Annotated in this window: 57 protein-coding genes (2 of these 57 running past the window's edge); 16 read left to right on the forward strand and 41 right to left on the reverse strand. The window is 56.8% G+C overall.

From position 1 onward, the window contains the following. The 3 genes in view from pnuC to dnaB are tightly spaced (at most 22 nt apart) and all read right to left on the reverse strand, a layout consistent with a single transcriptional unit that may run on beyond the window. Positions 1-443, reverse strand: partial view of a nicotinamide riboside transporter PnuC gene (gene pnuC / locus AB8846_RS18015; protein WP_370733325.1) — the 5' portion only. Its footprint begins 115 nt before the window's first position; the window shows 443 of its 558 coding nt (coding positions 1-443); its start codon is at positions 441-443; its stop codon lies off the left edge, out of view. 22 nt (positions 444-465) lie between these two features. Further along, positions 466-1,545, reverse strand: coding sequence for an alanine racemase (gene alr / locus AB8846_RS18020; RefSeq protein WP_370733326.1), 1,080 nt, complete (start codon positions 1,543-1,545; stop codon positions 466-468). Between the two features lie 16 nt (positions 1,546-1,561). Then, positions 1,562-2,974, reverse strand: coding sequence for a replicative DNA helicase (gene dnaB, locus AB8846_RS18025; RefSeq protein ID WP_023310046.1), 1,413 nt, complete (start codon positions 2,972-2,974; stop codon positions 1,562-1,564). A 66-nt stretch (positions 2,975-3,040) separates the two neighbouring features. Here dnaB and AB8846_RS18030 point away from each other — a divergent pair, with 66 nt between their 5' ends. Continuing rightward, positions 3,041-4,024 carry a quinone oxidoreductase gene (locus AB8846_RS18030; RefSeq protein WP_311391366.1) on the forward strand — a complete coding sequence of 328 codons (984 nt, stop codon included), beginning with the start codon at positions 3,041-3,043 and terminating at the stop codon, positions 4,022-4,024. Between the two features lie 184 nt (positions 4,025-4,208). Here the strand turns inward: AB8846_RS18030 and pspG are convergent, their stop codons facing one another. Both pspG and dusA read right to left on the reverse strand, forming a co-directional pair. Continuing rightward, positions 4,209-4,451 carry an envelope stress response protein PspG gene (pspG, locus tag AB8846_RS18035; protein WP_370733350.1) on the reverse strand — a complete coding sequence of 81 codons (243 nt, stop codon included), beginning with the start codon at positions 4,449-4,451 and terminating at the stop codon, positions 4,209-4,211. Between the two features lie 136 nt (positions 4,452-4,587). After that, the gene (gene dusA, locus AB8846_RS18040; protein ID WP_370733327.1) at positions 4,588-5,583 is read right to left on the reverse strand and encodes a tRNA dihydrouridine(20/20a) synthase DusA; all 996 of its coding nucleotides are present in this window, start codon (positions 5,581-5,583) and stop codon (positions 4,588-4,590) included. Between the two features lie 147 nt (positions 5,584-5,730). Here dusA and AB8846_RS18045 point away from each other — a divergent pair, with 147 nt between their 5' ends. Together AB8846_RS18045 and AB8846_RS18050 are read left to right on the forward strand one after the other, a co-directional pair. Beyond that, on the forward strand, positions 5,731-5,994 hold the full coding sequence (locus AB8846_RS18045) for a type II toxin-antitoxin system HicA family toxin (RefSeq protein WP_072163882.1): 264 nt from the start codon (positions 5,731-5,733) through the stop codon (positions 5,992-5,994). Further along, a complete protein-coding gene (locus tag AB8846_RS18050; RefSeq protein WP_023334163.1) occupies positions 5,991-6,326 on the forward strand; it encodes a type II toxin-antitoxin system HicB family antitoxin in 336 nt (111 codons plus the stop codon). Before AB8846_RS18045 ends, AB8846_RS18050 begins: the two co-directional genes overlap by 4 nt. A gap of 34 nt (positions 6,327-6,360) precedes the next feature. Here AB8846_RS18050 and AB8846_RS18055 read toward each other — a convergent pair whose 3' ends face one another. Both AB8846_RS18055 and AB8846_RS18060 read right to left on the reverse strand, forming a co-directional pair. After that, the gene (locus AB8846_RS18055) at positions 6,361-7,608 is read right to left on the reverse strand and encodes a conjugal transfer protein TraF (RefSeq protein WP_063144992.1); all 1,248 of its coding nucleotides are present in this window, start codon (positions 7,606-7,608) and stop codon (positions 6,361-6,363) included. 172 nt (positions 7,609-7,780) lie between these two features. Next, a complete protein-coding gene (locus tag AB8846_RS18060) occupies positions 7,781-8,269 on the reverse strand; it encodes a cupin domain-containing protein (RefSeq protein ID WP_370733328.1) in 489 nt (162 codons plus the stop codon). A 115-nt stretch (positions 8,270-8,384) separates the two neighbouring features. On the opposite strand from AB8846_RS18060, the gene zur reads away from it, so the two are divergent. After that, positions 8,385-8,897, forward strand: coding sequence for a zinc uptake transcriptional repressor Zur (gene zur / locus AB8846_RS18065; RefSeq protein WP_025757832.1), 513 nt, complete (start codon positions 8,385-8,387; stop codon positions 8,895-8,897). Between the two features lie 47 nt (positions 8,898-8,944). On the opposite strand, the gene AB8846_RS18070 is transcribed toward zur, so the two are convergent. The 4 genes from AB8846_RS18070 to AB8846_RS18085 form a co-directional block, all read right to left on the reverse strand. Continuing rightward, a complete protein-coding gene (locus AB8846_RS18070) occupies positions 8,945-9,154 on the reverse strand; it encodes a CsbD family protein (RefSeq protein WP_024906712.1) in 210 nt (69 codons plus the stop codon). Between the two features lie 120 nt (positions 9,155-9,274). Next, entirely contained in the window at positions 9,275-10,612 is a 1,338-nt protein-coding gene (gene dinF, locus AB8846_RS18075) for an MATE family efflux transporter DinF (RefSeq protein WP_370733329.1), read from the reverse strand. Between the two features lie 63 nt (positions 10,613-10,675). Next, positions 10,676-11,284 (reverse strand): transcriptional repressor LexA, encoded by a 609-nt coding sequence (gene lexA, locus AB8846_RS18080; protein ID WP_024906710.1) that lies wholly within the window; start codon positions 11,282-11,284, stop codon positions 10,676-10,678. 108 nt (positions 11,285-11,392) lie between these two features. Further along, positions 11,393-11,761, reverse strand: a complete 369-nt coding sequence (locus AB8846_RS18085; protein WP_023334158.1) for a diacylglycerol kinase — start codon at positions 11,759-11,761, stop codon at positions 11,393-11,395. 154 nt (positions 11,762-11,915) lie between these two features. Here AB8846_RS18085 and plsB point away from each other — a divergent pair, with 154 nt between their 5' ends. Next, on the forward strand, positions 11,916-14,336 hold the full coding sequence (gene plsB / locus AB8846_RS18090) for a glycerol-3-phosphate 1-O-acyltransferase PlsB (RefSeq protein ID WP_370733330.1): 2,421 nt from the start codon (positions 11,916-11,918) through the stop codon (positions 14,334-14,336). A 118-nt stretch (positions 14,337-14,454) separates the two neighbouring features. Here plsB and gntU read toward each other — a convergent pair whose 3' ends face one another. The 5 genes from gntU to AB8846_RS18115 form a co-directional block, all read right to left on the reverse strand. Next, positions 14,455-15,795, reverse strand: coding sequence for a gluconate transporter (gene gntU / locus AB8846_RS18095; protein WP_010436459.1), 1,341 nt, complete (start codon positions 15,793-15,795; stop codon positions 14,455-14,457). Between the two features lie 3 nt (positions 15,796-15,798). After that, positions 15,799-16,326 (reverse strand): gluconokinase, encoded by a 528-nt coding sequence (gene gntK / locus AB8846_RS18100; RefSeq protein ID WP_008503362.1) that lies wholly within the window; start codon positions 16,324-16,326, stop codon positions 15,799-15,801. A gap of 126 nt (positions 16,327-16,452) precedes the next feature. After that, entirely contained in the window at positions 16,453-17,448 is a 996-nt protein-coding gene (gene gntR / locus AB8846_RS18105; RefSeq protein WP_021242747.1) for a gluconate operon transcriptional repressor GntR, read from the reverse strand. A gap of 91 nt (positions 17,449-17,539) precedes the next feature. Then, complete coding sequence (locus tag AB8846_RS18110) at positions 17,540-18,235, reverse strand: pirin family protein (RefSeq protein WP_000639796.1); 696 nt, start codon at positions 18,233-18,235, stop codon at positions 17,540-17,542. A 122-nt stretch (positions 18,236-18,357) separates the two neighbouring features. Then, complete coding sequence (locus AB8846_RS18115) at positions 18,358-19,395, reverse strand: oxidoreductase (protein WP_370733331.1); 1,038 nt, start codon at positions 19,393-19,395, stop codon at positions 18,358-18,360. A 256-nt stretch (positions 19,396-19,651) separates the two neighbouring features. On the opposite strand from AB8846_RS18115, the gene yhhY reads away from it, so the two are divergent. Beyond that, positions 19,652-20,140 carry an N-acetyltransferase gene (gene yhhY, locus AB8846_RS18120; RefSeq protein WP_063144997.1) on the forward strand — a complete coding sequence of 163 codons (489 nt, stop codon included), beginning with the start codon at positions 19,652-19,654 and terminating at the stop codon, positions 20,138-20,140. Positions 20,141-20,226: 86 nt separating this feature from the next. Here the strand turns inward: yhhY and ggt are convergent, their stop codons facing one another. Continuing rightward, positions 20,227-21,972, reverse strand: a complete 1,746-nt coding sequence (gene ggt, locus AB8846_RS18125) for a gamma-glutamyltransferase (protein ID WP_370733332.1) — start codon at positions 21,970-21,972, stop codon at positions 20,227-20,229. Positions 21,973-22,095: 123 nt separating this feature from the next. Here ggt and AB8846_RS18130 point away from each other — a divergent pair, with 123 nt between their 5' ends. Beyond that, positions 22,096-22,473 (forward strand): DUF2756 family protein, encoded by a 378-nt coding sequence (locus AB8846_RS18130; RefSeq protein ID WP_063145302.1) that lies wholly within the window; start codon positions 22,096-22,098, stop codon positions 22,471-22,473. Here the strand turns inward: AB8846_RS18130 and ugpQ are convergent. The 10 genes from ugpQ to livK form a co-directional block, all read right to left on the reverse strand. Then, complete coding sequence (ugpQ, locus tag AB8846_RS18135) at positions 22,457-23,203, reverse strand: glycerophosphodiester phosphodiesterase (RefSeq protein WP_063145303.1); 747 nt, start codon at positions 23,201-23,203, stop codon at positions 22,457-22,459. The genes AB8846_RS18130 and ugpQ overlap by 17 nt on opposite strands. Then, positions 23,200-24,270 (reverse strand): sn-glycerol-3-phosphate import ATP-binding protein UgpC, encoded by a 1,071-nt coding sequence (locus AB8846_RS18140; RefSeq protein ID WP_370733333.1) that lies wholly within the window; start codon positions 24,268-24,270, stop codon positions 23,200-23,202. The genes ugpQ and AB8846_RS18140 overlap by 4 nt, the downstream gene beginning before the upstream one ends. A 1-nt stretch (position 24,271) precedes the next feature. Then, positions 24,272-25,117 carry a sn-glycerol-3-phosphate ABC transporter permease UgpE gene (gene ugpE / locus AB8846_RS18145; RefSeq protein ID WP_028015153.1) on the reverse strand — a complete coding sequence of 282 codons (846 nt, stop codon included), beginning with the start codon at positions 25,115-25,117 and terminating at the stop codon, positions 24,272-24,274. Beyond that, complete coding sequence (gene ugpA / locus AB8846_RS18150; RefSeq protein ID WP_063145304.1) at positions 25,114-26,001, reverse strand: sn-glycerol-3-phosphate ABC transporter permease UgpA; 888 nt, start codon at positions 25,999-26,001, stop codon at positions 25,114-25,116. Before ugpA ends, ugpE begins: the two co-directional genes overlap by 4 nt. A 102-nt stretch (positions 26,002-26,103) precedes the next feature. Then, positions 26,104-27,420: a sn-glycerol-3-phosphate ABC transporter substrate-binding protein UgpB gene (gene ugpB / locus AB8846_RS18155; protein ID WP_370733334.1), complete on the reverse strand. Its 1,317-nt coding sequence runs from the start codon at positions 27,418-27,420 to the stop codon at positions 26,104-26,106. Between the two features lie 247 nt (positions 27,421-27,667). Then, positions 27,668-28,381, reverse strand: coding sequence for a high-affinity branched-chain amino acid ABC transporter ATP-binding protein LivF (gene livF / locus AB8846_RS18160; protein WP_370733335.1), 714 nt, complete (start codon positions 28,379-28,381; stop codon positions 27,668-27,670). 1 nt (position 28,382) lies between these two features. After that, on the reverse strand, positions 28,383-29,150 hold the full coding sequence (gene livG, locus AB8846_RS18165) for a high-affinity branched-chain amino acid ABC transporter ATP-binding protein LivG (protein ID WP_063145306.1): 768 nt from the start codon (positions 29,148-29,150) through the stop codon (positions 28,383-28,385). After that, positions 29,147-30,424: a branched chain amino acid ABC transporter permease LivM gene (gene livM / locus AB8846_RS18170; RefSeq protein WP_063145307.1), complete on the reverse strand. Its 1,278-nt coding sequence runs from the start codon at positions 30,422-30,424 to the stop codon at positions 29,147-29,149. The genes livG and livM overlap by 4 nt, the downstream gene beginning before the upstream one ends. Further along, the gene (gene livH / locus AB8846_RS18175) at positions 30,421-31,347 is read right to left on the reverse strand and encodes a high-affinity branched-chain amino acid ABC transporter permease LivH (protein WP_013099131.1); all 927 of its coding nucleotides are present in this window, start codon (positions 31,345-31,347) and stop codon (positions 30,421-30,423) included. Before livH ends, livM begins: the two co-directional genes overlap by 4 nt. Positions 31,348-31,393: 46 nt before the next feature. Beyond that, complete coding sequence (livK, locus tag AB8846_RS18180) at positions 31,394-32,503, reverse strand: high-affinity branched-chain amino acid ABC transporter substrate-binding protein LivK (protein WP_370733337.1); 1,110 nt, start codon at positions 32,501-32,503, stop codon at positions 31,394-31,396. A gap of 424 nt (positions 32,504-32,927) precedes the next feature. On the opposite strand from livK, the gene panM reads away from it, so the two are divergent. Beyond that, positions 32,928-33,317 (forward strand): aspartate 1-decarboxylase autocleavage activator PanM, encoded by a 390-nt coding sequence (gene panM, locus AB8846_RS18185; protein ID WP_047345615.1) that lies wholly within the window; start codon positions 32,928-32,930, stop codon positions 33,315-33,317. 116 nt (positions 33,318-33,433) lie between these two features. On the opposite strand, the gene livJ is transcribed toward panM, so the two are convergent. The 6 genes from livJ to ftsY all read right to left on the reverse strand — a co-directional run bounded on the left by livJ (position 33,434) and on the right by ftsY (position 40,419). After that, a complete protein-coding gene (gene livJ, locus AB8846_RS18190) occupies positions 33,434-34,534 on the reverse strand; it encodes a branched chain amino acid ABC transporter substrate-binding protein LivJ (protein ID WP_074147346.1) in 1,101 nt (366 codons plus the stop codon). A 197-nt stretch (positions 34,535-34,731) separates the two neighbouring features. Further along, positions 34,732-35,997: a 4-aminobutyrate--2-oxoglutarate transaminase gene (locus AB8846_RS18195; RefSeq protein ID WP_331413745.1), complete on the reverse strand. Its 1,266-nt coding sequence runs from the start codon at positions 35,995-35,997 to the stop codon at positions 34,732-34,734. 136 nt (positions 35,998-36,133) lie between these two features. After that, positions 36,134-36,991 (reverse strand): RNA polymerase sigma factor RpoH, encoded by an 858-nt coding sequence (gene rpoH / locus AB8846_RS18200; RefSeq protein WP_024906692.1) that lies wholly within the window; start codon positions 36,989-36,991, stop codon positions 36,134-36,136. Positions 36,992-37,242: 251 nt separating this feature from the next. After that, positions 37,243-38,298 (reverse strand): permease-like cell division protein FtsX, encoded by a 1,056-nt coding sequence (gene ftsX, locus AB8846_RS18205; protein ID WP_029741817.1) that lies wholly within the window; start codon positions 38,296-38,298, stop codon positions 37,243-37,245. Then, complete coding sequence (gene ftsE, locus AB8846_RS18210) at positions 38,285-38,956, reverse strand: cell division ATP-binding protein FtsE (RefSeq protein ID WP_023310016.1); 672 nt, start codon at positions 38,954-38,956, stop codon at positions 38,285-38,287. Before ftsE ends, ftsX begins: the two co-directional genes overlap by 14 nt. 2 nt (positions 38,957-38,958) lie before the next feature. Continuing rightward, complete coding sequence (gene ftsY / locus AB8846_RS18215) at positions 38,959-40,419, reverse strand: signal recognition particle-docking protein FtsY (protein ID WP_370733338.1); 1,461 nt, start codon at positions 40,417-40,419, stop codon at positions 38,959-38,961. 127 nt (positions 40,420-40,546) lie between these two features. Between ftsY and rsmD the strand changes: the two genes are divergently transcribed. Continuing rightward, positions 40,547-41,149: a 16S rRNA (guanine(966)-N(2))-methyltransferase gene (gene rsmD / locus AB8846_RS18220; RefSeq protein ID WP_063145311.1), complete on the forward strand. Its 603-nt coding sequence runs from the start codon at positions 40,547-40,549 to the stop codon at positions 41,147-41,149. Then, positions 41,133-41,414 (forward strand): DUF1145 family protein, encoded by a 282-nt coding sequence (locus AB8846_RS18225; protein ID WP_010436509.1) that lies wholly within the window; start codon positions 41,133-41,135, stop codon positions 41,412-41,414. Before rsmD ends, AB8846_RS18225 begins: the two co-directional genes overlap by 17 nt. An 82-nt stretch (positions 41,415-41,496) precedes the next feature. Here AB8846_RS18225 and AB8846_RS18230 read toward each other — a convergent pair whose 3' ends face one another. Next, positions 41,497-41,856, reverse strand: a complete 360-nt coding sequence (locus AB8846_RS18230; protein ID WP_131635182.1) for a DUF2500 domain-containing protein — start codon at positions 41,854-41,856, stop codon at positions 41,497-41,499. 129 nt (positions 41,857-41,985) lie between these two features. Between AB8846_RS18230 and AB8846_RS18235 the strand changes: the two genes are divergently transcribed. Then, positions 41,986-42,612 carry a lysoplasmalogenase gene (locus tag AB8846_RS18235; RefSeq protein ID WP_029741976.1) on the forward strand — a complete coding sequence of 209 codons (627 nt, stop codon included), beginning with the start codon at positions 41,986-41,988 and terminating at the stop codon, positions 42,610-42,612. Between the two features lie 76 nt (positions 42,613-42,688). Further along, positions 42,689-44,860 (forward strand): Zn(II)/Cd(II)/Pb(II) translocating P-type ATPase ZntA, encoded by a 2,172-nt coding sequence (gene zntA, locus AB8846_RS18240; protein WP_370733339.1) that lies wholly within the window; start codon positions 42,689-42,691, stop codon positions 44,858-44,860. A gap of 88 nt (positions 44,861-44,948) precedes the next feature. Here zntA and ubiA read toward each other — a convergent pair whose 3' ends face one another. From ubiA to malK, 5 genes are all read right to left on the reverse strand, one after another. Beyond that, positions 44,949-45,818 (reverse strand): 4-hydroxybenzoate octaprenyltransferase, encoded by an 870-nt coding sequence (ubiA, locus tag AB8846_RS18245; protein WP_063145314.1) that lies wholly within the window; start codon positions 45,816-45,818, stop codon positions 44,949-44,951. A 12-nt stretch (positions 45,819-45,830) separates the two neighbouring features. Beyond that, complete coding sequence (gene ubiC / locus AB8846_RS18250) at positions 45,831-46,328, reverse strand: chorismate lyase (protein ID WP_063145315.1); 498 nt, start codon at positions 46,326-46,328, stop codon at positions 45,831-45,833. A 180-nt stretch (positions 46,329-46,508) separates the two neighbouring features. Continuing rightward, positions 46,509-47,462 carry a maltose operon protein MalM gene (gene malM, locus AB8846_RS18255; RefSeq protein WP_331413750.1) on the reverse strand — a complete coding sequence of 318 codons (954 nt, stop codon included), beginning with the start codon at positions 47,460-47,462 and terminating at the stop codon, positions 46,509-46,511. Positions 47,463-47,575: 113 nt separating this feature from the next. After that, entirely contained in the window at positions 47,576-48,889 is a 1,314-nt protein-coding gene (locus AB8846_RS18260) for a maltoporin (RefSeq protein ID WP_331413752.1), read from the reverse strand. 71 nt (positions 48,890-48,960) lie between these two features. Then, on the reverse strand, positions 48,961-50,070 hold the full coding sequence (malK, locus tag AB8846_RS18265; RefSeq protein WP_059312961.1) for a maltose/maltodextrin ABC transporter ATP-binding protein MalK: 1,110 nt from the start codon (positions 50,068-50,070) through the stop codon (positions 48,961-48,963). A gap of 370 nt (positions 50,071-50,440) precedes the next feature. Here malK and malE point away from each other — a divergent pair, with 370 nt between their 5' ends. The 3 genes from malE to malG all read left to right on the forward strand — a co-directional run bounded on the left by malE (position 50,441) and on the right by malG (position 54,202). Next, entirely contained in the window at positions 50,441-51,631 is a 1,191-nt protein-coding gene (gene malE / locus AB8846_RS18270) for a maltose/maltodextrin ABC transporter substrate-binding protein MalE (protein ID WP_063145318.1), read from the forward strand. 121 nt (positions 51,632-51,752) lie between these two features. Next, positions 51,753-53,297: a maltose ABC transporter permease MalF gene (gene malF, locus AB8846_RS18275; protein ID WP_370733340.1), complete on the forward strand. Its 1,545-nt coding sequence runs from the start codon at positions 51,753-51,755 to the stop codon at positions 53,295-53,297. 14 nt (positions 53,298-53,311) lie between these two features. After that, a complete protein-coding gene (gene malG / locus AB8846_RS18280) occupies positions 53,312-54,202 on the forward strand; it encodes a maltose ABC transporter permease MalG (RefSeq protein WP_063145320.1) in 891 nt (296 codons plus the stop codon). A 97-nt stretch (positions 54,203-54,299) separates the two neighbouring features. On the opposite strand, the gene psiE is transcribed toward malG, so the two are convergent. Then, complete coding sequence (gene psiE / locus AB8846_RS18285) at positions 54,300-54,710, reverse strand: phosphate-starvation-inducible protein PsiE (protein ID WP_000202963.1); 411 nt, start codon at positions 54,708-54,710, stop codon at positions 54,300-54,302. 96 nt (positions 54,711-54,806) lie between these two features. Here psiE and AB8846_RS18290 point away from each other — a divergent pair, with 96 nt between their 5' ends. After that, on the forward strand, positions 54,807-55,259 hold the full coding sequence (locus tag AB8846_RS18290; protein ID WP_063145321.1) for an acyltransferase: 453 nt from the start codon (positions 54,807-54,809) through the stop codon (positions 55,257-55,259). Between the two features lie 78 nt (positions 55,260-55,337). Here AB8846_RS18290 and AB8846_RS18295 read toward each other — a convergent pair whose 3' ends face one another. Next, positions 55,338-56,079, reverse strand: the end of a protein-coding gene (locus tag AB8846_RS18295) for a YjbH domain-containing protein (protein ID WP_370733341.1). It continues 1,355 nt past the right edge of the window; 742 of the gene's 2,097 nt are visible here — the last part of the coding sequence; the start codon falls outside the window, past its right edge; the stop codon is at positions 55,338-55,340.

Below are 56,079 nucleotides of genomic sequence, written 5' to 3' on the forward strand. Positions count from 1 at the left end.
GCCAGCGTGTTAACGGCGATCCAGACGTACCAGTTTTCCAGACGTCGCCCCATCAACATAAACTGAGCAAGAACGCTGAATGTCAAAATGATGGAGTCCAGCCAGGGAGCCCAGGCATTGGTGTAGAGATGCAATATCAGTCCGTACACCGCCGCCACGCTCATGGCACAGGCCAGGAGAATAAAAAAATGCCCCGGTCTGGTACGCCGAACGGGCAATACGTCCCCGCTATTGCCTTTAAGCCAGTGCAGCCAACCGGTTATGCTCGTGAAAATGAAGAAGAATTGAAGCGTAACGTCAGCGTAAAGCTGCACTGAATAAAAGACCCATGCGTAAAGCCCGCAGCCTATGATGCCAATCCACCACGTATGGATGTTGTTTCTGGCGGCCAGCCAGACGGAGAGCGCATAGGCAAGACAAGCAGCGATTTCTGAAGGGGACATTATCCTTCCCTGGAATGAAATGTTAGTCGATGTATTTCATCGCTACCCTTGACGTCAGGCGCGTGATAAGTTCGTAAGCACTCACTTTCGTGATTTCAGCAATGCGCTCAACGGGCAGCCCCTCACCCCACATCACCACATCATCGCCTGGCTTATCCTGGGCTTCAGGCCCCAGATCAACGCAAATCATGTCCATCGCCACGCGGCCAACAACCTTCACCTCGCGACCGTTGACCAGAACCGGCGTACCCGACGGTGCGGCGCGCGGATATCCGTCACCATAGCCCATCGCCACCACGCCAAGACGGGTATCACGCTCGCTGGTCCATGTGCCGCCGTAGCCCACCGGCTCACCCGCTTTATGGTCACGTACGGCAATCAGGTTAGAGACCAGCGACATGACCGGCTGGAAGCCAAAGTCCGGCCCCCAGGGTTTGTTCTCCAGCGGCGACACGCCGTAGAGAATGATGCCAGGACGCGCCCAGTCGAAATGCGACTGCGGCCACAGCAGAATACCGCCGGATGCCGCAATCGAGCGCATCCCCGGCTTGCCTTCGCAGAAGGTATTAAAGATATCCAGCTGCCGGTCGGTCGCACCGCACTCGGGCTCATCGGCACGGGCGAAGTGGCTAACAATATTCACCGGCTGGCGCACGTTTTTACACCGGCATAAACGCTGATAAAACGCTTCCGCGCTCTCCGGACGCACGCCCAGACGGTGCATGCCCGTATCGAGCTTCATCCATACGGTCACCGGCTCGCTCAGCTCGGCGGTTTCAAGTGCGGCGAGCTGTTCTTCGTTGTGTACCGCCGTATGCAGATGCTGGTCAGCGATGGTCGGCAGATCGCTGGCTTCGAAAAAGCCTTCGAGGAGCAGAATGGGTTGAGTAATGCCGCCCGCGCGCAGGCGGAGGGCTTCTTCAAGACGGGCGACGCCAAAAGCGTCGGCATCGGGGAGCGTTCGCGCGGTCTCCAGAAGACCGTGTCCGTAAGCGTTCGCTTTCACGACTGCAACGAGCTTGCTGGCAGGCGCCAGTTCACGCAGACGTTGCAGGTTGTGTCGCAGAGCGCGGCGGTTAATAACAACAGTTGCCGCTTGCATTTGAATTCCTTAGAAATTACTCATCATCATATTGAGGACCGGCATAGTTGTCGAAACGCGACCACTGTCCGTTAAAGGTCAGACGCACCGTCCCGATCGGGCCGTTACGTTGTTTACCAATAATAATTTCGGCGATCCCTTTCAGGTCGCTGTTCTCGTGATAAACCTCATCACGGTAGATAAACATGATTAAGTCGGCATCCTGCTCGATGGAGCCGGATTCACGCAGGTCGGAGTTGACCGGACGCTTGTCGGCACGTTGTTCCAGGGAGCGGTTCAGCTGCGACAGCGCCACCACCGGCACATGCAGCTCTTTGGCTAACGCCTTGAGCGAGCGGGAAATCTCTGCAATTTCCAGCGTACGGTTGTCGGAGAGCGACGGGACGCGCATCAGCTGAAGGTAGTCGATCATGATAAGACCGATGCCGCCGTGTTCACGGGCGATACGGCGCGCGCGGGAACGGACCTCCGTCGGCGTCAGGCCGGAGGAGTCATCAATATAGATGTTACGTTTTTCCAGCAGAATGCCCATGGTGCCGGAGATGCGCGCCCAGTCTTCATCATCGAGCTGGCCGGTACGAATGCGGGTCTGATCCACACGCGACAGCGACGCCAGAGAACGCATCATAATCTGCTCGGAGGGCATCTCAAGACTGAAGATCAGCACCGGCTTATCCTGCAACATCGCCGCGTTTTCGACGAGGTTCATCGCAAATGTGGTTTTACCCATCGACGGACGCGCGGCGACGATGATCAAATCCGACGGCTGCAGGCCGGCGGTTTTCTTGTTCAAATCGTCATAGCCGGTGTTCACGCCGGTGACGCCATCGTGCGGCTGCTGGAACAACTGTTCGATACGGGCAACGGTGGCGTCGAGAACATCGGCGATGTTTTTTGGGCCTTCGTCTTTATTGGCGCGGCTTTCGGCGATTTTAAAGACGCGGGACTCAGCAAGGTCGAGCAGGTCTTCGCTGGTGCGGCCCTGCGGATCAAAACCGGCTTCGGCGATCTCATTCGCCACCGAGATCATCTCGCGAACGACTGCACGTTCGCGCACGATATCAGCATAAGCGCTGATGTTCGCCGCACTAGGCGTGTTTTTTGACAGCTCCGCCAGATAGGCAAACCCACCGCAGCTGTCGAGTTGACCAAGACGCTCCAGCGATTCCGCGAGCGTGATCAGGTCGATCGGGCTGCCCGACTCCTGCAGACGCGCCATTTCGGTAAAGATGTGGCGGTGCGGGCGGGTGTAGAAATCTTCCGCCACGACGCGCTCGGCGACGTCGTCCCAGCGTTCGTTATCCAGCATTAAACCGCCCAACACCGACTGTTCCGCTTCAATCGAGTGCGGCGGGACTTTTAACCCTGCGACCTGGAAATCACGCTCGCGAGGTTCAGTCTGTTTGTTGAAGGGTTTGTTTCCTGCCATAGTGAATGGAGTTACCGAGATAAAGAGTGGGTCGAAAGATTACCATATTTTTCTTACGGAGGGAGCATGGCAACGCGCATTGAATTCCAGAAACACGGTGGGCCAGACGTACTGAAAGCGGTGGAGTTCACCCCTGCCGCACCTGGCGAAAACGAAGTGCAGGTTGAAAACAAAGCCATCGGCATAAACTACATCGACACCTATATTCGCGGCGGTCTTTACCCGCCTCCGTCAATGCCAAGCGGCCTGGGCACCGAGGCAGCCGGTGTCGTCGTCAAAGTGGGCAGCGCGGTTAAGCATATTAAAGAGGGCGACCGCGTGGTGTATGCGCAGTCCGCGCTTGGCGCTTACAGTTCCGTCCACAACGTTCCGGCGGATAAAGCCGCCCTGCTGCCTAACGCCATCTCCTTTGAGCAGGCGGCGGCCTCGTTCCTGAAAGGTTTGACCGTTTACTACCTGCTGCGCAAAACCTATGAAATTAAACCCGACGAGCAGTTCCTGTTTCATGCTGCGGCGGGTGGCGTCGGGCTTATCGCCTGTCAGTGGGCAAAAGCGCTGGGCGCGAAGCTGATCGGCACCGTAGGAAATGCACAAAAAGCGCAGCGCGCGCTGCAGGCGGGCGCCTGGCAGGTGATTAACTACCGTGAAGAGAGCATTGTTGAACGGCTGAAAGAGATCACTAACGGCAAAAAAGTGCGCGTGGTGTATGACTCGGTAGGGAAAGACACCTGGGAAGCGTCGCTGGACTGCCTGCAGCGTCGCGGTCTGATGGTAAGCTTCGGGAATGCGTCAGGCGCGGTAACCGGCGTTAACCTGGGCATTCTGAACCAGAAAGGTTCTCTGTACGTGACTCGCCCTTCCCTGCAAGGATACATCACCAACCGGGAAGAACTTGAGGAAGCCAGCAACGAGCTGTTCTCGCTGATCGCCAGCGGCGTCATCAAAGTGGATGTGGCAGAGGCGCAGAAATTCGCGCTGACCGATGCGCAGCGCGCGCATGAGGTGCTGGAGAGTCGGGCGACGCAGGGGTCGAGTTTGTTGATTCCCTGAGCCCTAAAAAGAAATTGGGCTTCCCGTGGGAAGCCCTTTCTTTTTTTAGTTCGGCTGTATGTAGGGTACAGCTCGATGAATTCTTTAACGGCAGTCATAGTGACAGATTCGATAAGTAAATCCTATTCTGTTCTAAGCCCTGCCGCCGGAAAAGTTACAAGTATGTGACGAACCCCTCAATACCTTAGTAACGGAAGCGGTTATTGCGCTGATAACTGGGCATTTTTGGCGCTTTAATCGCCCGAATCACCCACACGACCGCAATGGCCAGCAGTAGCCACGGCAAAAGTTTTATCGTCAGGGCAAACAGTCCACCGATAAACATGACCACCGTCGCCACCACGATAGCCGCCAGAATGCCGAGCAGCGAAACGCCTGTCGCTAACAGCATGACAAAAAAGCCAATCACAAAAAGTAGTTCCAGCATGGTGCTCTCCCACGAGTTCCCGAGTAATGCAGTAAGCAATACAAGAATCATGCCAGCATTAACCTGTTGTTATTAAAGCAAAACGCCCCGCGAGCGTTCGCAGGGCGTGGTGAATTTGACGAACTTTTAGCGAAAGTTATCGCTTGTCTGCCACCAGTCGCAGCGCATGTTCCAGCACCTCGATATCTGCACCGGCTTTATGCGCATTCTCGCTCAGGTAGCGACGCCACTGACGCGCGCCCGGAATACCCTGGAACAGGCCAAGCATATGGCGGGTAATATGGCCCAGATAGGTGCCATTGCTCAACTCGCGCTCAATGTAAGGGTACATCGCACGCACGACGGCAACCGGATCGGTGTCTGCGCCTTCGATGCCAAAAATTTCGCGATCGACCGTCGCCAGAATGCCCGGGTTCTGATACGCCTCGCGCCCGACCATCACGCCATCCATATGCGCCAGATGCGCTTTGGCCTCTTCCAGCGACTTGATGCCGCCGTTGATGGACATCGTCAGGTGCGGGAAGTCACGCTTCAGCTGATACACGCGCGGATAGTCCAGCGGCGGGATCTCACGGTTCTCTTTCGGGCTGAGGCCGGAGAGCCAGGCTTTTCGCGCGTGGATGATGAACATCTCGCACTCGCCTTTCCCGGATACCGTATTGATGAAGTCGCACAGGAATTCGTAGCTGTCCTGGTCGTCAATGCCGATACGGGTTTTGACCGTGACCGGAATGGAGACCACATCGCGCATCGCCTTGATGCAGTCCGCCACAAGCTGCGCGTTCCCCATCAAACATGCGCCAAACATGCCGTTTTGCACGCGGTCGGACGGGCAGCCAACGTTAAGGTTGATCTCGTCGTAGCCGCGCGCTTCTGCCAGCTTCGCGCACTGCGCCAGCGCGGCCGGATCGCTGCCGCCCAGCTGCAGGGCAACCGGATGCTCTTCTTCGCTATAGGCCAGATAGTCGCCCTTCCCGTGAATAATTGCCCCGGTGGTCACCATTTCGGTGTACAGCAGCGTATGGCGGGAGAGCTGGCGCAGGAAATAGCGGCAGTGTCTGTCCGTCCAGTCGAGCATCGGCGCAATGGAGAAACGGTATGCAGGGAAAGCGGTCTGTAATTCTGACGACATGGCGAAGTTTTAAGCATCTGGTGGAAAAGGGGCGCTACTATAGCACAGGCTCAAAAAGGATACGATCCGGCTTGATGTGATATCAAAAAGTGATATCATTTACTCCAACTTTGGCGGGGAAGAAAATTAAAATGGAATCTATCAACTATGAAAACATTGAACGCCCGCCACCAAAAAACATTGCAGTTGATTTTCTCTGTGCCAACGCCCAGCTCTCTCGAATGGCGCAGGATTGAAGCGCTTTTTATCGCATTGGGTGCGAAAGCCTCAGAAGGCAACGGCTCAAGGGTAAGATTCGAAATCAATGGAGTTGTGGCTTCGTTTCATCGTCCTCATCCGGATAAAGAAGCGAAGGTTTATCAGGTTCGCGACGCAATGGCTTTTCTCATCGCAACAGGGGTGTCTCCATGATTAACACTATGACTTATAAAGGCTATGCCGCAAAAATAGATTACAGCGACGAAGATCTGTGCTTCGTTGGGCATGTTGCTGGCATAAGAGATGTTATCGGTTTTCATGCTGATAACGTCGCTGCCCTGCGTAAAGCGTTTGAAGAAGCAGTTGATGATTATCTGGCTTATTGTGCTGAGCAGGGCCGAGAGCCTCTGCGACCAGCTAGCGGAAAAATCAGTTTGCGCATCTCGCCAGAAGTCCATTCAGCGATCAGCATTGCCGCTGAAGTTTCAGGTAAAAGCGTGAATCAATGGATCAACGATACGCTGGCTAAAGCAGCACACGGATAAGTGTAAAGGGCACCAGCAAGGGTGCCCTTTGTATTTAGAACGTCATACTCAGCTGGGCCCCTGCGCCCCAGGTTTCGTCTTCACCGTACAGACCCATCAGGTCAACATGAACGGTACTGAACGGCGCGAAGCCAACACCGCCGGTAAAGACATTGCTGTCGTTACCCTTCACGTCCGCGCGATAACCCGCACGCACGGCCAGCCAGCTGAGCGGCGTAACCTCGGCACCGACGCCAACGTACTGCGACGTATCTTCGCTCTTGAAGCCTTTGGTTTCCGTCAAATCGCCATCGGCGGTCAACGTCACCAGATCGTTGTGCCAGGCGGCCCCGGCGGTCACTACAGGACTGATTTGATAAGTATCACGCACGCCATCCACTTTCTTAGTGTCGATATCCCGGGAAAAGAGATTTTGTCCGGTTAGACCAACGGTCCAGTTATCACCAAAGTCAGCAGCAAGACCGGCGTCAACGTTAAAGCCGGTATCATCATTACGATAGCGACTACTATTGATATCGCCGCTGTCGAAGTTGTAGATGGAGACCGTATAGTTATAGAGCCAGGTTTTCTGCAGCTTAGGCGTGATACCGACAGAAACTGGTACGCCGCTAATATCAAACTGACGCGCCACCGCCACACCATAGTCCGACACGATCGCCGCGCGACCAAAACCTTTTGACTTCAAATCATTCGGATTAATGCGAAGCGCTGCAGCAGGAACATCTTCAACCAGGCGTAACTTTTCAATATCACCCTGATCGATATAAGAACTCACGCGTGCGCGCGCATTCGCTTTTGCGACGAATGCTACGGATAACACGTCATTAGGAATGCTGACGGCAATCCCGGCACCCGCTTTACCGCTGGCGGTTTTTCCTTTGAGAGAATCCAGTTGATTAGCAAGATCGCCAGCGGCGGCTGAGACGTTCCGGGAGGCCGGACTCGCGGGATTGAGGAGATCGAAAAGATTAATATTATCCAGCGTGCTGCGATATTTGCTGACATCGTCGCTGATATCATCAATCTTATCGCGCAGATTGTCCTTATCCGAAATTTGAGCGCCAATTGACGGCAGAATAACCGTGACATCATCATCCGGCTTTGCCTTTGCCAGCAGCGCCGGGTTTATCAATACTGCACTGCCATAGCTCCCAGCCGCAACGCCGGTTCCACCCATTGCGTCACTGCGCGCTTCTGTCCAGGTATTGGCTGCTCCCGCCTGATTTGCCATAAACAAGGAAACAGCGATGCTAACCACCGAAAATTTAAAATTTTTTTTCACAGTATGCCCGTTATAGTCTGTTATGAAATAACCCCTGTCTGTTATCACCCAAACAGGAACGAACTATTGCTGTGAATAAGTAGTAAAAGACCCGCTATTTCTATCCCTAAGTAAAACTCCCTTACGGCCTGTTATATTTTGTGACGGCCCTCAATATTTATAGAAGAGGAAATTATTTTTTCCCAGGTTTTCCATCATGCGGTCCAAAAAACTGGGGTGGGTGGTCTACCCAGCGATCCTCACGGGTAGCGGCATACATCGGATTGAGGGGATAGTAGATGCGATTGTGCTTCTTGTTGGCCTCGCCTACGACCAGCAACCGCACCTCTTCCTCCGTGTTGTTGATAAAGGTGTGGCAGATACCGGTTCCGGCAGGAAACCCCACGCTGTCGCCCGGTTCAAGTTTCCATAAATAGCCATTAATCCACGCCTCTGGATAACCTTCGAGCACGTAAATGAACTCTTCTTCATCGCTTTCCGCGTGCGGATAGGACGTCCTGCGCCCGGGCGGTAAACGCTCATGATGGATACCAATGCGCCCGAGCCCAAGCCTGCGAGCCAACGGGGCGCCGATAGAAAAAAGCTCATCGCTATCTGGATAGGTCGAATCATCCGCACCTTCAACGTCGCGCCAGTGCCGAATACAGTCAGGTCTTTTCATTGTTTATTTCCCGGTTTGTAATGGGTCAGGTATAGCACAGACTGGTGGATCTCGGTGTTTTTACCAGAACATGATAAAGTGGGGGTTTTCCGTCCTATAACATCCGGGGTGCTACATGGATAAGTCCACAAAAGAGCTGTTAGCGCAGGCCGAAAAGCTGTGCGCCCAACGCAATGTGCGCCTGACTCCGCAGCGCCTTGAAGTCTTACGTCTGATGAGCCTGCAGCAGGGTGCTATCAGCGCCTACGATCTGCTCGACCTGCTCCGTGAAAGCGAGCCGCAGGCGAAGCCACCGACGGTGTATCGCGCCCTGGATTTCCTGCTTGAACAAGGGTTCGTGCATAAGGTTGAGTCCACCAACAGCTATGTGCTGTGCCATCTGTTTGATCAGCCCACCCACACATCGGCGATGTTTATCTGTGACCGCTGCGGCGTGGTGAAAGAAGAGGGTGCGGAAGGCGTGGAAGATATTATGCATACGCTGGCGGCGAAAATGGGTTTTGCCCTGCGTCATAACGTGATTGAAGCACACGGGCTGTGCTCTGCCTGCGTGGAAGTGGAAGCCTGTCGTCATCAGGACGCGTGTCAGCACGACCACTCAATTCTTGTGAAGAAAAAGCCGCGTTAACGGTAAAAGAAAAGGCGGCTTAGAGCCGCCCTGTGGGTTATTCAGCGTTACCAGCGGTAGTCGTTACGGGTTTCCCAGTCTTTGACTTCGTTTTCCGCCTGATCTTTCGCGTAACCGTAACGTTCCTGAATTTTACCGACAAGCTGATCGCGTTTACCTTCAATGACGGTCATATCGTCATCAGTCAGCTTACCCCACTTTTCTTTCGCTTTACCTTTGAACTGCTTCCAGTTGCCGCCGATTTCGTCTTTATTCATCATCGTGTCCTCTTAGTTAAGCGTCGGGTCGTAACGTCCGTTACGTTCTTTTCTGCTGGACGTGATAATTATTGTAGTTAAGGATTCGGCAGTTGATTTCATATTCGGAATCTTTAACCGTCACGATATATCGTGGCGCGAGGGAAACCAGGTATTCTTTTGCCAGTGGCGGTGCCAGATAAAAGCCAACGATATCCCTCGCAGCGAGAGGAAAACGGCCAGGGCCAGCCACAAACCGTGATTACCCAGCCAGGGAAGCGTCAGCAGCGTCAGACCAAACCCTGCCGCCGCGACCGCCATGCTGTTACGCATTTCCGCTCCGCGCGTCGCACCAATAAACATGCCGTCCAGCAGATAACACCAGACGCCGACCACCGGTAAGATGACTTGCCAGATGAGATAGTGACTTGCCAGCTCGCGCAGCGCAGGGATAGACGTCAGCAACGCAACGATCTGCTCACCAAAGCAGGCGTAAACCAGGCCGAACGCCAGCGCCACCAGTCCCGACTGACGGCAGGCTGCCCGCCAGACGTCCCGAAGCTGCCCGCTTTCGCGCGCACCGTACGCCTGCCCGGAATGCGCTTCTACCGCATAGGCAAAACCGTCCAGCGCGTACGCGGTAAAGGTCAGCAGCGTCATCAATACCGCATTGACCGCAACGATTTCTGGCCCCAGTCGAGCCCCGAAAACCGTCAGAGCACCGAAGCAGAGCTGTAGCAGCAGCGAGCGCAGCATGATGTCACGATTGAGCGCCAGCAGCTTACAGATATTGCCGCGCCATGCGGTTTTGAGCAGCGCCAGGGAGATGCCGCGCATCGCCAGCACGCGCCAGACCATCCACAGACCAATAATAAAGGTTCCGTACTCGGCAATCGCCGTCGCCAGCGCCGCGCCCTGCACGTTCATGTGCAGGCCCATTACCAGCCAGACATCCAGCACAATGTTGAGAAGGTTGCCCACTACCAGCAAAATGACTGGCGCACGGGCGTACTGAACGCCCAGTAGCCACCCCAGCAGAACCAGGTTAGCCAGCGAGGCGGGCGCGCTGAGCCAGCGGATTTCAAGGAAACGTCGCGCCTGCGCCAGTACCGCCTCGCTGCCGCCAACAACGTGGAGCGCAAGGTCGATCAGGGGCGCACGTAATAAAACGATTAACGACCCCGCGCCAAGCGCAAGGATCAGCGGCTGCACCAGCGCGCGCGCCAGACGCAGCGGATCTTTTGCGCCATAAGCCTGTGCCGTGAGCCCGGTGGTGCTCATACGCAAAAAGAGCAGCAGCATAAACAGGAAGCTGGTTGCCATTGCACCAATCGCCACGCCGCCAAGATAAACAGGCGAATCAAGGTGACCAATAACGGCAGTATCGACCAGACCGAGCAAGGGCACGGTAATATTGGAGAAAATCATCGGCAGTGCAAGACGCCACAATGCCTTATCGGATGCCGTCAGCAGTGACATGAAAAATACCGGGAGTCGAGAATGAAGCAGGCTACAGCGGCGCCATAGCCTGTCAGGAAGCGGTTACAGCCATTCGCCGTTGCGAATGACCCCAACCGCCAGTCCTTCGATAGAGAAGTTGTGTTCGCGGAGATCGACCACAATCGGGGAGAACTCGTTGTTTTCAGGCAGTAGCTGGACGGTATTCCCCTGTTTTTTCAAACGCTTGACGGTGACTTCATCATCAATGCGTGCGACAACCACCTGGCCGTTACGCACATCCTGCGTTTTGTGCACCGCAAGCAGATCGCCGTCAAGAATGCCGATGTCTTTCATCGACATACCGCTGACGCGCAGCAGGAAATCAGCGCTCGGTTTGAACATGGCCGGATCGACCTGGTAGTGGCCTTCAATATGCTGCTGTGCCAGTAAAGGCTCACCGGCAGCAACACGCCCTACCAGCGGAATGCCCGTCTCTTCTTCCACCAGCAGGCGGATACCACGTGACGCGCCTGAAACAATCTCAATCACGCCCTTACGCGCCAGCGCTTTCAGGTGTTCTTCGGCAGCATTCGGAGAACGGAAGCCCAGACGCTGCGCGATTTCCGCACGCGTGGGTGGCATACCCGTCTGGCCGATATGATCCCGGATGAGATCAAACACCTCTTGCTGCCTGGTCGTTAACGCTTTCATTCCGCCCCCTGGGTGTATATACAGTTATGCTGTGAGTATATACAGTCAAAGGCGATTTTGGAACCAAAAACTGCACAAAAAACCAGGGACTTAATTATTCCTCGAGGCTCATCGGAAATGTGACCAAAGCAGCGTGACCCAGGTGATAACGGCAGTGATAATCGCCAGCAACACGGCAGCAGAGCCCATGTCTTTTGCACGACCAGAAAGCTCGTGGAAATCTGAACCAATGCGATCAACAACGGCCTCAATAGCGCTATTAAGAATTTCCACTATCATCACCAGAAGCACGGAACCGATAAGAAGTACGCGGGTAATTGCATCAACATCAAGGAAACAGGCGATGATCACCGCGATGATAGCGGCGACGCCCTCCTGGCGAAAGGCGGCTTCGTTGATCCACGCAGCACGGAACCCTTTCCATGAATAGCCGGCGGCTTTGATGATACGCGTTAACCCAGTGGTATTATTGGCCATTAAAAGAACCTTTTATGAAAAAAAGCGTCAGTAACAGGAGCTGTAGCGCGTTTCGCTACAGCCTGAAGTATGACGGGTAACAACAGAAATTTTGCGCGCTTTCTGTTATCCTTGCGCAGCAATTGCATTATTAACCAGAGGCTTTACATCGTTTATGTCCGGCTGGCCACGAATTTACTACAAATTACTTAATTTACCATTAAGCGTCCTGGTAAAAAGCAAGTCTATCCCAGCAGAACCCGCGCTGGAATTGGGGCTCGATACGTCGCGTCCTATTATGTACGTTTTGCCTTATAACTCGAAGGCAGACTTACTGACGCTTCGCGCCCAGTGTCTGGCGCATGACTTACCTGACCCGCTTGAACCGCTTGAAGTTGACGGCACTTTGCTGCCGCGCTACGTGTTCATTCACGGCGGGCCGCGCGTGTTCACCTACTACACGCCAAAAGAAGAGTCCATCAAGCTGTTCCACGACTATCTCGACCTGCATCGCAGCAATCCCGATTTGGATGTGCAGATGGTGCCGGTATCGGTGATGTTTGGTCGTCGCCCGGGTCGTGAAAAAGGTGAAGAGAACCCGCCGCTGCGCATGCTTAACGGCATCCAGAAGTTCTTCGCGGTCTCCTGGCTGGGACGCGACAGCTTTGTGCGTTTCTCCCCTTCCGTTTCGCTGCGTCGAATGGCGGACGAACACGGCACCGACAAGATCATCGCGCAAAAACTGGCGCGCGTGGCGCGTATGCACTTCGCGCGTCAGCGCCTGGCTGCCGTAGGGCCGCGTCTCCCGGCGCGTCAGGATCTGTTCAACAAGCTGCTGGCCTCCAAAGCGATTGCCCGCGCCGTTGAAGACGAAGCGCGCAGCAAGAAAATATCGCATGAGAAAGCCCAGCAGAACGCCATTGCGCTGATGGAAGAGATTGCAGCGAACTTCTCTTACGAGATGATTCGCCTGTCCGATCGTATTCTCGGCTTTACCTGGAACCGTCTCTACCAGGGCATCAACGTTCATAACGCCGAACGTGTACGTCAGCTGGCGCATGATGGCCATGAGATTGTCTATGTTCCCTGCCACCGCAGCCACATGGACTACCTGCTTCTTTCCTACGTGCTCTATCACCAGGGGCTGGTGCCGCCGCACATTGCAGCCGGTATCAACCTGAATTTCTGGCCAGCAGGTCCGATCTTCCGCCGCCTGGGCGCCTTCTTTATCCGTCGTACCTTTAAGGGCAACAAGCTCTACTCCACCGTGTTCCGCGAGTATCTGGGCGAGCTGTTCAGCCGCGGCTATTCCGTGGAGTACTTCGTCGAGGGCGGTCGCTCCCGTACCGGTCGTCTGCTCGATCCGAAAACCGGCACGCTGTCGATGACCATTCAGGCGATGCTGCGCGGAGGAACCCGTCCCATCACGCTGGTGCCTATCTACATTGGCTATGAGCACGTGATGGAAGTGGGCACGTACGCCAAAGAGCTGCGCGGTGCGACCAAAGAGAAAGAGAGCCTGCCGCAGATGCTGCGCGGCTTGAGCAAGCTACGCAATCTCGGTCAGGGCTACGTGAACTTCGGCGAACCGATGCCGCTGATGACGTACCTGAACCATCACGTTCCCGAGTGGCGCGAATCCATCGATCCTATCGAAGCAATTCGTCCGGCCTGGCTGACGCCAACGGTCAACGGCATCGCGTCCGAGCTGATGGTGCGCATAAACAACGCCGGTGCGGCTAACGCCATGAACCTGTGCTGTACGGCGCTTCTGGCTTCGCGTCAGCGCTCGCTGACCCGTGAACAGCTCACAGAGCAGCTGGATTGCTATCTGGATATGATGCGCAACGTGCCGTATTCCGTTGATTCAACCGTGCCTTCTGCTACCGCCAGTGAGCTTATCGATCACGCGTTGCAGATGAACAAGTTTGAAGTCGAAAAAGATACGATCGGCGACATCATCATTCTGCCGCGCGAGCAGGCAGTGCTGATGACCTACTACCGCAACAACATCACCCATATGCTGATGCTGCCGTCGCTCATGGCGGCCATCATCACCCAGCATCGCCGTATCTCACGTCAGGAGCTATTGCGTCACGTTGATACGCTCTACCCGATGCTGAAAGCGGAACTGTTCCTCCGCTGGAGCAAAGATGAGCTGGCGGGTGAGCTGGACAAACTGACGGAAGAGCTGCGTCGTCAGGGGCTGATTACCGTCTCAAACGATGAGCTGCACATCAATCCGTCGCGCTCCCGCACCCTGCAACTGCTGGCGGCCGGCGCGCGCGAAACGCTGCAGCGCTACGCCATTACGTTCTGGCTGCTGAGTGCGAACCCGTCTATCAACCGCGGTACGCTGGAGAAAGAGAGCCGGACGCTGGCACAGCGCCTGTCCGTTCTGCACGGCATTAACGCCCCTGAATTCTTCGACAAAGCGGTCTTCAGCTCCCTGGTGCTGACGCTGCGTGACGAAGGCTTCATCAGCGATACGGGTGATGCCGAGCCGGAAGAGACGCTGAAGGTGTACCAGATGCTGGCAGAACTGATCACCTCGGATGTGCGTTTGACGATTGAGAGCGCCACGCAGGGCGAGTGATGTGAAAAAGCCGGGTGGTGTCTTCACCTGACCCGGCCTGGCGTTCTGCATAATAGAAAGGCCCGGTAAGCGCTAACGCTACCGGGCCTTATTTTTAAGCCTTGTTACATCATCGCATTCAGCTCAGCAGCGTAAAGGCAATCATCCCGACAATCGCACCCGTCGTGCCGAGGATGGTTTCCATCAGCGTCCAGGTTTTCAGGGTTTGCGCTTCGGTGGCGCCGGTAAATTTACCGAACAGCCAGAAGCCCGCGTCGTTGACGTGAGAGACCACAATCGAACCGCCCGCGATACAGATAGACAGCGCGGCCATCTGCGCACCGGAGTAGTTCAGCTGTTCAATTACCGGCATCACCAGACCCACGGCGGTTAAACACGCCACGGTTGCGGAACCCTGGATGATACGCACCGCCGCGGCCAGCACAAAGCAGGTTACCGCAATCGGCAGGCCCATCCCGGTCAGCGCTTCGCCCAGGGCCGGACCCACGCCGGAATCCACCAGGACCTGCTTGAACACGCCGCCAGCACCAATCACCAGCAGGATAATACCCGCGGGCTGCAGCGCGGCACCGCAGATCTCCATCACGCGGTCTTTCGGCATCCCCTGACGCATCGCCAGGCCGTAAATCGCCACCAGACACGCAACAAGGATCGCCGTGAACGGGTGGCCGATGAACTCAAACCACTCGTAGGCGCTGGAACCCACCGGCACAAAGCGCGCGGCGATGGTTTTCAGACCCACGAGAACCAGCGGCAGCAGGATCAGCGACAGGCTGAAGCCGAAGGACGGCATTTTGCCTTCGCCCAGGTGCGGCTCGGTAATGTCGTCCGGAATGTGCAGCTCAACGTAACGGCTGATAAAGTTACCCCACAGCGGACCGGCAATAATCATCCCCGGGATCGCCGCGCACAGGCCAATCAGGATCATCCAACCAAAGTCAGCGTGCATCTGGGAGGCCAGCAGCATCGGCGCAGGCCCCGGCAGCAGAAACGCTGCGGCTGCCGCCACGCCCGCAAACAGCGGAATAACCAGCTTCACGAGGTTAGTGCCGGTATGGCGCGCCATGGAGAACGCGACGCTTATCAGCAGCACAACGGCGACTTCGAAGAACAGCGGCAGCGCGCAAATCAGGCCAGCCAGACCAATCGCGTAGTGCGCGCGGCTGTGGCCGAAGGATTTCAGCATCTTGACGGCAATCTGGTCGACCGCGCCCGTCTCGTGCAAAATCTTGCCAAACATCGCGCCAAGGGCGACCACAATCGCCAGGAAGCCCAGCGTACCGCCCATCCCTTTTTCCATCGTTGCGGCGATCTTGTCGAGCGGCATACCGGAAAAGAGACCTGCACCTATAGAAACCACCATCAAAGCAACAAAAGCGTGCATGCGCGCCTTCATCACCAAAAACAGCAGCAGCAATACGGAACCCACTGCTGTCAAAACTAGCGTTAATGTACTCAAAACTTACTGCCTTTTATTAATGACCTCGATGGTGCTGGCAACAACACCTTCCAGTGACTGATCGATATCAACCACTAAGACGTCTTTCTCATCTTCACCCGGCTCCTGCAGCGCTTCGAACTGCGTCACCAGCATCTGGGTTTTGAAGAAGTGACCTTTACGCGCCTTCAGACGGCTTTCAATCACCTCGAAATCCCCTTTCAGGTAGATGAAAGAGAGGTTCGGGTTGCCGTCGCGCAGCAGGTCGCGATAGGTTTTTTTCAGCGCAGAGCAGACGATAAGAGAAACTTTGTTGGTACGCTGCATAGCGAACGCGGCGTCATTCAGCGCCTGCAACCACGGTTTGCGGTCGTCGTCATTCAGCGGCTCGCCGGAGGCCATTTTCATGATGTTGCTGCGCGGATGGAGGAAGTCGCCATCAAGGAACGCAGCCTGGAGTTGATGCGCCACTTCGCTGGCTACGGCTGATTTCCCGCTACCGGAAACGCCCATCAGGACGTAGACGTGGTGATCGTGATTAGTCGTGCTCAAAGGGAGTCCCTCAGTCAATTGTTACGGGTAACAGTTATCGGTAACATTGTCCTGCCGGGGCAAAAGAGAAGCAATATCCAAACGTGCGCGAAGTGAATAAGTGTGAGCTACTTCAAATTTGTCAGTTCAAATAGATCCACCCGGTGACAAGGTGAAACCTAAATCTAACATTTTTGGAGTAACCGTCTCACCGCGAATGCGCGCCAGCAGGCGTTCTGCGCCAATGCGGCCCATACGTTCACGCGGGGTCAGGACGCTCGCCAGACGTGGCTCCATCACCTGGCCGATGTCGTGGCCGTGGAAACCGGCGATCGCCATATCGTCGGGGATCTTAAGCCCCAGACGCTGACACTCAAACGCCGCGCCGACCGCAAGGTCATCGTTGGTACAGAAAATACCGTCCAGTTGCGGATACTCGCGTCGTGCCTGACGCATCAGCTCAATACCCGACGTATAGGAAGAGGACTGCTCCACCATCACGCTGTAGGGGGTTAAGTTCGCGTCGAGCATCGCCTGCTCGTATCCCTTCTGTTTGATGATAGTACGTTCATCAAGACGCGCACCCAGATAGGCGATATGACGATGCCCCCGGGCGATGATGGCCGCCGTCATCTGGCGCGCCGCTTCGAAGTTATCGAACCCAACGGCGATGTCGAGGCACGGCGACTGGCTGTCCATCAGCTCCACCACCGGAATACCGGCCACTTCGATCATTTTGAGCGTGCGGGCAGTGTGGGTACGTTCCGTTAAAATCAGGCCGTCGATGTTCCAGGAAAGCATTGATTCAAGACGTTCCTCTTCCAGTTCCGGCTTGTACCCGTAGTGGGCGAGCATGGTCTGATAGCCAAAAGCATCGGTGACGCTTTCGATACCGCGCAGAACTTCGGCGAAAACCTGGTTGGTCAGGGAAGGAAGCAGGACACCTACCGCACGGCTGGTCGCATTGGAGAGAATATCGGGTGCGCGGTTGGGGATATAACCCAGTTCATCAAGAGCTGCGGCAATCTTGCCACGCAACGCCACGGAAACCTGCTCCGGGTTACGTAAAAAACGGCTGACCGTCATTTTGGTCACACCGACGCGATCGGCGACATCCTGAAGTACGGGGCGTTTCTTTTTCATCGTCCTGAGAAATCTTGAAGTGAGAGATTTGCTCAGTTTATCACGGACAAAGCTCAACCTTCCCCGTTTAAAGGGAAGGTTGAGTAATTATTTATACCGGCGGCAGGTCAAACAGCAGGATTTCACTTTCGCTGTCGGCGTGCACGGAGAGCGCCTGCTCATCCCAGATGGCCAGACCATCGGCGGTGGTTGCTTTGGTGCCGTTGATGGACACTTCACCTTTCACGACCTGGATCCAGACGCGGCGGTTGGCGGCAATCTGATGAACAGACTGTTCGTCTTTCGCCAGCGCCCAGCGGTACAGCTCCATATCCTGATGCACCTTCAGGGAGCCTTCACGCGCATCCGGTGACAGCACCAGCTGTTTGCCCTGTTTCGCGTCGAAGCGGCGCTGCTCGTAGCGCGGCGTGATGCCAGTCTCTTCTGGAATGATCCAGATTTGATACAGGTGCAGTTTTTCCGTTTTGCTCGGGTTGTACTCGGAGTGACGCACCCCGGTACCCGCGCTCATAATCTGAAACTCGCCCGCCGGAACCTGCTCTTTGTTGCCCATGCTGTCCTGGTGCTCAACCGCCCCTTCCAGCACGTAGGTCAGGATTTCCATGTCTTTGTGCGGGTGGGTACCGAAGCCCTGGCCTGCATCAATCACGTCGTCGTTAATCACGCGCAGTGCGGAGAAGCCCATGAAGTTCGGGTCGTAGTAGTCGGCAAACGAGAATGAATGCCATGAGTCCAGCCAGCCATGATTCGCGTGACCACGTTCGTTTGCTTTGCGTAAGTAGATCATTGTTTCACCCTCAGTTCGTTTCGATGGAGTAAGTGTGGACGCAAACCGCCTGGGATCATAGAGGGTGAAAATTGACTCCTCTGTTCAAAAATTATGAACAAGCGCAGAGGAGCCGTTTTTGCTTATTTCGCGAGGGTTATCGTGGCAGGAGAAGCCTGCTCGAAGGCCCGTTCAAGGATTTCCAGGTTAGTAAGAACGTCAGATTCCTTGACGTAATTCGGCGCGCCGGCTGTGAGGGTTTCATACAGCGCATCGTACACACGGCCATAGTCGCCAATTTCCGGTTTCAGCTCCTCCCTGACCGTTACGCCCTCATCGTTCACATACTCCAGGACGCCCACGGAATCATCCGCCGCAAAGCCCGGCTCGCCCGGCATGATGTTGGCCTTCAGGCTGGTCTCCTGCTGGTCGATGCCGTACTTAATGAACGATCCTTTGGTACCGTGAACGATAAATTTTGGGTAGTCGATTTTCACCAGATGGCTGGTTTTGACGATGGCTTTCAGGTCGCCGTAGAACAGCTGCGCTTCAAAGGTGTCGTCCGGGTTGGCTTTATTACGCAGGCTGCGGATGTCATACGCCACGTGGTCCGGTCGGCCAAACAGGGAGATGATCTGGTCCATGGTGTGCACGCCCAGACCATAGAACGAGCCGTCCTGCGGCAGGCCGGGCTGAGTTTCCGCGACCGGACGGTAGTAATCGAAGTGGCTTTCGATTTCCACGATATCGCCCAGCCTGCCGCTTTCAATCGCCTTTTTCGCCGTCAGGAAGCAGCTGTCAAAGCGACGGTTCTGATATGGCGTAACGGTCAGGCCTTTACTTTTAGCCAGCGCGAACAGCTCTTTTGCTTCGGCGATAGTTGGGGTGAACGGCTTTTCTACCAGCACGTTTTTGCCCGCTTCGAGCGCGCGTTTCGCGTAGTCGAAGTGGCTGTCGGCGTGCGTGCAGACGACAACCAGTTTGACCTGCGGGTCGTTAAGCACTTCATCAAGATCGCTGGTGAAATGGATGTGGGAATACTGCGGGGATTGCTCTTCCGGCTTCGCGCGGCGGCGGTAGATATGGGCCACGTGCCAGCTGTCTTTACGGTTAAGAACATACGGCAGGTGGTAGCGGGTCGTACTTTTACCAAATCCAATAAATGCGCAATGTAGTGTCATAGCTCAGTCCTTTTGGAAGGTTACTGAGTCTAACCATAACAAAAAAAAAGCCAGCTAGAAGCTGGCTAAAGTAATACTGGAAGCAATGTGAGCAATGTCGTGCTTTCAGGTTCCCGTAGGGGTCTTCCTGAATGCAAAGCAATAATAATCATTCTCATTCGCACTTGTCTACTTTTTTTTGCAAAAAATAGCGGTTGACTCAAATTTTAAAGTCATTGATGTTGAAAGGGACATTTAACTGACTGAGGAACAAGGAATGAGTGAGATTGTGATACGCCATGCAGAACCGAAAGATGCCGAAGCCTTACGCCAGAACTACATGCATCCCGGGGTGTATCACGACACGCTACAGCTACCTCATCCTTCCCTTGAGTACTGGCAAGAACGTCTGATTACAAAACCCGGACAAAAACGGCTGGTCGCCTGCATTGATGAGCAAATCGTTGGCGATCTGATGCTTCAGGTGGAAGCCAGCCCGCGACGCAGCCATGTGGCAACGTTCGGTATCAGCGTTGCGGCGCACGCTCAAGGACGCGGCGTCGGGAGCGCGCTCATGCGCGAGATGATCAACCTGTGCGACAACTGGCTGCGCATCGAACGCATCGAGTTAACGGTTTTTGCCGATAACCCTGCTGCACTGGCGCTGTACCGGAAGTTTGGCTTTGAAATCGAAGGCACCGGCAGGAAATTTGCCCTGCGCAACGGCGAGTATGTGGATGCGTATTATATGGCGCGGATGAAGTAGTTATTTGCCGGGTGGCGGCTTCGCCTTACCCGGCCTACGTTCGTGCAGTTGTAGGCCCGGTAAGCGCAGCGCCACCGGGCAATACATCAATACCCCGCCGACAAATCATCCACCGAACGCGGATCCGACGCGCCAAACAGCGCCCCGTCCGGCCCCACCATAATGCTCTGGGTGCTGCCCATCGCCTCTTTCACCGCCACCTTTTGACCGCGCTGCTCCAGCAGCTTGATGGTATCCGGGCTAAAGCCCTTCTCGACGCGCAGTTCGTCCGGCAGCCACTGGTGATGGAAACGCGGCGCGTTGGTCGCTTCGGCGACGTTCATCCCAAAGTCGATGCTGTTCACCACCATTTGTAGCACCGTGGTGATAATACGGCTGCCGCCAGGGCTGCCGGTTACCAGCCAGGTTTTCCCGTCTTTCACGACAATGGTGGGCGACATGGACGACAGCGGACGCTTCTTCGGCCCGACGGCGTTGGCGTCACCGCCCACCAGCCCGTAGACGTTCGGCACCCCAGGCTTAGCGGAGAAGTCATCCATCTCGTTGTTCAGCAGAATGCCGCTGTTGCCCGCCACAATCCCGGTGCCGAAGGTGGTGTTGAGCGTATAGGTCACCGCCACCGCGTTACCGTCTTTATCCACCACCGAGAAGTGGGTGGTCTGGTTGCTTTCGTACGGCGCCAGCTTGCCGGGGCGGATCTCGCTCGACGGTTTGGCCTTGTTGATGTCGATCTGTTCCGCAATGGATTTGGCATACGCCTTATTGGTCAGCGCCTGCCACGGCACCTTCACGAAGTCCGGATCGCCGAGATATTCCGAACGGTCGGCGTAGGCGCGTTTTTCCGCTTCCGCCATCACCTGCATGGCGTCCGCGCTGCCGAAGCCGAACTTGTGCATATCGAAGTTTTCAAGAATATTGAGGATCTGCACGATGTGGATCCCGCCGGAGGACGGCGGCGGCATGGAGAAGACCTCGTAGCCGCGATAGGTGCCGCTAATCGGCTCACGCTCCACCGCCTTGTATTCCGCCAGATCCGCTTTGGTGATGAGCCCGCCGTTTTTCTGCATCTCTTCCGCAATCTGGTCGGCAATCGCCCCTTTGTAGAAGGCGTCCGGACCGTGCTCCGCAATCAGCTCCAGGCTTTTGCCGAGGTTCTTCTGCACCAGCTTGTCGCCCTTCTTCAGCGGCTCACCGTCTTTCCAGAAGATGGCCTTGCTGTTTTCATGATTGGGAATAACTTCGCTGCCGTAGGTCTTGAGATCGTCCGCCAGGGCGTCGTTCACCACAAAGCCGTCGCGCGCCAGCTTGATGGCAGGCTGCACCACCTTGTTCAGCGGCATCGTGCCGTATTTTTCCAGCGCCAGCGAGAAGCCCGCGACGGTACCCGGCGTGCCGGAGGCGAGATGCGAGGTCAGGGATTTTTTGCTGTCAGGGTTACCCTGGTCGTCGAGGAACATATCGCGGGACGCCTGGGAAGGTGCCATCTCGCGGAAGTCGATGGCCGTCGTTTTGCCGTCTTTGGTGCGCAGCATCATAAAGCCGCCGCCGCCCAGGTTACCCGCCTGCGGATGCGTTACCGCCAGCGCATAGCCGACGGCGACCGCTGCATCCACCGCGTTACCGCCCTGCTTGAGAATATCGACGCCCACTTTTGTTGCCAGCGCATCCACTGACGCCACCATGCCATGGGTTGCCCGCACGGGATGAAAAACATCTTCCTCCACGCCGTAAGAGACCGGAGGCGCCGCTGGCGGGTTGGCCGCCACGCAAAATGTGCCGCCGGCCATCAGCGCGGCGATGGCGACCCAGCGCAAAAACGTTGGTTTCATCATTATTGTTCTCCAGGTGAAGGGATCCATATTCCCCGCTTAAGCCTGGTTCACAACTCCTAAAAAATCATCGTCATGGTGAAATCAGGGTAAACTTAAGAGAGACCTCAAAAGGAGGAAATGACAATGAAACGCTTAATGATTCTTGCGGCGCTGATCCCGTTTGCCGCGCTCGCACAGCCACTCAACACCCTGAACAACCCAAACCAGCAGGGTTACGTTATCCCGAGCCAGCAGCGCATGCAGACCGAGATGATGAGCCAGCAACAGCAGCAGAAAGGGATGCTTAATCAGCAGCTTAAAACGCAGACCCAGATGCAGCAGCAAAGCCTGCAAAATCAGATGAACGCCAACACCCAGCGCGTGCAGCAGGGGCAGATGCGCGAGCAGCCGCTGCCGAATAAAAACGGCGGGATGTTAGGGGGGATGACGTCGTCAGGCAGCGGACAGCAGCATATGCTGCCGCCGCAGTCGAATGGCAGTATGCTTAATCCGCAGAACTAAAGTCCGGGCCTATCAGGTCAATTGCATCGGTACAGATGCTGTCCACGCCCCAGCGCAGCAGTTCGGCTGCACGCTGGGGTTTGTTCACGGTGTAGACCAGAATATGCAGACCCGCGTCTTTCAGCATCTTCACCCGCGCCTCATCCAGCAGCCTGTGATTGAGATGGATAGAGACGCACGCTAAGCGCGTCGTCAGCTCGCGCCAGTCCTCGCGCCACTCGTCAAGCAGCAGCCCGCGCGGCAGCGCCGGCACGGCCGCCTGTGCCGCTTCCAGTGCGTCAATTTCAAACGAGGAGAGCAGCGGCGGCGTCATGCCTTCCCACAGCTCGCGCGCGGCAAGGGCAATCACTTTGCCCGTCAGCGGCCCGGTGCCGGTGGTCGGTTTGATTTCGATATTGGCCATCATGCCGTGCAGGCGGCAGCGATCCGCCACGTCCGCCAGCAGCGGCAGCGGTTCGCCTTTGAATTCGCCGCTGTACCAGCTTCCGGCGTCCACCTTCAGCAGATCGTGCCACGGGAGTTCCCCCGCCACGCCCCAGCCGTTGCTGGTGCGCTCAAGGTTATCGTCGTGCAGCAGGAAAATTTCGCCGTCTTTCGACAGCTTGGCGTCGAACTCGATCATCGTGTGACCGTAGCGCGCGCCCATGTCGATGGCCGCCAGCGTGTTCTCCGGCGCCAGCTTACCGCCGCCCCGGTGGGCGACGACGTGGGGATAAGGCCAGTTGCTCATACTCGTTGTCCTGTTTCACCGTCAAATAAGTGCAGGTGATTTTCCGGCAGGTGCAGCCACAGCGTGCTGCCGGCTTTCGGGCGCTCCTGATGCGGCAGGCGCACCACCATTTTTTGCTCGCCCCAGCGCCCGTGCGCCAGGTTATCTGCACCCAACATCTCCAGCGTGTCCATCACCAGCGGCACGCCGCCATCCGCCTGAGAGGTTAAAGCGATATGCTCCGGGCGGATACCGAGCGTCATCTTACGCCCGGCGTAGCCACGATAGTACCAGTTGATCGGCAATGCCATCCCGCTTTCCAGCTCAAAATGCGTGCCCGTGCTGCTGATACGCCCTTCCAGCAGGTTCATTGCCGGGCTGCCGATAAAGCTCGCCACAAAGCGGGTGGCCGGTTTTTCGTACACTTCCACCGGGGTGCCAATCTGCTCGGCGATGCCTTTGTTCATCACCATTACGCGCTGGGCGAGGGTCATGGCTTCGACCTGATCGTGGGTCACGTACAGGGAGGTGGTTTTCAGACGACGGTGCAGCTGCTGCAGCTCAAGACGCATCTGCACGCGCAGCTTGGCGTCGAGGTTAGAGAGCGGTTCGTCGAACAGGAATACCGCCGGATCGCGCACGATGGCGCGCCCCATCGCCACGCGCTGGCGCTGGCCGCCGGAGAGCTCGCGCGGGCGCCGCTTGAGCAGGCCGTCCAGCTCTAGAATGCGCGCCGCCTCTTTCACGCGCTCGTCGATATGGCCTTTGCCCATGCCGCGGATTTTCAGCCCCCAGGCCATGTTCTCCTCCACGCTCATGTGCGGATAAAGCGCATAGTTCTGGAACACCATCGCGATGCCTCTGTCTTTCGGCTCCATTTCGGTGACGCGCTGGCGGTCAATCCAGATATCTCCGGACGTCACGCGCTCCAGCCCCGCCACCATGCGCAGCAGCGTGGATTTGCCGCAGCCGGACGGGCCAACCATCACGATGAATTCCCCGTCCGCCACGTCGAGCGTCAGCGGCTGAATAACCTGGGTTTTGCCATCCCAGCTTTTGGTTACTGCCTGAAGTTTTAAACCTGCCATCTTATTTCTCGCTATCGACCAGGCCACGGACAAACGCACGCTGCATGGCTAAAACAATGACTACGGGTGGGATAAGGGTGAGCAGCATTGCCGCCATCACCTGGTTCCAGAGGGTGGTGCCTTCGCCGGTGGCGATCATGCCTTTGATGCCCGCCACGGCGGTGCCGAGGTTGACGTCCTGAATAATCAGCAGCGGCCACAGGTACTGGTTCCAGCCGTAGATAAAGGTGATCACAAACAGCGCCGCAAGGTTGGTTTTCGACAGCGGCAGCACGATGTCGCGGAAGAAGCGCATCGGCGACGCGCCGTCGATGCGCGCCGCTTCAATCAGCTCGTCCGGCAGGGTCATAAAGAACTGGCGGAACAGGAAGGTGGCGGTCGCCGAGGCCATCAGCGGCAGGGTTAAGCCCGCGTAGCTGTCGAGCATCTTGAGGTTGGCGATCACCTCCACCGTCGGGAAGATACGCACTTCCACCGGCAGCATCAGGGTAATGAAGATCATCCAGAAGAAGAGGTTACGCAGCGGAAAGCGGAACCAGACGATGGCGAAGGCCGAAAGCATCGACACCGTAATTTTGCCGACGGTTATGCCGAACGCCATGATGAAGCTGTTGAGCATCATCAGCCAGAACGGCGCGCTGTTGGCGCCCACGCCCTGGGTCCAGATGGTCTTCATGTTCTCGAAAAGATGCCCGCCGGGGATCAGCGTCATCGGCGTGTCGAACACCGCTTTGGTGTCCAGCGTGGCGGCGACAAACGCCACGTACAGCGGGAAGAGGATGACGATAATCCCTAAAATCAGCATGGTATGGCTGAAAATCGTCAGCCCGCGACGGTTCTCAATCATTGGTAGCGCACCTTACTTTCGACATAGCGGAACTGCACCACCGTGAGGATGATGACGAGGAACATCAGCACGACGGACTGCGCGGCAGATGCAGAGAGATCCAGACCGGCGAAGCCTTCGCGGTAGATCTTATAAATAAGCGTCGTTGTCGCCTGCACCGGGCCGCCTGCGGTCGCCGCGTCGATCACCGGGAAGGTGTCGAAGAAGGCGTACACGAGGTTAACCACCAGCAGGAAGAAACTCACCGGGGCGATTAGCGGCAGCGACAGCCTGAAGAAGCGACGAATGGGCCCTGCGCCGTCAATTGCCGCGGCTTCCACCAGCGAGCGCGGAATGGACTGCAGCGCGGCAAAGAAGAACAGGAAGTTGTAGCTGATCTGCTTCCACACCGAGGCGAACACCACCAGGAACATCGCCTGACCGCTGTTCTGGGCATGGTTCCAGTCGTAGCCCAGTTCGGCCAGGAAATGGGTAATTAACCCGCGCCCCGGGTTAAACAGGAAGATCCACAGCACGGCGGCGACGGCGGGAGCCACGGCGTAAGGCAGCAGCATCAGGGTCTGATAAATACGGCTGCCGCGCACCACGTAGTCCACCAGCGCGGCGAAAAACAGCGAGGCCAGAAGGCCGCTGACGGTGACCAGTGTGCTGAATTTTATCGTCGTCCAGAAGGCGTCGATGTAGTAGCTGTCGTGCCACAGTGCAGCGAAGTTATCCAGGCCCACAAACTGGCTGGAGAGCCCAAAGGGATCGACACTTTGTACCGAGTACCATAGCGCTTCGCCCGCAGGCCAGATAAAGAAAATAACGGTGATGACCAGCTGCGGCGCGACCAGCAGATACGGCAGCCAGCGGGAACGGAACACCGGACGGGATGATGACATTGAGATTTGGTTCCTGAGCAATGCCGGGTGGCGGCTACGCCTTACCCGGCCTACATGGGGCACGTCGTAGGCCCGGATCGCTACGCGTCACCGGGCATTTTTTTACGATTTGGTCGACTGCTCAAAGCGGCGCAGCAGCTGATTCCCGCGCTCTACCGCAGAGTCCAGCGCCTGCTGTGGCGTTTTCTTCCCGGTCCACACGCTTTCCAGCTCTTCATCCACGATGGTGCGGATCTGCGGCATGTTGCCCAGACGCAGGCCCTTGGTGAACGGCAACGGCGGCTTGTTCAGCATCTGGCGCGTCGCAATGTCCGCCCCTGGGTTCTTGCTGTAGAAGCCCTGCTCGCGGGTCAGGTCGTACGCGGCTTTGGTGATCGGCAGGTAGCCGGTCTTCTGGTGCCACTCGGCGGCGTGTTCAGGCTTGGCCAGGAAGTCGAGGAACTCGGCTACGCCTTTGTAGGTGCCCTTGTCTTTACCCTGCATGACCCACAGGCTCGCCCCGCCGATGATGGCGTTCTGCGGCGCGCCCTTCACGTCAGCGTCATACGGCATCATGCCCACGCCGTAGTTGAATTTGGCGTAGTGACGGATGTCCGCCAGCGAGCCGGACGAGGCGGTGGTAATGGCGCAGTCGCCGTTGTAGAACTTCTCGGTGGATTCGTCCTTACGCCCGAAGTAGCTGAAATCGCCCTTCTTGTTCAGATCGGCAAGCAGCGCGATGTGCTTCACCTGCTCCGGCTTGTTGAACTCCAGTACCGCATCGGTGCCGTCGAAGCCGTTGTTTTTGGTCGCCACCGGCAGGCCGTGCCAGGCGCTGAAGTTTTCAATCTGGATCCAGCCCTGCCAGCCGCTGGCGTAGCCGCACTTCATCCCCGCCGCCTTCAGCTTCGCGGTGTACTCCGCCAGGTCCTGCCAGGTTTTTGGCGGCTGCTCCGGGTCTAAACCGGCTTTTTTGAAGGCGTCTTTGTTGTAGTAGAGCACCGGCGTTGAGCTGTTAAACGGCTGGGACAGCAGGTGGCCGGTTTTGGAATCCGTGTAGTAACCCGCGACGGTCGGCACGAACTGCGATTCGTCGAAGTTGATGCCTGCGTCTTTGAACACTTCATACACCGGCTTGATGGCTTTGGAGGCCATCATGGTGGCGGTGCCCACTTCATAAACCTGTAACAAGGCTGGCGCGTTGCCGGTACGGAAGGCGGCGATGCCCGCGCTCAGGCTCTGCTCGTAGTTGCCTTTGTACACCGGCACAATTTTGTAATCCGGGTGGGTGTCGTTGAAACGCTGCGCCAGGGAGTCAACTTCTTTACCCAACTCCCCTTCCATTGAATGCCAGAACGGAATGGTGGTGACAGCCATTGCGTTCGTCGCAAAAGCCAGACCCAGTGCCAGACCCAAAGCTGTGTGTCGTAACGATGTCATTGTCATCTCTCTTATTGTGCCGGATGCGCGATATCACGCGTTTTATGCTCGCGAGGTAACATGACATGCTCGAATTACAGAAAAATAACTGTTTGTTTACAGATAAGTGACAGCCAGGCGTCAGGGGGATGATGGTTGTGTGAAAGGGGTGTAGTGGTTAAAAAAGCCGGGTGGCGGCTACGCCTTACCCGGCCTACTCGATCCCGTAGGCCCGGTAAGCGTAGCGCCACCGGGCGATACAGACGGCTCAGCCGCCCAAATACGCGCTCCGCACCGCTTCGTTCGCCAGCAGCGCGTCGCCGGTGTCAGACAGCACCACGCGGCCGTTCTCCAGCACGTAGCCGCGGTCAGCGAGCTTCAGCGCCTGGTTGGCGTTCTGCTCGACGAGGAAGATGGTCATCCCCTCTTTACGCAGCTGCTCAATGGTGTCGAAGATCTGCTGAATGATGATTGGCGCAAGGCCGAGCGACGGTTCGTCCAGCAGCAGCAGGCGCGGCTGGCTCATCAGCGCGCGGCCAATCGCCAGCATCTGCTGCTCGCCGCCGGACATGGTGCCCGCACGCTGGATGCGGCGCTCCCACAGGCGCGGGAAGAGTTCATATACCCACTTGATGCGGGTCTGGTATTCATCGCGGTGGGCGAAGAACCCGCCCATCGCCAGGTTCTCTTCCACCGTCATGCGGGAGAAGACGCGGCGCCCTTCCGGAACAATCGCCACCGCCTCACGCATGATTCTGGCGGTCTGCCAGTCGGTAATGTCTTTGCTATCGAACACAATCCGCCCGCTGGTAGCGCGCGGGTCGCCGCACAGGGTGCCGAGCAGCGTGGTTTTGCCCGCGCCGTTGGCGCCAATCAGGGTCACGATTTCACCCTGATTGATATGCAGGCTGACGTCGTGCAGCGCCTGGATCTTGCCGTAGTGCGCATTGACCTTGTCGAACGTTAACATCGCTTTTTCCATCTTATGCCTCACCAAGGTATGCGCGGATCACGTCCGGGTTGTTGCGGATCTCTTCCGGCGTGCCGTTTGCCAGCGGCGTGCCCTGGTTTACCACGTAGATACGGTCCGAAATGCCCATCACCAGCTTCATGTCGTGCTCAATCAGCAGGATGGTGGTGTCGTGACTATCGCGCAGCTCGGCAATCAGCTCGTCCAGCTCTTTGGTCTCTTTCGGGTTGAGCCCTGCCGCCGGTTCGTCGAGCATCAGGATTTCCGGCTGCGTCACCATGCAGCGCACAATCTCCAGGCGACGCTGGTCGCCGTAGGCCAGGTTGCTCGCCTGACGGTTGGCGTGCTGCAGCAGGCCAATTCGGTCGAGCCAGGTGGCGGCGCGGTCAAGCGCTTCATCCTGCGCGCGGCGGAAGGCCGGGGTTTTCAGCAGGCCGGAGAACAGCCCGGATTTCAGCTGCTGATGTTGTGCCACCAGCAGGTTCTCAATCACCGTCATCTCGCGGAACAGACGCACGTGCTGGAAGGTACGCACCACGCCCATGCGGGCGATCTGCTGGCCCGGCAGCCCTTCCAGGTGCTGGTCGCGCAGCATGATGGTGCCGCCCGTCGGCTTGTAGAAACCGGTCAGACAGTTAAAGACCGTGGTCTTTCCCGCGCCGTTCGGGCCAATCAGGGAGACAATCTCTTTCTTGTGCAGATCCAGATTCACGTTGTTGACCGCCAGCAGGCCGCCAAAACGCATCATCAGACCGTTAACGGATAATAATGGCTGACTCATGCCTGCTCTCCTTTCGCTTGCCCGTTCTTCAGCTTCAGCTGTGGACGGGTCATCGGCAGCAGACCCTGCGGACGCCAGATCATCATCAGCACCATCAAACCACCCAGCATCAGCATGCTGTATTCGTTAAAGTCGCGCATCAGCTCGCGCGAGACCACCAGCAGGATGGCCGCGAGGATAACGGCAAACTGCGAGCCCATCCCGCCGAGCACCACAATCGCCAGCACGAAGGCGGATTCGGCAAAGGTGAACGATTCCGGGCTAACGAAGCCCTGACGCGCGGCAAACAGCGTTCCGGCGAAACCGGCAAACGCGGCGCTGATGGTGAACGCGGTCAGCTTGATGCGGGTCGGGTTCAGGCCAAGAGAGCGGCAGGCGATCTCATCTTCACGCAGCGCTTCCCACGCGCGGCCCAGCGGCATGCGCAGCAAACGGTTAATCACGAACAGGGTAATCACCACCAGCAGCAGCGCCACCAGATAGAGCCAGATCACGCGGTCGGACGGGTCGTACTTGATGCCAAAGAAGTTGCTGAAGGTATCCCAGCCGCCTTCGCGGGCGGTACGGCTGAACTCCAGGCCGAAGAAGGTCGGTTTCGGGATCTGGCTGATGCCGTTCGGGCCGCCGGTCACTTCGGTGTTGTTGAGCAGCAGGATACGGACGATTTCGCCGAAGCCTAAGGTCACAATCGCCAGGTAGTCACCGCGCAGGCGCAGCACCGGGAAGCCGAGCAGGAAGCCGGCAGCGGCAGAGACCAGCCCCGCCAGCGGCAGGCAGGTCCAGAAGCCGAGGCCGTAATAGTGGTTGAGCAGCGCGAAGGTATAGGCGCCGATGGCGTAGAAGCCGCCGTAGCCCAGCACCAGCAGGCCAGACAGCCCTACAACCACGTTCAGACCGAGGCCGAGAATCACGTAGATCATGGTCAGGGTGGCGATATCCACGGTGCCACGAGACACCACAAACGGCCACGCCACGGCGGCCACCAGCAGCGCCACGAGGAACAGCTTCTGCTTAACGGTAGAGCCGTCGATTGCCGGCAGGACGAATTTCGGCCCGGAGACGTTTTTTAGCGTCTTCTGGAACAGCGGACGCAGCAGCTGGAACAGGAACACCACGGCGGTGCCGATAAACACCCACTGCCAGCGGATGTCGGGGGCGGTATCCACCACCAGCTTCGTGCCGTCCAGACCTAACTGGACGCCCATAAAGACGCCCGCCAGCACGAAGAACATGGCGGCAGAGAGCAGCGCCATTGCAAAATGCATCGGTTTCATACTTTCTCTACCTCCGGACGGCCCAGAATACCGGTAGGCATTACCAGCAGAACCAGAATCAGCAGGGCAAACGACACCACGTCTTTATATTCCGTGCTCAGGTACGCCGAGGAGAGCGCTTCCGCCACGCCCAGGATCAGGCCACCGATCATCGCGCCCGGAATACTGCCGATACCGCCCAGAACCGCGGCGGTGAAGGCTTTCATCCCGGCCATAAAGCCGATGTACGGGTTGATCACGCCGTAGAACTGGCCGAGCAGGACGCCTGCGACGGCCGCCATCGCTGCGCCAATCACGAAGGTCAGGGCAATCACGCGGTCGGTGTTGATGCCGAGGAGACTCGCCATCTTCAGGTCTTCTGCGCACGCGCGGCAGGCGCGTCCCATACGCGAGTAGCGGATGAACAGCGTCAGGGCGAGCATCGCAATAAAGGTCACGACCCAGATAACCAGCTGCATGGTGGTGATAGAAGCCGAGAAGTTTTCGCTGGCCCCCACAATCCACTGGCCGTTAAACAGGCTTGGCAGCGCCACGTCGCGCGAGCCTTCGGTCAGGCTGACGTAGTTTTGCAGGAAGATCGACATCCCGATCGCGGAAATCAGCGCAATCAGACGCTTGGAGCTGCGCACCGGCCGGTAGGCCACGCGCTCGATGCTCCAGCCGTAGGCGCTGGCTATCACAATCGCGCCGACAAACCCGGCGGCGACCAGCAGCCAGCTGCTGTCGATGCCCATCATCATCAGGGCGGCAATGATCATAAAGGAGACGTAGCTACCGATCATGTACACCTCGCCGTGGGCGAAGTTGATCATGCCGATAATGCCGTAAACCATCGTATAGCCGATGGCGATCAGCGCGTAGGTGCTTCCCAGCGTAACGCCGTTAAACATCTGCTGCAGGAAATAGAGAAACTGCTCGGACATATGCAAACCTTTTTATACCCGCCCGTCATGCCGGGCGGTGGGATAATTATTTGGCGGCCGAAGACGAACCGTCGGCGTGCCACTTAAAGACACCAAACTCAAATCCCTTCAGATCGCCTTTCTCATCCCAGTTCAGCGGCCCAATCACGGTGTTCGCCCCGTGTGCTTTTAAATCTTTCACCAGATCCAGCGGCTCTTTGCTGCCGGTACGCTCCAGCGCGGTGGCCAGAGACTGTACGGCCGCATAGGTGATCCAGACGTACGGACCACTCGGATCTTTCTTCTGCGCCTTGAGCGCATCCACGATAGCCTTGTTGGCCGGAACCTGGTCATAGCGTTTTGGCATCGTCACCAGCATGCCTTCAGCAGAATCCCCCGCGATGTTTGACAGGGAGGCATTGCCCACGCCCTCTGGCCCCATAAACTGGGTTTTCAGGCCGGTGGCGCGCGCCTGGCGCAGCATCTGGCCCATTTCCGGGTAGTAGCCGCCGTAGTAAACGAAGTCGATGTTCTCTTTTTGCAGACGGGCGATCAGCGCGGAGAAGTCTTTCTCACCGGCGGTAATGCCGTCGAAGAAGACGATGTTCGCGCCGCCTTTTTTCAGGCCGTCCTGAACGGAGCGCGCCAGGCCTTCGCCGTACTGCTGTTTGTCATGAATAATGGCAATGCGCTGTGGCTTAACGGTCTCGAGGATGTATTTGGCGGCGGTGGGACCCTGCGAGGAGTCCAGACCGGCGGTACGCATGATGTGCTGATAGCCGCGCTGGGTCAGTTCCGGATTCGTTGCGCCAGGGGTGATCATCAGGATGCCTTCGTCTTCGTAGATATCAGACGCAGGCTGAGTGGAGGATGAACACAGGTGGCCGATCACATACTGAATACCGTCGTTGACGATTTTGTTGGCGACCGCGACGGCCTGTTTCGGATCGCAGGCGTCGTCATATTCCACGCCCACCAGCTTGTCGCCCTTGATGCCGCCCTTAGCGTTGATGTCTTTAATGGCCTGGCGCGCGCCGTTGAACTCCATGTCACCCCACTGGGCAACAGGGCCGGACATCGCACCCACTACCGCAACTTTAATGTCGTCGGCCATAGCGGCATGCGAGATCGACAGTGCGACCATCCCCGCGATTAACGTCTTCGCGTTCCTTTTCATCTGTGAATCCCCATTCGTGATGTCGTGTTTATATTTTGTTTTATTATGGTTAAAAAGCATTCTGTACTTTTAATGAACAACGCTATTTTTACCAGTGCCTTTAATGGTTTAGCGCAGGTTTTTGTCAAAAACCAGACTAAAATCTCTATTTTTCAGGCGATTAAGCAAACATAATATTCTGAAATCAGGCAGAGATAAACAAATAAAAGTGCAGTTTGCAGCATAAAATAACGGTACAAAGCGCCGAATAAATCACTACCCTTCAGGTTAAAATTCTGCTTATTTTTCGATCCATGTGTTTTCAAGCTGCCCATCGCGTTGCCAAAAAACTAATCACCTGGTTAATGAGAATAAAAAGAGGAAGCCGCTGAGTGAATAAATTGAGTACACTGCCCCTACTCAATCTGATTTGGACAAGTAGCTAATGAAACTGACTATCGTGCGTCTGGTGACCTTTAGCGACCAGGATCATATCGACCTGGGCAAAATCTGGCCGGAATATTCCCCTTCGTCGCTGCGCGTTGATGAGACCCACCGTATTTATGCCGCGCGTTTTAACGAACGCCTGCTGGCTGCGGTTCGCGTAACCCTGAGCGGTACAGAAGGGGCGCTGGACTCGCTGCGCGTACGTGACGTCACCCGTCGTCGCGGTGTGGGACAGTATTTAATTGAAGAAGTGATCCGTGAAAACCCGAGCGTGACCTCATGGTGGATGGCTGACGTAGGCGTGGAAGACCGCGGCGTGATGGCGGCGTTTATGCAGGCGTTAGGGTTTACGGCGCAGGAAAGCGGGTGGGAGAAGCGCCAGAGTTGATTTATGCGGCCTGATGCCCTCACCCCGGCCCTCTCCCACGGGGAGAGGGAGAACACCGAGCGGTCCCCTCTCCCTGTGGGAGAGGGTTAGGGTGAGGGCATCAACCCGCACCAGTTTTATTTTGCGTCTGTCGCCGTCCCGTTCGCATGCCAGTCAAACACGCCGAACTCGAAGCCCTTCAGGTCGCCCTTCGCGTCCCAGGAGAGTGGCCCCATGACGGTCTGGACCGTGTTCGCTTTCAGCCAGGTGGCAATCTCAGCCGGATCGGCTGACTGGTTCAGGCCCGCCTGCAGAGACTGCAGCGCCGCGTAGGTGGTCCAGACGAACGCGCCGCTTGGATCCTGTTTCTTCGCCTTGATGGCATCCACGATAGGTTTGTTCGCAGGGACCTGGTCGTAGTTCTTCGGTTTGGTCACCAGCAGGCCTTCGGCTGATTCACCCGCAATGTTAGACAGGGAAACGTTCGCCACGCCTTCCGGGCCCATAAACTGGGTTTTCAGGCCCGCAGCGCGCGCCTGGCGCAGGATCTGGCCCATTTCCGGGTGGTAGCCACCGTAGTAAACGAAATCAATATTCTCTTTCTTCAGACGCGCCACCAGGGTGGAGAAGTCTTTCTCACCGGCGGTGATCCCGTCGAAGAACACCACGTCAGCATTGGCTTTCTTCAGGTTGTCCTGCACGGAACGCGCCAGACCTTCACCGTACTGCTGCTTGTCATGAACGATGGCAATGCGCTTCGGCTTCACTTTTTCAACGATGTATTTCGCCGCGGTTGGGCCTTGGTCAGAGTCCAGACCGGTGGTGCGCAGGGTCAGCTTGTAGCCACGCGCGGTCAGCTCTGGTGCGGTCGCCGCCGGGGTGATCATCAGAATACCTTCGTCTTCGTAGATGTCAGACGCTGGCTGAGTAGAGGAAGAGCACAGGTGACCGATAACGTATTTGATCCCGTCGTTCACCACTTTGTTCGCAACCGCGACCGCTTGTTTCGGGTCACAGGCATCATCATATTTTACGATTTGCAGTTTTTCGCCTTTGATACCGCCCTTAGCATTAATGTCTGCAACCGCCTGCTCAGCGCCGGTAAATTCCTGGTCGCCGTACTGTGCTACCGGACCGGACATTGCGCCAACCACGGCCACCTTGATGTCTGCCTGTGCCATGGTGCTGAATGCCAACGCGATACATCCTGCCAGTAACGCTTTACCCTTCATGTTCATCCTGAGATTCCCCATTATTATGGTTATTACGATTGTTGTGATGTTGTTGTGCAGCGCTTTATGTCAGTTATAGGTGTGCTGTCCGCGCTTTTTCAGCATACTCTGCTAAAACATACCCGATTTTTATGATTTTGGAATAGGTAATTTGAAATGAATATATGATAGGCCCGGCAGGGATTTTCGCCGGGCATGTGGCTTTAACGTGTCAGCGACGCGGAGATAATGTCCAGCGCTTTGCGGAACTGCGCTTCAGGGATAGTCAGCGGATAGAGGAAACGAATGACGTTGCCGTAGACGCCGCAGCTCAGAAGGAGCAGCCCTTCCTGCAACGCGCGCTCCTGCACCTGGCGGGTAAATTCCGGCGAAGGCTGACCCGTTTGCGGGTCGTTAAACTCTACCGCCACCATCGAGCCCTGCGCGCGAATGTCAGCGATATACGGGCAGTGTTCCTTCGCCTTGTTCAGCACTTCCACCAGATGATGGCCAAGATGCGCCGAGCGCGTGCAGAGATCCTCTTCATCAATCACGTCGAGCACGGCATGCGCCGCCGCAATCGCCAGCGGGTTTCCGGCGTAGGTACCGCCCAGCCCGCCCGGTGCAGGGGCGTCCATCACCTCCGCACGGCCCGACACCGCTGAGAGCGGCATCCCGCCCGCCAGGCTTTTCGCCATGGTGATCAGATCGGGCTTCACGCAGTGGTGTTCCATCGAGAACAGCTTGCCGGTACGGGCAAAGCCGCTTTGCACCTCGTCGGCAATCAGCAAAATACCGTGGGTGTCGCACAGGGCGCGCAGCGCCTGCATAAAATCAGCTGGCGCAATGTTGAAACCGCCCTCTCCCTGAACCGGTTCGAGAATAATGGCCGCGACCTGGTCGGGTGCGATATCCGCCTTAAAGATACGTTCCAGGCTTTTCAACGCTTCCGCCGTGCTGACGCCGTGCAGGTCATTCGGATACTGCGCGTGATAGACCGACCCGGGGAACGGGCCAAAGCCGAGCTTGTACGGTGCGACTTTGCCGGTCAGCGCCATGGTCATAAAGGTGCGGCCGTGGAACGCGCCGCCGAAGGTGATAAGGCCAGGACGTTTGGTGTACGCCCGTGCAATTTTGACCGCGTTTTCGACCGCCTCAGCTCCCGTGGAGAAAAACGCCGTTTTAGCCGGACCGTCAACGGGCACGCGCTGGTTGATGCGCTCGGCAAGGGCGACATAGCCCTCATACGGCACAATCTGGTACGCCGTATGGGTAAACGCGTGGAGTTGTTTTTCAATGGCGGAAATGACTTTTGGATGGCGATGCCCGGTATTCAGCACCGCGATCCCGGCGGCGAAGTCGATGTACTCGTTGCCTTCCACGTCCCACACCGTGGCGTTTTCAGCTTTATCGGCATAGAAGTTACACATCACGCCGATACCGCGCGGCGTCGCCTGTAAACGCCGGTCGTTCAGTTCGTTATTTTTCACCCTGTCCCCCTGAGAAAGTCACCTGCTTAGCGCATCAGTAAGTGTTTGCCAGGGGGAGGGAATTCGCCAGAGCGGGCGCTAAAAAAACAAAACCCCCGAATTTGCATTCGAGGGTTCTCGGTGTACTTCGCGGAAATTACGCTTCGATAGCGGCGCGAAGTTTTTTCATGGCGTTCTTTTCAAGCTGGCGGACACGTTCCGCAGAAACGCCGTAGCGGTCGGCCAGCTCCTGCAGCGTGGACTTGTTGTCTTCGTCCAGCCAGCGGGCGCGAATAATATCCTGGCTACGTTCGTCGAGGCCTTCCATCGCATGGGTCAGCTTGTTCGCGGCCTGATCTTCCCAGTTATCCTCTTCGATGCCGTCGGCAAAGTTAGAGGTTTTATCCTGCAGATACAGAACCGGCGCCATCGGCTGGCTGTCAGATGCGTCGTCGTCGGAGGACATATCAAAGGTCATGTCCTGCGCGGCCATACGGGATTCCATTTCACGCACGTCTTTGCTGGTTACGCCCAGCTCGCGCGCCACCATTTCCACTTCATCCTGGTTGAACCAGCCCAGACGCTGCTTGGTTTTACGCAGGTTGAAGAACAGTTTGCGCTGCGCTTTTGTCGTGGCGACTTTCACGATACGCCAGTTGCGCAGCACGTATTCGTGAATTTCTGCTTTGATCCAGTGCACGGCGAAAGAGACCAGTCGCACACCCACTTCCGGGTTGAAGCGACGTACAGCCTTCATCAGACCGATGTTACCTTCCTGAATCAAGTCCGCCTGCGGCAGGCCGTAGCCCGCATAATTACGAGCAACGTGAACAACAAAGCGCAGGTGAGACAGGATCAGCGTCTTAGCTGCTTCCAGATCGCCCTGGTAATGCAGCTTTTCAGCAAGCTCCTTTTCTTCCTCGGCCGTTAACATCGGCCAGGTGTTCGCAGCCCGGATATAAGATTCCAGGTTACCAACAGGGGCTAAAGCTAAAGTTTGCATTTCTTTGGTCATTCATTCCTCTCAATGTTTCTTCTGGTCCAGGTCGTCCCCGTCAGGCAACAACCATGCCAAAGCGTTTGAGCAACGAGATTAGCATTAACTCTTTTATCAGACAGTGATTTTATCCACAAGTTCCAGGTGCAACGGTGAATAAATTACGCACAAAATGTGACATGGAAATGATAACAGGGGGAGCGACGACAGGGACGCTTTCCCTGCAGAGCGAACATCTCGGTGCAGGGAAAGATTATATCACGCTTTTATTAGTCGGGAGTAAAGTGACGTAAATGTTGAACGGTTGCCAGCCAGGCTGCCACCCACCCAATCATCGAGCAAACCAGCAGCAGTAACAGGCACTCATCGAACCCTAAGCCACTGATATCAAACTTCGTTCCGAAAACCTGCGCCACTTCAGTCACGGCAGACGAAAGCCGCATCACCAAAATTTCTGACAATATCAGTGAAAGAAATGCGCCGGAAAAACCGAGTAATGCACCGCCGTAAAGGAACGGTCGGAGGATGAAGCCATCCGTCGCACCAATCAGTTTCTGCACGTTGATGGTATCGCGACGGGCAAAGATGCTCAGGCGTACGCTGTTACCAATGACGAGGAAGACCGCCGCCACCATCAGCACGCCAATCATCGCCGCGACGCGTCCTACCAGCCCGGTCAGGGCAGCAAGGCGCGCAAACCAGCTGTCGTCCATGCGCACTTCATCAATGCCCTTAATGCGCGTGATGCGATCGCGCAGGGTGTTAAGCGAATCGGTCCCCTGGAAATCCAGCTTCGGGATCACCACCGCCACGGCGGGCAGCGGGTTCTCTTCGAGCATATCCAGCGCGCCGCCAAAGCCAGACCAGTTACGGAACTCGCCCAGCGCGTCTTCACGCGAGAGATAGTTGACCTTCTCCACGCCCTGCTCGGCCTGGATTTGCCCAACCACCTGCGCCGCGGCGTTATCGTCGAGCGCTTTATCCATATAGACCGTGATCTGCGGGGACGGATAATACTGTGAAGCCGCCTGGTTGACGTTTTTATAGACCATATAGCAGACGCTTGGCAGCGTCAGGGAGATGGCAATCACCATCACCGTCAGGAACGTCGCCAGCGGTTTGCTTTTCAGGTCCTGCAGCGCGCCGTGGAAGGCGTAGCGCACCTGCTCGTTAAACACGTTGGTTTTACGGGAGGCCGGTTTTGGCGCGGCCTTCTGGCGCTTCGGCGCATTACGATTGCCGTCACCACCGCCCTGCGGCTTACGGAAACGGTCAAACCGGTTCCCGAACTGCCGAATCTGGTTCATTGCATCACGCTTGTTCACCGTGGCCTCCGTGCAAATGCCCGTCGCTCAGGGTCAGCATGCGGTACGAACGACGGGAAATGAGCCCGATGTCGTGCGTCGCCATCAATACGGTGACCCCTACGCGGTTAAATTCCTCAAACAGACGCAAAATCCCTTCGGACAGGGCATCGTCCAGGTTACCGGTCGGTTCATCCGCCAGCAGTACGGCAGGCTTGTTCACCACCGCGCGCGCGATGCCCACGCGCTGCTGCTCACCGCCGGACAGCTGGATCGGGAAGTTCTTCGCTTTGTCCAGCAGCCCGACCTTATCCAGCGCCGCAGAGACGCGACGGCGGATATCGTCATAGCTGGCGCCGGCAATAATCAGCGGAATGGCCACGTTATCGAAAACGGTGCGATCCATCAGCAGGTGGTGATCCTGGAAAATCATGCCGATCTGACGACGCAGGAACGGCACTTCGCGGTTTTTCAGGCGGCTGATCTCATGGCCGCCGAAAAAGATTTTCCCGGCGCTTGGCCGCTCGATTCCACAGATAAGCTTGAGCAGGGTACTTTTCCCCGCGCCGGAATGGCCGGTCAGGAATGCCATCTCGCCCGGCTGCAGGTGGAATGTCACCCCCTGCAGCGCTTGTCTCCCACCGAGATAGGCCTTGCTGACGTGTTCAAAGCGAATCATTGTTAGTCCTCTCGGGCAAATAATGCCTCAATAAAGTCGTCCGCTTTAAACGGACGCAAATCCTCAATACGCTCGCCCACACCGATGTAACGGATAGGAATGCCGAACTGATCGGCCACGGAGAAGATCACCCCGCCTTTCGCGGTGCCGTCCAGCTTGGTCAGCGCGATCCCCGTCAGTCCTACCGCTTCATTGAACAGCTTCGCCTGACTGATGGCGTTCTGTCCGGTGCTGGCATCAATGGTCAGCATAATTTCATGCGGTGCGTCTTCGTCCAGCTTCTTCATGACGCGAACGATTTTCTTCAACTCTTCCATCAGGTGCGATTTGTTCTGCAAACGCCCTGCGGTATCGGCAATCAGCACGTCCACGTTGCGCGCCTTCGCCGCCTGGATGGCGTCGAAGATCACGGACGCGGAATCCGCGCCGGTATGCTGGGCAATCACCGGAATGTTGTTGCGCTGGCCCCAAACCTGCAGCTGCTCAACCGCTGCCGCACGGAAGGTATCGCCCGCCGCCAGCATCACCGATTTGCCCTGCTGCTCGAACTGACGCGCCAGCTTGCCGATGGTGGTAGTTTTACCCACGCCGTTCACGCCAACCATCAGAATAACAAATGGCGTTTTGCCTTCAATATTAAGCGGTTCGTCAACTTTTGCGAGAATTTCACCCATCTCGTCTTTCAACAGACCGTACAGCGCTTCGGCGTCGCGCAGCTGTTTGCGGCTCGCCCCTTCGGTCAGGTTGGCGATGATCTTACGGGTGGTTTCCACGCCAACGTCCGCAATCAGCAGTTGTTCTTCCAGCTCTTCAAAGAGATCGTCGTCGATCTTCTTGCCGCGGAACAGACTGATAAATCCGGAACCTAAGTTTTCTTTGGTTTTGAGCAGGCTGCGCTTCAGGCGTGCGAAGAAACCTTCTTTAGTCGGTTTTTCCTGCTCCTGAACGATCTCTTCTTCCGGTTCTTCTTCCACCGGCACGACGATGACCGCTTCTTCAGCCGCTTCCGCAGCCAGCGCCTGGGCTTCCAGCTCTTCGTCGGTCAGTTCTGGCTCGAGTGTCGCTTCTTCTTCCACCGCCTCAACGATTTCAACGGTTTCCGCTTCGGCCTGCCACTCTTCGGCAGACACCTCTTCGGCTTTCACCTCTTCCGGCAGCGGCAGCTCTTCGTGCTCGATTACGGCCTTCGGCGCTTCGGCAACGGCCTCAACGACAACCGGTTCTGGCTTCTCGCTCTCCTGAACCTGTTCCGTGACCTCAACGACCTCTTCTGCAAAGGATTCAATCTCTTCTTTGCTGTGCGCCGTTTCTTCCGCTTCGACAACCGCGGCGGTTTCTACAGGCGTTTCAGGCTGTGACTGCTCTTCAACGGCTTGTTGTTCTTCGGTTTTCTGTTCTGTTTCTTGCTCTTTTTCACCGAAGCCCAGCCAGGAAAAGAAGCCACGTTTTTTTTGTTTTGCCATCTGCGACTACACTCCTCGCGGCGCTATATACATGGAAGCTAAAAAAATGATGAAATAGTCTAACACTTTACTTAAATGACATCACCGCCCGCAATCGCAGGCCAATTGTTAACAGAGCTTTCCTGAGATGAAGAAACCCAACCGCGCCCCGGCCGGTCAAATTCGTATTATCGGCGGTCAGTGGCGAGGCCGGAAATTACCGGTGCCGGATAGCCCCGGTTTACGCCCTACTACCGACCGCGTGCGCGAGACGCTGTTTAACTGGCTGGCCCCGTCAATGGTAGACGCCCACTGCCTGGACTGCTTCGCCGGAAGCGGCGCGCTCGGGCTGGAAGCGCTGTCGCGCTATGCCGCCAGCGCCACGCTGCTGGAGATGGAGCGCGGCGTTGCGCAGACGCTGCAGCAAAATCTGGCGACGCTGAAGGCGGGCAACGCCAAAGTCGTGAACACCAACACGCTGAGTTTTCTAGCGCAAAAAGGCACGCCGCATAACGTGGTGTTTGTCGACCCGCCGTTCCGCAAGGGGCTGCTGGAGGAGACGTTATCCCTGCTGGAGCAAAACGGCTGGCTGGCGGATGACGCGCTAATTTACGTTGAAAGCGAAGTGGAAAACGGTTTACCGCCGGTTCCCACTCACTGGGATCTGCACCGTGAAAAAGTCGCGGGTCAGGTTGCTTATCGTCTGTATCACCGTCAGGCACAAGGAGGATCCGATGCCGGTACTGATTAACCTGGGACGTTTGCTGATGCTTGGCGTCTGGGCGTTCTTGATTCTGAATCTGGTGCACCCGTTCCCGCGCCCGATGAACATTTTCGTTAACGTGGCGCTGATTTTCACGTCGTTCATGCACGCCCTGCAGATGGTGATGCTGAAAAACGGCCTGCCGAAAGACGGCCCGCAGATGACGGGCTGGCAGCAGCTGCGCGTGTTTATTTTCGGCGTGTTTGAACTGCTGGTGTGGATGAAGAAGTTTAAGGCGCAGGTGAAGAAGTAAGGTGCGTTTAGTCGCCCGGTGGCGCTTCGCTTACCGGGCCTACGAAACCCCACAGGCCGGGCAAACGCAGTGCCGCCCGGCATTACCGCTCCGGTTCAAATCCTTCAAACCGCGACCCTTTGTAGCTCAGCGTTCCTTTCTCCCCTACCGTCAGCTGATGGTACTGCTGCGCCTCCAGGCGGAAGGTCATCTCCAGGCCGCCCGTTTCCGGCTTAAAGCTGGCTTCATAGCGCATTGCTGTGCCCGCAGGCGTCACCTGCTGCTGGCGCGAGCGGCGGTCATTGAGCGGTTTCTCGCGTTTGTTCGTCACCACCACGCGCTTTTGCATCAGCGGCGCGGCATCGTTATCCGCCTTCTCGCGGCGCTGCTGCACGAAACGGAACGAGGCGGCAATAACGATAATCGCCACCACGATAATGAAAAAAAGCGGCATCTTGCTCATTGAAAAATCCCATCAGATTATGCGGAATTCAGGATACCTTGCCTGTACCGGCATTGCCAAACGCCCGCTAGCGTCACTACACTGGATCAGAAACTGATTATTCAGACTTAACAGATACAGGGAGTTAATATGCTTTGGTCATTTATCGCTGTCTGTTTTTCCGCATGGCTTTATGTCGATGCGTCGTACCGCGGTCCCACCTGGCAGCGCTGGTTGTTTAAACCGGTCACGCTGTTGCTCCTGCTGCTGCTGGCCTGGCAAGCGCCGATGTTTAACGCCGTCAGCTATCTGGTGCTCGCCGGGCTGTGTGCGTCCCTGATAGGCGATGCCTTAACCCTGCTGCCGCGCCAGCGTCTGCTCTATGCCGTGGGCGCGTTCTTCCTCTCCCATCTGCTGTATACCATCTACTTTGCCAGCCAGATGACGCTCTCCTTCTTCTGGCCGCTGCCGCTGGTGCTGCTGGTGATTGGCGCACTGCTGATTGCGGTGATTTGGTCACGTCTGGAAGAGATGCGTTTGCCGGTCTGCACGTTTATCGCCATGACGCTGGTGATGGTGTGGCTGGCGGGCGAGCTGTGGTTCTTCCGTCCGACCGCTCCGGCAATGTCCGCGTTCTTCGGCGCCGCGCTGCTGCTGATCGGGAATGTCGTCTGGCTGGGCAGCCACTATCGCCGCCGCTTCCGGGCGGATAACGCGATTGCCTCCGCCTGCTACTTTGCCGGGCATTTCCTGATTGTGCGTTCGCTGTATATCTAAATAGCGCTTGACTCTGGAGTCGACTCCAGAGTGTATGCTGCGGTTAATGAGAAAATTATCATTGCCGGAGACTGCCATGTCGACTCCAGAAATACCAAAAAAAGTTCCTCAATTCTCGGCTCTTAAGCTCAGCCCGGCTCCGTCGAAAGACGACTGCTGCTGCGAAGGCGCGTGCGAAACGCAAGCTCAACCCCTTCCTGAAAGCGGCAACCGCTTCAGTTGGGTCGTCAACGGTATGGACTGCGCGGCCTGCGCCCGCAAAGTGGAAAACGCCGTCAAACAAGTGCCGGGCGTGAGCCACGTTCAGGTGCTGTTCGCCACCGAAAAGCTGCTGGTTAGCGCCGATAACGACATCAGCAAGCAGGTTGAAGCCGCCGTCAGCAAGGCGGGATATACCCTGCGCAGCGAAACGGCGTCCGTTGAAAAAACCTCCTCCCTGAAAGAAAACCTGCCGCTCATTACCCTCATCATCATGATGGCCCTGAGCTGGGGGCTGGAACAGATTAACCATCCATTCGGCAATCTGGCGTTTATCGCCACCACCCTGGTCGGGCTGTTCCCGATTGCCCGCCAGGCGCTGCGCCTGATGAAAAGCGGCAGCTGGTTTGCCATCGAAACGCTGATGAGCGTGGCGGCAATCGGCGCGCTGTTCATTGGCGCGACGGCAGAAGCGGCGATGGTGCTGCTGCTGTTCTTAATCGGCGAACGTCTTGAAGGCTGGGCGGCAAGCCGGGCGCGTAAAGGTGTCAGCGCGCTGATGGCGCTGAAGCCGGAAACCGCCACTCGCGTGATAAACGGCACGCGTGAAACGGTCGCCATCAATACGCTGCGCCCGGGTGACGTGATTGAAGTGGCCGCCGGGGGGCGTCTGCCCGCCGACGGCGCGCTGCTTACCGCCACCGCGAGCTTTGATGAAAGCGCCCTGACCGGGGAATCCATTCCGGTAGAGCGTGCCGCAGGTGAAAAAGTGCCTGCTGGAGCCACCAGCGTCGACCGTCTGGTGCAGCTCACCGTGCTTTCCGAGCCGGGCAACAGCGCTATCGACCGTATCCTGAAGCTGATTGAAGAGGCCGAAGAGCGCCGCGCGCCGGTCGAACGCTTTATCGATCGCTTCAGCCGGATTTATACCCCTGCCATCATGCTGGTTGCCCTGCTGGTCACTATCGTGCCGCCGCTGTTCTTCGGCGCGCCGTGGGAGGGCTGGATCTATAAAGGGCTGACGCTGCTGCTGATCGGCTGCCCGTGCGCGCTGGTGATTTCCACCCCGGCGGCGATTACCTCCGGGCTGGCGGCGGCGGCACGTCGCGGGGCGCTGATTAAGGGCGGCGCGGCGCTGGAACAGCTGAGCCAGGTCCAGCATATCGCCTTCGATAAAACCGGCACGCTGACCGTCGGCAAGCCGCAGGTGACCGGCGTGTATCCGCAGGACATCAGTGAAGACGAACTTCTAATGCTGGCCGCCGCCGTGGAGCAGGGCTCCACTCACCCGCTGGCGCAGGCGATTGTGCGTGAAGCCCAGGCGCGCGGGCTGAACATCCCTCTGGCAACCGCCCAGCGAGCGCTGGTCGGGTCAGGGATTGAGGCCTCCGTTGACGGTAAAAAGGTACTGATTGTCGCGGCTGGCAAGTCTTCTCATCCAGAGGTTGAGGCGCTAGAGCAGACCGGACAAACCGTCGTGACCGTGATGCAGGACGGCGTCGCGAAAGGGATGCTGGCGCTGCGCGATACCCTGCGCGATGACGCAAAAGAAGCCGTAGCGGCGCTGCATCAGCTAGGCGTGCAGGGCGTTATTCTTACCGGTGATAACCCTCGCGCGGCGGCAGCGATTGCCGGTGAGCTGGGGCTGGAGTTTAAAGCTGGATTATTGCCTGCGGATAAGGTCAGCGCGGTAACGGAGCTGAACGCTCGCGCGCCGCTGGCGATGGTCGGTGACGGGATTAACGATGCCCCCGCGATGAAAGCCTCCACCATTGGTATTGCGATGGGCAGCGGAACCGACGTGGCGCTGGAAACGGCCGACGCGGCATTGACGCACAACCGCCTGACCGGGCTGGCGCAGATGATTAGCCTGGCGCGGGCGACGCGGGCCAATATCCGTCAAAACATCGGCATTGCGCTCGGTCTGAAAGGGATTTTCCTGGTGACGACCCTGCTCGGCATGACCGGGTTGTGGCTGGCGGTGCTGGCGGATACCGGGGCAACGGTGCTGGTGACGGCGAACGCGCTTCGGCTGCTGCACCGCCGGTAAAAAAGCCGGGTGGCGGCTACGCCTTACCCGGCCTACAATTCGTCACGACACGTAGGCCCGGTAAGCGTCAGCGCCACCGGGCTATTTTTCAGGAGAAGTAGCTCATCGCCAGGCCTAAAAACAGTACCAATCCGACGTAGTTGTTGTTCATAAACGCTTTAAAACAGGCGTCGCGCTCACGCTTCGCAATCAGCTTTTGCTGGTACGCAAACAGCAGTCCCGCCACCAGCACGGACCAGTAAAACTCCCAGTTCAGACCGTTCAGGCGACCGATCGCGACCATCAGCGCCAGTACCGCGACCTGCAGGATACCGATAATCAGCTTGTCCTGACGACCAAAGAGGATGGCGGTTGATTTGATGCCAATTTTCAGGTCATCGTCGCGGTCTACCATCGCGTATTGCGTGTCATACGCCACGGCCCAGAGAATGTTCGCCAGGAACATCAGCCAGCAGCTGAGCGGTAAGGACTCACTAACCGCCGCAAACGCCATCGGAATCGACCAGCCAAACGCCGCGCCCAGCACCACCTGAGGCAGGTGGGTATAGCGCTTCATAAACGGATACACCCAGGCCAACGCCAGCGCCGCAACGGAAAGCAGAATGGTCATGGTGTTGAGGGTTAACACCAGCAGGAAAGAGAGCAGCACCAGAACAATGAACAGCACGCGGGCTTCTTTCCCGGTGACCTGCCCGCTGGGTAACGGACGACCGGCAGTACGCTTAACATGGCCGTCGAATTTACGATCGGCATAGTCATTCACCACGCAGCCCGCCGCGCGCATCAGCCAGACGCCGGCAACGAACACGCCCAGGATCCACAGCGGCGGCACGCCCGGCGTGGCGAGCCACAGCGCCCATAGGGTTGGCCACAATAGCAGTAACGCGCCAATCGGTTTATCGGTACGCATTAAGCGGTGATACGCCAGCAGCTTATTCTGCGTCAGGCTCCACTCCATTTTTTCTTCCTCTTAGTACAACGGTGATGCCGGTAAAAAAAGCTCCGTCAGAATTAACGGTTTACCGCTCAGGCGAAGGCGGGAACGACGCCCCCAGAGTTCGGCATCACGACCAATCTCAATAAAATCCCGGGTAAGCTCAGACGAGGTGAAAAGGTAACGCCCCAGCGGCGTTTTCCCCAGACGCTGCAGGGCCAGTTCTGGCCCGGAAAGGGTGGACTCGGGCACCACCGTCCGCCCGGCAAGCCATGGCTCACCGTCAGCACAGAGTAAAATTTCGCGCAGCCAGTAACGTGGCTCTTTCGGCAGCAGCGGCAGCTCGCTGGCGATCTCATCGCCAGAAACAAACCCTTCCTGAATCAGGGTCACCGTGACCGTTTTACCCTGTTGCTCAAAACGTTTCGTCATGGAATCTTCCAGCAACAGCCAGTCCAGCTGCTGCGGATCAAGCGCAGGTATTTGGTCGAAATAGCGCAGCGCACGCAGTTGCGTTAGCGCAGGGTGTGACATGCCAGACTCTCCGATACATAACGTAATGGCATTGTATCGCAGAAACACGGATTGAGGGGGGCCAAACGTTATTTAACGATCACGATCGCAACATGGGCGCAACAGCCTGACGGATACGAAAAAAAGTGCGCCCACTCAGGCGCACCAAACTACTAACAAATCAGCACTGTGGGGAAACGGTTACCCCTTGCCTTTTACACTGCTGATAAAGGTGGAACGGGCAGTGGTTGAACCTAAACGTTCGGCTTCATCAAGCAGTTTCAGCGCTTTATCGACATCGCCGCGCTTCACCGCCTGCTTAATGGCGTTGTTGAAGTACTCTTCGGTGTCGTTCAGAACCGGCTCAGCTTTCTTCGCCGGGGCAGGCGCTGCGGTCGCCACCGGTGCGGCTGCCGTAGCAGCTGGCGCGGTATAGGCAGGAGCAGCAGTGTTACCTACAGTCACAGGGCCGGTACCGGAGGAGCCAAACAGCGGGCCGACCAGCACGCTGGACGCATTGTTCGTTGAGACTTTCAGCTTGAGCAGGCCGTCGGTGACGTGGCGCGCTAAAGGATCCGGGATATCCGGAACAGAGTTACCCGTTCCTTTGGCGTAGGCTTTTGCCGGATCGATAAGCTTAGTGGTCTGCTGTAGATCTTTTTCAGTCGTGAAAACCAGAACATAAATCTTCTGCTGTCCCAAAGCTGGCGTCAGGCGCATTTTGCCTTCCAGGCGGTCGGCGCTCATGACGCCAGGCTCCTGATAGCTAAAGTACTCGCTTGGGAAGAAAGCAGATGGCGTCAGATTCTGATCCAGAATCAACACGTTCGGCGCAAAGACGCTGGTTTGCTTGTTCACTTCGCTGGTCAGCGTCAGGGTCAGCTCACCAATGTTGGCCGGCACGCTGTAGGCGGCAACAGGCCCGGCGATCCCCGGCACGTTCAGCTGCTGGCCGCCCGTAGAAAGCTGTGTCGACTGTGTTTTGGATTGATCAACAGGCGTCCATGTCAGCTGCTGGAGCGCCGCCGCCGGGATCGCCGGCGCAGCGCTGGTATTTTGTGGTACGAAATTCACGTCTGCAAAGGAGACCGCCGGAACACAGGCCATCAGCCCCGCAGAGAGGCACAGCGCGACGAGACTTTTCTTCATTTTCATTGTTATTACCTCTGATAGCGTGAGCACTGCGGTGGCCAGGCAATAGCGCGCAGCACCCTAAGGATAGAGGGGCTTGCGCCCCTCTTTTAGGTCATTACGTCAGGTCTAACGAATTACCACCAGATTTCCATCTGGGCACCGAAGGTCCACTCATCAGAGTCGCCACGGCTGAAGGTTTTTGCGGACGTGTCGCTGTACGCAATACCAGAGTCATAGCCTGCACCGGAGTCGCCGTTCGCGTAGCCCCATTTCTCATCCCATTTCGCGTAGGTTGCGAAGACACGGATAGCCGGACGGGACCAGATGCTGTCGCCAGCCTGCCATTGCTGTGCCAGGGTAATTTTGTACTGGCTGTTAGTGTCGTCAGTTTTCTGAGACTTGACGTTGTCGTAGCCCACTTCCAGCAGGGTGCTCATGATTGGCGTCCATTTGTACATAGGACGAACGCCGACAGTCCACCATTTGGTGCCGTTGTTGTTATCCAGGTTGATGTCCTGGTACATACCCACGTACATCAGATCCCAGGAGTCGCCCAGAGAGATCGCACCGTGGTCCAGAACACGCCACATGTCGCCGTTGTTGTTGATGCTACCACCTTCCGGACGGCCCTTGCCGTTGGAGGTCATAGAGTCAGTTGCGTACTGCAGCACAAACTTGTTAAAGCCCTTCAGCATGCTCTGGGTATGTTCAGCGGTGAACATCCAGCCGTCTTTAGACGCGCCAGGCTGCAGGTAGTAGTCATCTGGAATATTGGTGTGGCCATAATCAACACCGAACTCCAGCGTACCGCCTTCGTTGACCTGCATCTGTGCTAAACGGACGTCGAAGACATCGTTCGGTACCAGGTTGTCATAAATACGGTTACCCAGCGCGTCACGATCGGCAAAGGTCGCTGAGCCGCCCGCTTCAGAAGAACGGGTTGCTGCCAGAGAGAGCTTACCGAAGCCCAGGTCGATGTTTTCGATACCCGCACCAGGACCTGAAATATCCCAGTAGTAGAAGTCGATCATGTGAACGTCATGACGCTGATAGAAGCGCTTACCGGCCCAGATGGTAGAACCTGGCAGTGCTTCAATGAGGTTTTTACCCTGCACGTTAGCTTCACGGAAGGCTGGGCTGGTGGATTCCCAGTCGTTCTGCTGAGAGACGGAATACGCGACGTTGGTGTCGAAGTAGAAGCTCTTATCGCCCTCTTTCCACACTTCCTGGCCCAGTTTCAGTTCAGCGTAGGTTTCACATTCGTTACCGAGACGGTATTTACTTTGAGCACCTGTTGCCTGGAAGCATTGCTGTTCACCGCCACTCCCGGTCCAGCCAATGCCGGAACGAGCATAACCTTTAAAGTCCACGGCGCCTGCCTGGGCAGACAGGATGCCTGCCGCAACGGCGATTGCCAGAGGGACTTGTTTGCGCAGAGTAATCATCATTCTATCTCCTGAGATCATTGCTTTTCTTTGAACACTTCACCTGTCGGTTTCGTGTCTTCTTTTGGGATTGCTTAAACGCCTGGCTCTTTGTGCAACCGACGACATGCAGTGCCATCCTCACGGAACAGATGGCAACGCTCTGGCGGCAAGCCGATAGCGAATTTGGCACCCTCTTCTACCAACACCACGTCATTCTGGCGGTAGACCAGGTTCTGACGGATGGCGGGGATCTGGATATGAATCTGTGTTTCGTGACCAAGCTGTTCGACGACCTGAACGTCACCTTCCAGGGTCACATCGGCGATGTGGCTCGGGAGTAAATGTTCAGGACGAATACCCAGGGACATATTTGCCCCGACCTGTACGTTGGCGCTGTCGACCGGCAGCCAGACCTGCTGGCGGTTTGGCAGCTCCACCTGTACTTGTTCAATGGCTGTCGCGGTCACTTTGACGGGCAGGAAGTTCATCTTTGGCGAGCCAATAAAGCCCGCAACAAAGCGGTCTGCCGGGTAGTGGTACAGCTCCAGCGGTTTACCCACCTGCGCAACGCGGCCGGCATCCAGCACCACGATTTTGTCGGCGAGGGTCATCGCTTCCACCTGATCGTGGGTGACGTAAATCATCGTGCGGCCAAGACGCTTGTGCAGACGGGAGATTTCAATACGCATCTGGACGCGCAGGGCGGCATCCAGGTTTGAGAGAGGTTCATCGAGCAGGAACACGCGCGGTTCCGCCACCAGCGTACGACCAATCGCCACACGCTGACGCTGACCACCGGAAAGCGCTTTTGGTTTACGCTCCAGCAGATGAGCCAGCTGTAACACTTCCGCCACCTGCGTCACGCGCTGGTTAATGACCTCTTTCTTCGCGCCGGCCAGCTTCAGGCCAAAGGACATGTTTTCGGCAACGGAAAGGTGGGGATAAAGTGCATAAGACTGGAACACCATGCCTACGCCGCGTTCGGCAGGCGGGATGTCGTTCATTCGGGTATCACCGATCAGCAGGTCACCGCTGGTGATCGTTTCAAGACCGGCAATCATACGCAGCAGAGTAGATTTACCACAGCCTGATGGGCCAACAAACACCACGAATTCGCCTTCGTTGATGTCCAGATTGATGTCTTTCGACACCACAACGTCACCCCAGGCTTTCGTTACATTACGCAGCTGTACGCTCGCCATGCCCTTCTCCCTTCGTTACAACCTGTCACCGACAGAAACATTCAAGATAAGTTCACTATGGGGTATCCATTACTTTCCCGAATCCTCCACCCCCCGCCTTTTTGATGGGGGAGGAGGCGGGAGGATGAGAGAGCAGGCTCTGCGACCGCTCTGGGAGGGCTGAGGCAAAATTCGTGAAGCCGCCTGCAAAATTCAGTGGGTTTTTATGTGCGCCAGCACTCATAACTTAAATTTATGCAACGGAGATCACACAAACGGGGGGTGGGGCGTAGGGGTTGGGAGGATGGAAAGAGGATGTCAAATAAGGAGACTGAGACACGTTGAACCACTGAAGTCATACCATGAGACATCACCAAAAAGGATGGCAGCTATGAATATCAAGACTGGCGCACGCGTTTTCGCATTGTCCGCCCTCGCAGCAATGACGATTTCCGCACCGGCGCTCGCCAAAATTGAAGAAGGCAAACTGGTTATCTGGATTAACGGCGACAAGGGCTATAACGGCCTGGCCGAAGTGGGCAAAAAATTCGAGAAAGACACCGGTATCAAAGTTACCGTAGAACACCCGGACAAACTGGAAGAGAAATTCCCGCAGGTTGCAGCAACCGGCGACGGCCCGGACATCATCTTCTGGGCGCATGACCGTTTCGGGGGCTACGCGCAGTCTGGCCTGCTGGCAGAAGTGACGCCAGATAAAGCCTTCCAGGACAAGCTGTTCCCGTTCACCTGGGACGCCGTTCGCTATAACGGCAAGCTGATCGCTTACCCTATCGCGGTTGAAGCCCTGTCTCTGATTTACAACAAGGACCTGGTACCAAACCCACCGAAAACCTGGGAAGAGATCCCGAAACTGGATAAAGAGCTGAAGGCGAAAGGTAAATCCGCCCTGATGTTCAACCTGCAAGAGCCGTACTTCACCTGGCCGCTGATTGCTGCCGACGGCGGTTACGCGTTCAAGTTTGAAAACGGCAAATATGACGTGAAAGACGTGGGCGTGGACAACGCGGGCGCGAAAGCGGGTCTGACCTTCCTGGTTGACCTCATCAAGAACAAACACATGAACGCGGATACCGACTACTCCATCGCGGAAGCGGCGTTCAACAAAGGCGAAACTGCGATGACCATCAACGGTCCGTGGGCCTGGACCAATATCGACAAGAGCAAAATCAACTATGGCGTGACGCTGCTGCCAACCTTCAAAGGCAAGCCGTCTAAACCGTTCGTTGGCGTGCTGAGCGCGGGCATCAACGCTGCCAGCCCGAACAAAGAGCTGGCGAAAGAGTTCCTGGAAAACTACCTGCTGACCGATCAGGGTCTGGATGAAGTGAACAAGGACAAACCGCTGGGCGCCGTTGCGCTGAAATCCTTCCAGGATCATCTGGCGAAGGACCCACGTATCGCGGCCACCATGGATAACGCCCAGAAAGGCGAAATCATGCCGAACATCCCACAGATGGCCGCGTTCTGGTACGCCACGCGTACCGCGGTCATCAACGCTGCAAGCGGTCGTCAGACTGTCGATGCCGCGCTGAAGGATGCTCAGGGTCGTATTACTAAGTAAGTCTGAAAAACGGCGGGTGGCGCATGCGCTTACCCGCCCTACGACTACGGCACGATCCGTAGGTCAGGTAAGCGCAGCGCCACCTGACGATAAGTTTCCACCGTTGTAGAGGAAGAACCCCATGGATGTCATTAAAAAGAAACGCTGGTGGCAAAGCGACGCGCTGAAGTGGTCAGTGATAGGTCTGCTGTGTCTGCTGGTGGGTTACCTTGTTGTTTTAATGTACGTGCAAGGGGAATATCTGTTCGCCATCATGACGCTGATTTTAAGCTCTGCTGGCCTGTATATTTTCGCTAATCGTAAAGCCTATGCCTGGCGCTATGTCTACCCGGGCGTGGCCGGGATGGGGCTGTTTGTCCTGTTCCCGCTGATTTGTACCATCGCCATTGCGTTCACCAACTACAGCAGCACCAACCAGCTTGCGCAGGAACGCGCGCAGCAGGTCCTGCTGGATCGCTCATATCAGGCAGGCAAGACCTTTAACTTCGGCCTGTATCCTGCCGGTAACGAGTGGAAGTTAGCGCTTACTGACGAATCAAGCAGCAAATACTATGTCTCCGACGCGTTCAAGTTTGGCGGCGAGCAGAAGCTGGCCTTAAAAGAGGCGCAGGCCCTGCCGGAAGGTGAACGTGCCAACCTCCGCGTTATTACCCAGAACCGTCAGGCGCTGACCCAGCTCACCGCCGTGCTGCCAGATGAAAGCAAAGTGACCATGAGCTCGCTGCGCCAGTTCTCCGGTACGCAGCCGCTGTACACTCTGGCGGACAACGGCACGCTGACCAACAACCAGAGCGGCGTGAAATATCGTCCGAATAACGACATTGGTTTCTATCAGTCCATTACTGCCGACGGCAAATGGGGTGATGACAAGCTCAGCCCGGGCTATACCGTCACCATTGGCTGGGACAACTTTACCCGCGTGTTTACCGACGAAGGCATTCAGAAACCGTTCTTCGCCATCTTCGTCTGGACGGTGGTCTTCTCGGTGCTGACGGTGATCCTGACCGTTGCCGTGGGCATGGTGCTGGCCTGTCTCGTCCAGTGGGAATCTCTGAAAGGCAAAGCGATTTACCGCGTGCTGCTGATTCTGCCGTACGCCGTACCGTCGTTTATCTCGATTCTGATTTTCAAAGGGCTGTTTAACCAGAGCTTCGGTGAAATCAACATGATGCTGAGCGCCCTGTTCGGCATCAAACCGGCCTGGTTCAGCGACCCGACCACCGCTCGCTCGATGATTATCATCGTGAACACCTGGCTCGGTTATCCGTACATGATGATCCTGTGCATGGGCCTGCTGAAGGCTATCCCGGACGATCTGTACGAAGCCTCGGCGATGGACGGCGCGGGTCCGTTCCAGAACTTCTTCAAGATTACGCTGCCGCTGCTTATTAAGCCGCTGACGCCGCTGATGATTGCCAGCTTCGCCTTTAACTTTAACAACTTCGTGCTGATTCAGCTGTTGACCAACGGCGGCCCGGACCGCCTTGGCACCACGACGCCAGCAGGCTATACCGACCTGCTCGTGAGCTACACCTACCGTATCGCCTTCGAAGGCGGCGGCGGCCAGGACTTCGGTCTGGCGGCAGCGATTGCCACCCTGATCTTCCTGCTGGTAGGCGCCCTGGCGATTGTGAACCTGAAAGCCACACGTATGAAATTCGACTAAGGAGGGCACTGATTATGTCTATGGTCCAACCCAAATCACAAAAGCTGCGCCTCTTCGCAACGCACTTAGGCCTGCTGATTTTCATCGCGGCGATCATGTTCCCGCTGCTGATGGTTATCGCCATCTCCCTGCGTTCGGGTAACTTCGCGACCGGGAGCCTGATCCCGGACGAAATCTCCTGGGAGCACTGGAAGCTCGCGCTGGGCTTCAGCGTGGAACACGCGGATGGCCGCGTCACGCCGCCGCCGTTCCCGGTGCTGCTGTGGCTGTGGAACTCGGTGAAAATCGCAGGCATTACCGCCATTGGTATCGTGGCGCTTTCCACCACCTGCGCCTACGCCTTCGCCCGCATGCGCTTCCCGGGTAAAGCGACGCTGCTGAAAGGGATGCTGATTTTCCAGATGTTCCCGGCCGTACTGTCACTGGTAGCGTTGTATGCCTTGTTTGACCGTCTGGGCCAGTACGTACCGTTTATCGGTCTGAACACCCACGGCGGCGTGATCTTCGCCTATCTTGGCGGTATCGCACTGCATGTATGGACCATTAAGGGCTATTTCGAAACCATCGACGGCTCGCTGGAAGAAGCGGCCGCGCTGGATGGTGCAACTCCATGGCAGGCGTTCCGCCTGGTGCTGCTGCCGCTGTCGGTGCCTATCCTGGCGGTGGTGTTTATTCTGTCGTTTATCGCTGCGATCACTGAAGTACCGGTTGCCTCACTGTTACTGCGTGATGTGAACAGCTACACCCTGGCCGTCGGTATGCAGCAATACCTCAACCCGCAAAACTACCTGTGGGGCGACTTTGCCGCGGCGGCGGTTCTTTCCGCCATCCCGATTACCGTGGTGTTCCTGCTGGCGCAGCGCTGGCTGGTCAACGGCCTGACGGCGGGCGGTGTGAAAGGTTAAGTTTCATTTGTTATGCCACTGCAACCCTCAACTTTAGACGTATTGTATTGACCCAACTTGTGACTGTTGTTAGGCGCTCCTCGGAGCGCCATTTTTTTTATTCTCGCTTCAGCCGCTTCGAGTTGCACAACCAGAGGGTGATCACCAGCAGCAGGATCGCCGCCGAGTAGATCAGCACGTCGAGCGGGGATTTATGATCGACGATGATCAGCCGCACTATCGCAGTGATCCCGATGTAGACAAAATAACGCAGCGGGAAGTGAAAGCCGGACTGAAAGTACTTCACAATCAGGGCGATAAATTCAAAGTAGAGAAAGTAGACCACCAGGCCTTCCACCAGCGCATATTTGCTGGTTTGTTCAGGGGCGAACAGTACATCCGCGAGATGTACCGTCTCTTTACCCAAAAAGACGACCAGTATCAGGCCAAGACTCAGCAGACCGAGGTTCAGCACGGTCTGGAGGATAGTTGAGATAAACTCAACGCGCGGGCGAGTCAGGGATGTCATACAGCACCTCATTCTCCAGGGCGAGGTTCCTGTATAACGCAAAAATGTGACGGGGATCTATATTTTTTAATTATGTTTTATGTAGGAAGAAAACCGATGGAGCGTAAACAAACCGGGGTTCGCAACGTGACCTGTGGCGACAATGTGATCGTATATGAACCTGCTAACCTTTACGACTGTGTGCTGGGCAACGGCGTATTCGTCGGCCCGTTTGTTGAAATCCAGGGCAATACGCGCATCGGTGACGACTGCAAAATCCAGTCGCACACCTTCATCTGCGAGTATGTCACTATTGGCAAGCGTTGCTTTGTTGGCCATGGCGTGATGTTTGCCAACGATATGTTTCGGGAGGGGAAACCGAACGCCGACCGAGAGAGCTGGGGCCATATTACCGTGGGGGATGATGTTTCGATAGGCAGTGGAGCGACCATTCTGGCGGTATCCATCTGCGACGGTGCGGTGATTGGTGCAGGGAGCGTGGTAACAAAATCGATCGTCGAGAAAGGTGTCTATGCCGGGAACCCGGCGAGGCTACTGCGCCGCTTGTGATTCGCCCGGTGGCGCTGCGCTTACCGGGCCTACAAAAACCGTAGGCCGGGCAAACGCAGTGCCGCCCGGCGTGAAGCATTAACGGAAGTTAATGTTCTTGTCACTGGTCATGTCATACAGCTGGAACTTACGTCCAAGCTGCTGACCGCCGTCACGCGTTAGCGGCGTCCAGCCAATCGCCGCGCGGCTGCGGGTTGGGCCTGACGAGAACAGATCCAGCGGAATGGACACGTAAACCCCTTTGGTGAAGTCCCCTTCCCCATATTCGTCCGGCGAAACGTTGGTGATGGTGGCGTAGCCGCCCACCACGACGCCGCTGTCGAAGTGTTTAGAGATATCCAGGGTGCCGCCCTTATCGCCAGCCAGATACTGGCCGACGCTGGCTTTCACCAGCACGTCAGGGGCGAACGACGGCGTCCAGTAGGCGGTCAGATGGCCCGTTTTGACGCTGTAGTCGGTGAACTTCATCATGTCCTGCGCGCTGCGCCAGTCACGCTGCTTGACGTAGTTGGCATCAACCCCGAACGCCCAGTTGCTGTCGACAGGACGATAAAGCACTTCCGCCCCCGCGCCGCCGTACATGGTTTCCAGATACCCGCCGTACACCTGGCCGTAGAAGCCGTTGCCGAAGTACTGGAAGTAGTTGGCCTGCAGGTTATTCACGTAGGCATCGTTCTGCACGTATTCACGCACGCGGGTGCGCACGCGCGGCAGCGTCGAGTCTTTTGGCGGATTGGTGTAGTTGAACTTGTCGTAGTTGTTGGCGATGTTGCCGAACAGGCTGCCGGTGGTCAGCAGGTGGTCGGTGAGCCACAGATCC

It is taken from the genome of Enterobacter sp. KB-221C9 (assembly GCF_041320715.1).
Classification (GTDB): Bacteria; Pseudomonadota; Gammaproteobacteria; order Enterobacterales; family Enterobacteriaceae; genus Enterobacter; species Enterobacter asburiae_D.

Bases quoted from the DNA above. Each gene is read 5' to 3' on its own strand.
- alr (WP_370733326.1), bottom strand. From the start codon at position 1,545: ATGCAAGCGGCAACTGTTGTTATTAACCGCCGCGCTCTGCGACACAAC.
- dnaB (WP_023310046.1), bottom strand. From the start codon at position 2,974: ATGGCAGGAAACAAACCCTTCAACAAACAGACTGAACCTCGCGAGCGT.
- AB8846_RS18030 (WP_311391366.1), top strand. From the start codon at position 3,041: ATGGCAACGCGCATTGAATTCCAGAAACACGGTGGGCCAGACGTACTG.
- pspG (WP_370733350.1), bottom strand. From the start codon at position 4,451: ATGCTGGAACTACTTTTTGTGATTGGCTTTTTTGTCATGCTGTTAGCG.
- dusA (WP_370733327.1), bottom strand. From the start codon at position 5,583: ATGTCGTCAGAATTACAGACCGCTTTCCCTGCATACCGTTTCTCCATT.
- AB8846_RS18045 (WP_072163882.1), top strand. From the start codon at position 5,731: ATGAAAACATTGAACGCCCGCCACCAAAAAACATTGCAGTTGATTTTC.
- AB8846_RS18050 (WP_023334163.1), top strand. From the start codon at position 5,991: ATGATTAACACTATGACTTATAAAGGCTATGCCGCAAAAATAGATTAC.
- AB8846_RS18060 (WP_370733328.1), bottom strand. From the start codon at position 8,269: ATGAAAAGACCTGACTGTATTCGGCACTGGCGCGACGTTGAAGGTGCG.
- zur (WP_025757832.1), top strand. From the start codon at position 8,385: ATGGATAAGTCCACAAAAGAGCTGTTAGCGCAGGCCGAAAAGCTGTGC.
- AB8846_RS18070 (WP_024906712.1), bottom strand. From the start codon at position 9,154: ATGAATAAAGACGAAATCGGCGGCAACTGGAAGCAGTTCAAAGGTAAA.
- dinF (WP_370733329.1), bottom strand. From the start codon at position 10,612: ATGTCACTGCTGACGGCATCCGATAAGGCATTGTGGCGTCTTGCACTG.
- lexA (WP_024906710.1), bottom strand. From the start codon at position 11,284: ATGAAAGCGTTAACGACCAGGCAGCAAGAGGTGTTTGATCTCATCCGG.
- AB8846_RS18085 (WP_023334158.1), bottom strand. From the start codon at position 11,761: ATGGCCAATAATACCACTGGGTTAACGCGTATCATCAAAGCCGCCGGC.
- plsB (WP_370733330.1), top strand. From the start codon at position 11,916: ATGTCCGGCTGGCCACGAATTTACTACAAATTACTTAATTTACCATTA.
- gntR (WP_021242747.1), bottom strand. From the start codon at position 17,448: ATGAAAAAGAAACGCCCCGTACTTCAGGATGTCGCCGATCGCGTCGGT.
- AB8846_RS18110 (WP_000639796.1), bottom strand. From the start codon at position 18,235: ATGATCTACTTACGCAAAGCAAACGAACGTGGTCACGCGAATCATGGC.
- AB8846_RS18115 (WP_370733331.1), bottom strand. From the start codon at position 19,395: ATGACACTACATTGCGCATTTATTGGATTTGGTAAAAGTACGACCCGC.
- yhhY (WP_063144997.1), top strand. From the start codon at position 19,652: ATGAGTGAGATTGTGATACGCCATGCAGAACCGAAAGATGCCGAAGCC.
- ggt (WP_370733332.1), bottom strand. From the start codon at position 21,972: ATGATGAAACCAACGTTTTTGCGCTGGGTCGCCATCGCCGCGCTGATG.
- AB8846_RS18130 (WP_063145302.1), top strand. From the start codon at position 22,096: ATGAAACGCTTAATGATTCTTGCGGCGCTGATCCCGTTTGCCGCGCTC.
- ugpQ (WP_063145303.1), bottom strand. From the start codon at position 23,203: ATGAGCAACTGGCCTTATCCCCACGTCGTCGCCCACCGGGGCGGCGGT.
- AB8846_RS18140 (WP_370733333.1), bottom strand. From the start codon at position 24,270: ATGGCAGGTTTAAAACTTCAGGCAGTAACCAAAAGCTGGGATGGCAAA.
- ugpE (WP_028015153.1), bottom strand. From the start codon at position 25,117: ATGATTGAGAACCGTCGCGGGCTGACGATTTTCAGCCATACCATGCTG.
- ugpA (WP_063145304.1), bottom strand. From the start codon at position 26,001: ATGTCATCATCCCGTCCGGTGTTCCGTTCCCGCTGGCTGCCGTATCTG.
- ugpB (WP_370733334.1), bottom strand. From the start codon at position 27,420: ATGACATCGTTACGACACACAGCTTTGGGTCTGGCACTGGGTCTGGCT.
- livF (WP_370733335.1), bottom strand. From the start codon at position 28,381: ATGGAAAAAGCGATGTTAACGTTCGACAAGGTCAATGCGCACTACGGC.
- livG (WP_063145306.1), bottom strand. From the start codon at position 29,150: ATGAGTCAGCCATTATTATCCGTTAACGGTCTGATGATGCGTTTTGGC.
- livM (WP_063145307.1), bottom strand. From the start codon at position 30,424: ATGAAACCGATGCATTTTGCAATGGCGCTGCTCTCTGCCGCCATGTTC.
- livH (WP_013099131.1), bottom strand. From the start codon at position 31,347: ATGTCCGAGCAGTTTCTCTATTTCCTGCAGCAGATGTTTAACGGCGTT.
- livK (WP_370733337.1), bottom strand. From the start codon at position 32,503: ATGAAAAGGAACGCGAAGACGTTAATCGCGGGGATGGTCGCACTGTCG.
- panM (WP_047345615.1), top strand. From the start codon at position 32,928: ATGAAACTGACTATCGTGCGTCTGGTGACCTTTAGCGACCAGGATCAT.
- livJ (WP_074147346.1), bottom strand. From the start codon at position 34,534: ATGAACATGAAGGGTAAAGCGTTACTGGCAGGATGTATCGCGTTGGCA.
- rpoH (WP_024906692.1), bottom strand. From the start codon at position 36,991: ATGACCAAAGAAATGCAAACTTTAGCTTTAGCCCCTGTTGGTAACCTG.
- ftsE (WP_023310016.1), bottom strand. From the start codon at position 38,956: ATGATTCGCTTTGAACACGTCAGCAAGGCCTATCTCGGTGGGAGACAA.
- ftsY (WP_370733338.1), bottom strand. From the start codon at position 40,419: ATGGCAAAACAAAAAAAACGTGGCTTCTTTTCCTGGCTGGGCTTCGGT.
- rsmD (WP_063145311.1), top strand. From the start codon at position 40,547: ATGAAGAAACCCAACCGCGCCCCGGCCGGTCAAATTCGTATTATCGGC.
- AB8846_RS18225 (WP_010436509.1), top strand. From the start codon at position 41,133: ATGCCGGTACTGATTAACCTGGGACGTTTGCTGATGCTTGGCGTCTGG.
- AB8846_RS18230 (WP_131635182.1), bottom strand. From the start codon at position 41,856: ATGAGCAAGATGCCGCTTTTTTTCATTATCGTGGTGGCGATTATCGTT.
- AB8846_RS18235 (WP_029741976.1), top strand. From the start codon at position 41,986: ATGCTTTGGTCATTTATCGCTGTCTGTTTTTCCGCATGGCTTTATGTC.
- zntA (WP_370733339.1), top strand. From the start codon at position 42,689: ATGTCGACTCCAGAAATACCAAAAAAAGTTCCTCAATTCTCGGCTCTT.
- ubiA (WP_063145314.1), bottom strand. From the start codon at position 45,818: ATGGAGTGGAGCCTGACGCAGAATAAGCTGCTGGCGTATCACCGCTTA.
- ubiC (WP_063145315.1), bottom strand. From the start codon at position 46,328: ATGTCACACCCTGCGCTAACGCAACTGCGTGCGCTGCGCTATTTCGAC.
- malM (WP_331413750.1), bottom strand. From the start codon at position 47,462: ATGAAAATGAAGAAAAGTCTCGTCGCGCTGTGCCTCTCTGCGGGGCTG.
- AB8846_RS18260 (WP_331413752.1), bottom strand. From the start codon at position 48,889: ATGATGATTACTCTGCGCAAACAAGTCCCTCTGGCAATCGCCGTTGCG.
- malK (WP_059312961.1), bottom strand. From the start codon at position 50,070: ATGGCGAGCGTACAGCTGCGTAATGTAACGAAAGCCTGGGGTGACGTT.
- malE (WP_063145318.1), top strand. From the start codon at position 50,441: ATGAATATCAAGACTGGCGCACGCGTTTTCGCATTGTCCGCCCTCGCA.
- malF (WP_370733340.1), top strand. From the start codon at position 51,753: ATGGATGTCATTAAAAAGAAACGCTGGTGGCAAAGCGACGCGCTGAAG.
- malG (WP_063145320.1), top strand. From the start codon at position 53,312: ATGTCTATGGTCCAACCCAAATCACAAAAGCTGCGCCTCTTCGCAACG.
- psiE (WP_000202963.1), bottom strand. From the start codon at position 54,710: ATGACATCCCTGACTCGCCCGCGCGTTGAGTTTATCTCAACTATCCTC.
- AB8846_RS18290 (WP_063145321.1), top strand. From the start codon at position 54,807: ATGGAGCGTAAACAAACCGGGGTTCGCAACGTGACCTGTGGCGACAAT.